45 protein-coding genes and 2 pseudogenes are annotated in these 48,565 nt (G+C 71.3%); 19 read left to right on the top strand and 28 right to left on the bottom strand.

The features are described from left to right. The first annotated feature begins 419 nt into the window (after positions 1-419). Positions 420-1,400: an EamA family transporter RarD gene (gene rarD, locus ACIA5F_RS28250; RefSeq protein ID WP_399357783.1), complete on the top strand. Its 981-nt coding sequence runs from the start codon at positions 420-422 to the stop codon at positions 1,398-1,400. Between the two features lie 305 nt (positions 1,401-1,705). Beyond that, positions 1,706-3,025, top strand: a complete 1,320-nt coding sequence (locus ACIA5F_RS28245) for a M28 family metallopeptidase (RefSeq protein ID WP_399357779.1) — start codon at positions 1,706-1,708, stop codon at positions 3,023-3,025. Between the two features lie 103 nt (positions 3,026-3,128). On the opposite strand, the gene ACIA5F_RS28240 is transcribed toward ACIA5F_RS28245, so the two are convergent. The 4 genes from ACIA5F_RS28240 to ACIA5F_RS28225 all read right to left on the bottom strand — a co-directional run bounded on the left by ACIA5F_RS28240 (position 3,129) and on the right by ACIA5F_RS28225 (position 6,527). After that, the gene (locus ACIA5F_RS28240) at positions 3,129-3,548 is read right to left on the bottom strand and encodes a hypothetical protein (protein ID WP_399357777.1); all 420 of its coding nucleotides are present in this window, start codon (positions 3,546-3,548) and stop codon (positions 3,129-3,131) included. Further along, positions 3,545-3,748, bottom strand: a complete 204-nt coding sequence (locus tag ACIA5F_RS28235; protein WP_399357775.1) for a ribbon-helix-helix domain-containing protein — start codon at positions 3,746-3,748, stop codon at positions 3,545-3,547. The genes ACIA5F_RS28240 and ACIA5F_RS28235 overlap by 4 nt, the downstream gene beginning before the upstream one ends. Positions 3,749-3,940: 192 nt before the next feature. Next, positions 3,941-5,182, bottom strand: a complete 1,242-nt coding sequence (locus ACIA5F_RS28230) for an outer membrane lipoprotein carrier protein LolA (RefSeq protein ID WP_399357773.1) — start codon at positions 5,180-5,182, stop codon at positions 3,941-3,943. Between the two features lie 334 nt (positions 5,183-5,516). Next, positions 5,517-6,527 carry a polyprenyl synthetase family protein gene (locus tag ACIA5F_RS28225; protein ID WP_399357771.1) on the bottom strand — a complete coding sequence of 337 codons (1,011 nt, stop codon included), beginning with the start codon at positions 6,525-6,527 and terminating at the stop codon, positions 5,517-5,519. Positions 6,528-6,763: 236 nt separating this feature from the next. Here ACIA5F_RS28225 and ACIA5F_RS28220 point away from each other — a divergent pair, with 236 nt between their 5' ends. After that, complete coding sequence (locus ACIA5F_RS28220) at positions 6,764-8,881, top strand: CocE/NonD family hydrolase (RefSeq protein ID WP_399357781.1); 2,118 nt, start codon at positions 6,764-6,766, stop codon at positions 8,879-8,881. Between the two features lie 66 nt (positions 8,882-8,947). On the opposite strand, the gene ACIA5F_RS28215 is transcribed toward ACIA5F_RS28220, so the two are convergent. Further along, a complete protein-coding gene (locus tag ACIA5F_RS28215; protein WP_399357769.1) occupies positions 8,948-9,781 on the bottom strand; it encodes an HAD family hydrolase in 834 nt (277 codons plus the stop codon). 139 nt (positions 9,782-9,920) lie between these two features. Here ACIA5F_RS28215 and fahA point away from each other — a divergent pair, with 139 nt between their 5' ends. From fahA to ACIA5F_RS28200, 3 genes and pseudogenes are all read left to right on the top strand, one after another. Beyond that, entirely contained in the window at positions 9,921-11,144 is a 1,224-nt protein-coding gene (gene fahA / locus ACIA5F_RS28210; RefSeq protein ID WP_399357767.1) for a fumarylacetoacetase, read from the top strand. 170 nt (positions 11,145-11,314) lie between these two features. Beyond that, positions 11,315-11,890 (top strand): hypothetical protein, encoded by a 576-nt coding sequence (locus ACIA5F_RS28205; protein WP_399357765.1) that lies wholly within the window; start codon positions 11,315-11,317, stop codon positions 11,888-11,890. A gap of 71 nt (positions 11,891-11,961) precedes the next feature. Further along, positions 11,962-12,561 (top strand): annotated as a pseudogene (locus ACIA5F_RS28200) (Uma2 family endonuclease). Between the two features lie 81 nt (positions 12,562-12,642). Here ACIA5F_RS28200 and nuoN read toward each other — a convergent pair. The 14 genes from nuoN to ACIA5F_RS28130 all read right to left on the bottom strand — a co-directional run bounded on the left by nuoN (position 12,643) and on the right by ACIA5F_RS28130 (position 28,671). Next, positions 12,643-14,298 (bottom strand): NADH-quinone oxidoreductase subunit NuoN, encoded by a 1,656-nt coding sequence (gene nuoN / locus ACIA5F_RS28195; protein ID WP_399357763.1) that lies wholly within the window; start codon positions 14,296-14,298, stop codon positions 12,643-12,645. Continuing rightward, positions 14,295-15,902, bottom strand: coding sequence for an NADH-quinone oxidoreductase subunit M (locus ACIA5F_RS28190; RefSeq protein WP_399357761.1), 1,608 nt, complete (start codon positions 15,900-15,902; stop codon positions 14,295-14,297). The genes nuoN and ACIA5F_RS28190 overlap by 4 nt, the downstream gene beginning before the upstream one ends. A 1-nt stretch (position 15,903) precedes the next feature. Further along, entirely contained in the window at positions 15,904-17,799 is a 1,896-nt protein-coding gene (gene nuoL, locus ACIA5F_RS28185; protein WP_399357759.1) for an NADH-quinone oxidoreductase subunit L, read from the bottom strand. A gap of 9 nt (positions 17,800-17,808) precedes the next feature. Further along, positions 17,809-18,108 carry an NADH-quinone oxidoreductase subunit NuoK gene (nuoK, locus tag ACIA5F_RS28180; RefSeq protein ID WP_399357757.1) on the bottom strand — a complete coding sequence of 100 codons (300 nt, stop codon included), beginning with the start codon at positions 18,106-18,108 and terminating at the stop codon, positions 17,809-17,811. Next, positions 18,105-18,923 (bottom strand): NADH-quinone oxidoreductase subunit J, encoded by an 819-nt coding sequence (locus tag ACIA5F_RS28175; protein ID WP_399357755.1) that lies wholly within the window; start codon positions 18,921-18,923, stop codon positions 18,105-18,107. Before ACIA5F_RS28175 ends, nuoK begins: the two co-directional genes overlap by 4 nt. Next, a complete protein-coding gene (gene nuoI / locus ACIA5F_RS28170; RefSeq protein ID WP_399357753.1) occupies positions 18,920-19,504 on the bottom strand; it encodes an NADH-quinone oxidoreductase subunit NuoI in 585 nt (194 codons plus the stop codon). The genes ACIA5F_RS28175 and nuoI overlap by 4 nt, the downstream gene beginning before the upstream one ends. Further along, positions 19,497-20,888 (bottom strand): NADH-quinone oxidoreductase subunit NuoH, encoded by a 1,392-nt coding sequence (gene nuoH / locus ACIA5F_RS28165; RefSeq protein ID WP_399357751.1) that lies wholly within the window; start codon positions 20,886-20,888, stop codon positions 19,497-19,499. The genes nuoI and nuoH overlap by 8 nt, the downstream gene beginning before the upstream one ends. Before the next feature lie 85 nt (positions 20,889-20,973). Continuing rightward, positions 20,974-23,490 (bottom strand): NADH-quinone oxidoreductase subunit G, encoded by a 2,517-nt coding sequence (locus ACIA5F_RS28160; RefSeq protein WP_399357749.1) that lies wholly within the window; start codon positions 23,488-23,490, stop codon positions 20,974-20,976. Continuing rightward, positions 23,487-24,869: an NADH-quinone oxidoreductase subunit NuoF gene (gene nuoF / locus ACIA5F_RS28155; protein ID WP_399357747.1), complete on the bottom strand. Its 1,383-nt coding sequence runs from the start codon at positions 24,867-24,869 to the stop codon at positions 23,487-23,489. The genes ACIA5F_RS28160 and nuoF overlap by 4 nt, the downstream gene beginning before the upstream one ends. Further along, positions 24,869-25,624, bottom strand: coding sequence for an NADH-quinone oxidoreductase subunit NuoE (gene nuoE, locus ACIA5F_RS28150; protein ID WP_399357745.1), 756 nt, complete (start codon positions 25,622-25,624; stop codon positions 24,869-24,871). Before nuoE ends, nuoF begins: the two co-directional genes overlap by 1 nt. Beyond that, positions 25,621-26,955 carry an NADH-quinone oxidoreductase subunit D gene (locus ACIA5F_RS28145; protein ID WP_399357743.1) on the bottom strand — a complete coding sequence of 445 codons (1,335 nt, stop codon included), beginning with the start codon at positions 26,953-26,955 and terminating at the stop codon, positions 25,621-25,623. The genes nuoE and ACIA5F_RS28145 overlap by 4 nt, the downstream gene beginning before the upstream one ends. After that, positions 26,955-27,746: an NADH-quinone oxidoreductase subunit C gene (locus ACIA5F_RS28140; RefSeq protein ID WP_399357741.1), complete on the bottom strand. Its 792-nt coding sequence runs from the start codon at positions 27,744-27,746 to the stop codon at positions 26,955-26,957. Before ACIA5F_RS28140 ends, ACIA5F_RS28145 begins: the two co-directional genes overlap by 1 nt. Beyond that, positions 27,743-28,297, bottom strand: a complete 555-nt coding sequence (locus tag ACIA5F_RS28135) for a NuoB/complex I 20 kDa subunit family protein (RefSeq protein WP_399357739.1) — start codon at positions 28,295-28,297, stop codon at positions 27,743-27,745. The genes ACIA5F_RS28140 and ACIA5F_RS28135 overlap by 4 nt, the downstream gene beginning before the upstream one ends. Before the next feature lie 14 nt (positions 28,298-28,311). Next, complete coding sequence (locus tag ACIA5F_RS28130; RefSeq protein WP_399357737.1) at positions 28,312-28,671, bottom strand: NADH-quinone oxidoreductase subunit A; 360 nt, start codon at positions 28,669-28,671, stop codon at positions 28,312-28,314. A gap of 1,023 nt (positions 28,672-29,694) precedes the next feature. On the opposite strand from ACIA5F_RS28130, the gene ACIA5F_RS28125 reads away from it, so the two are divergent. Further along, positions 29,695-30,594 carry a C40 family peptidase gene (locus ACIA5F_RS28125; RefSeq protein WP_399357735.1) on the top strand — a complete coding sequence of 300 codons (900 nt, stop codon included), beginning with the start codon at positions 29,695-29,697 and terminating at the stop codon, positions 30,592-30,594. 361 nt (positions 30,595-30,955) lie between these two features. Then, the gene (locus tag ACIA5F_RS28120) at positions 30,956-31,288 is read left to right on the top strand and encodes a hypothetical protein (RefSeq protein WP_399357733.1); all 333 of its coding nucleotides are present in this window, start codon (positions 30,956-30,958) and stop codon (positions 31,286-31,288) included. Between the two features lie 10 nt (positions 31,289-31,298). Here ACIA5F_RS28120 and ACIA5F_RS28115 read toward each other — a convergent pair whose 3' ends face one another. Further along, entirely contained in the window at positions 31,299-31,754 is a 456-nt protein-coding gene (locus tag ACIA5F_RS28115; RefSeq protein ID WP_399357731.1) for an ATP-binding protein, read from the bottom strand. 299 nt (positions 31,755-32,053) lie between these two features. Between ACIA5F_RS28115 and ACIA5F_RS28110 the strand changes: the two genes are divergently transcribed. Together ACIA5F_RS28110 and ACIA5F_RS28105 are read left to right on the top strand one after the other, a co-directional pair. Further along, positions 32,054-32,908 (top strand): helix-turn-helix domain-containing protein, encoded by an 855-nt coding sequence (locus ACIA5F_RS28110; RefSeq protein WP_399357729.1) that lies wholly within the window; start codon positions 32,054-32,056, stop codon positions 32,906-32,908. 5 nt (positions 32,909-32,913) lie between these two features. Next, positions 32,914-33,123, top strand: coding sequence for a DUF397 domain-containing protein (locus ACIA5F_RS28105; protein ID WP_399357727.1), 210 nt, complete (start codon positions 32,914-32,916; stop codon positions 33,121-33,123). A 122-nt stretch (positions 33,124-33,245) separates the two neighbouring features. Here ACIA5F_RS28105 and ACIA5F_RS28100 read toward each other — a convergent pair whose 3' ends face one another. Further along, entirely contained in the window at positions 33,246-33,746 is a 501-nt protein-coding gene (locus ACIA5F_RS28100; RefSeq protein ID WP_399357725.1) for a DinB family protein, read from the bottom strand. Between the two features lie 403 nt (positions 33,747-34,149). On the opposite strand from ACIA5F_RS28100, the gene ACIA5F_RS28095 reads away from it, so the two are divergent. The 5 genes from ACIA5F_RS28095 (at position 34,150) to ACIA5F_RS28075 (ending at position 38,195) form a co-directional block, all read left to right on the top strand. After that, positions 34,150-34,593, top strand: coding sequence for a hypothetical protein (locus ACIA5F_RS28095; protein ID WP_399357723.1), 444 nt, complete (start codon positions 34,150-34,152; stop codon positions 34,591-34,593). Positions 34,594-34,700: 107 nt separating this feature from the next. Further along, positions 34,701-35,570 (top strand): hypothetical protein, encoded by an 870-nt coding sequence (locus ACIA5F_RS28090; protein ID WP_399357721.1) that lies wholly within the window; start codon positions 34,701-34,703, stop codon positions 35,568-35,570. A 146-nt stretch (positions 35,571-35,716) separates the two neighbouring features. Next, positions 35,717-37,417: a protein O-mannosyl-transferase family gene (locus ACIA5F_RS28085; protein ID WP_399357719.1), complete on the top strand. Its 1,701-nt coding sequence runs from the start codon at positions 35,717-35,719 to the stop codon at positions 37,415-37,417. Positions 37,418-37,509: 92 nt separating this feature from the next. Then, positions 37,510-37,752 (top strand): hypothetical protein, encoded by a 243-nt coding sequence (locus tag ACIA5F_RS28080; RefSeq protein WP_351507774.1) that lies wholly within the window; start codon positions 37,510-37,512, stop codon positions 37,750-37,752. Beyond that, positions 37,746-38,195: a DNA-binding protein gene (locus ACIA5F_RS28075; RefSeq protein WP_399357717.1), complete on the top strand. Its 450-nt coding sequence runs from the start codon at positions 37,746-37,748 to the stop codon at positions 38,193-38,195. The genes ACIA5F_RS28080 and ACIA5F_RS28075 overlap by 7 nt, the downstream gene beginning before the upstream one ends. Before the next feature lie 125 nt (positions 38,196-38,320). Here ACIA5F_RS28075 and ACIA5F_RS28070 read toward each other — a convergent pair whose 3' ends face one another. Next, positions 38,321-39,604: a geranylgeranyl reductase family protein gene (locus ACIA5F_RS28070; RefSeq protein ID WP_399357715.1), complete on the bottom strand. Its 1,284-nt coding sequence runs from the start codon at positions 39,602-39,604 to the stop codon at positions 38,321-38,323. A gap of 97 nt (positions 39,605-39,701) precedes the next feature. On the opposite strand from ACIA5F_RS28070, the gene ACIA5F_RS28065 reads away from it, so the two are divergent. After that, positions 39,702-40,232 carry a GNAT family N-acetyltransferase gene (locus ACIA5F_RS28065; protein ID WP_399357713.1) on the top strand — a complete coding sequence of 177 codons (531 nt, stop codon included), beginning with the start codon at positions 39,702-39,704 and terminating at the stop codon, positions 40,230-40,232. Between the two features lie 56 nt (positions 40,233-40,288). On the opposite strand, the gene ACIA5F_RS28060 is transcribed toward ACIA5F_RS28065, so the two are convergent. Together ACIA5F_RS28060 and ACIA5F_RS28055 are read right to left on the bottom strand one after the other, a co-directional pair. Beyond that, entirely contained in the window at positions 40,289-41,200 is a 912-nt protein-coding gene (locus ACIA5F_RS28060) for a glutaminase (RefSeq protein ID WP_399357711.1), read from the bottom strand. A gap of 5 nt (positions 41,201-41,205) precedes the next feature. Beyond that, positions 41,206-41,904: a demethylmenaquinone methyltransferase gene (locus tag ACIA5F_RS28055; protein ID WP_399357709.1), complete on the bottom strand. Its 699-nt coding sequence runs from the start codon at positions 41,902-41,904 to the stop codon at positions 41,206-41,208. A gap of 516 nt (positions 41,905-42,420) precedes the next feature. On the opposite strand from ACIA5F_RS28055, the gene ACIA5F_RS28050 reads away from it, so the two are divergent. Both ACIA5F_RS28050 and ACIA5F_RS28045 read left to right on the top strand, forming a co-directional pair. Continuing rightward, positions 42,421-43,350 (top strand): DUF3152 domain-containing protein, encoded by a 930-nt coding sequence (locus ACIA5F_RS28050; protein ID WP_399357706.1) that lies wholly within the window; start codon positions 42,421-42,423, stop codon positions 43,348-43,350. A 47-nt stretch (positions 43,351-43,397) separates the two neighbouring features. Beyond that, entirely contained in the window at positions 43,398-43,784 is a 387-nt protein-coding gene (locus ACIA5F_RS28045) for a response regulator transcription factor (protein WP_399357704.1), read from the top strand. Here the strand turns inward: ACIA5F_RS28045 and ACIA5F_RS28040 are convergent. The 3 genes from ACIA5F_RS28040 to ACIA5F_RS28030 all read right to left on the bottom strand — a co-directional run bounded on the left by ACIA5F_RS28040 (position 43,750) and on the right by ACIA5F_RS28030 (position 46,782). Then, complete coding sequence (locus ACIA5F_RS28040; protein ID WP_399357702.1) at positions 43,750-44,406, bottom strand: imidazolonepropionase-like domain-containing protein; 657 nt, start codon at positions 44,404-44,406, stop codon at positions 43,750-43,752. The genes ACIA5F_RS28045 and ACIA5F_RS28040 overlap by 35 nt on opposite strands. 69 nt (positions 44,407-44,475) lie before the next feature. Then, entirely contained in the window at positions 44,476-45,675 is a 1,200-nt protein-coding gene (gene mqnC, locus ACIA5F_RS28035) for a cyclic dehypoxanthinyl futalosine synthase (RefSeq protein WP_399357700.1), read from the bottom strand. Between the two features lie 243 nt (positions 45,676-45,918). After that, positions 45,919-46,782 carry a menaquinone biosynthetic enzyme MqnA/MqnD family protein gene (locus ACIA5F_RS28030; protein WP_399357698.1) on the bottom strand — a complete coding sequence of 288 codons (864 nt, stop codon included), beginning with the start codon at positions 46,780-46,782 and terminating at the stop codon, positions 45,919-45,921. A gap of 237 nt (positions 46,783-47,019) precedes the next feature. Here ACIA5F_RS28030 and ACIA5F_RS28025 point away from each other — a divergent pair, with 237 nt between their 5' ends. After that, complete coding sequence (locus ACIA5F_RS28025; RefSeq protein WP_014144190.1) at positions 47,020-47,223, top strand: cold-shock protein; 204 nt, start codon at positions 47,020-47,022, stop codon at positions 47,221-47,223. A 403-nt stretch (positions 47,224-47,626) separates the two neighbouring features. Here the strand turns inward: ACIA5F_RS28025 and ACIA5F_RS28020 are convergent. Further along, a pseudogene (locus ACIA5F_RS28020) lies at positions 47,627-48,565 on the bottom strand (hypothetical protein); the annotation flags it as partial.

Genomic DNA, 48,565 nt, shown 5'->3' with positions numbered 1-48,565 from the left:
ACCTCACCAACCAACAAATCACCACCGCCACCACCACCCAAGGCCCCGGAAACCTCACCACCCTCCTCACCGGCACCAACACCTGGACCATCCCCTAACACCGACCACACCCGCCCGACCCCACCCACCCACCCACCCACCCACCCACATCGCACCGCACCGCACCGCACCGCACCCAACCTCCACCCCACGGGACTCCAGGACGTCCCAGGGCCCGGCCGTCCAGCAGAACCGGGCCCTGTCGCACCTGGACGTACGACGCACGGCTGCTCGACGCACGGTCTTCGGCCCTCGGCCGCCGGTGCGCAACCCCCGGCGGTGTCATGAGCATCTCTGGGCAACGGGCATGACATCCGGCCAGTGCGGCGCTACGGTCGTGAGGTTGGCCGGAAGTCGTAAGGGGAGGGCCCGTGAAAGCCGTGAAGGCACAGAACGAGCAACGCACGGGTTTGCTCTACGGATTCAGCGCATACGGCATGTGGGGCCTGGTGCCGCTCTTCTGGCCGCTCCTCAAGCCCTCCGGCGCCGTCGAGATCCTCGCGCACCGCATGGTCTGGTCGCTGGTGGCGGTCGGGGTGGCGCTGCTCGTGCTGCGGCGCTGGGCCTGGATACGCGAGCTGCTCCGGCAGCCCCGCAAGCTCGGCCTGACCGCGTTGGCCTCCGCGGTGATCAGCGTGAACTGGGGCCTGTACATCTGGTCCGTCAACAACGGCCAGGTCGTCGAGGCGAGCCTCGGCTACTTCATCAATCCCCTGGTCACCATCGCGATCGGCGTGCTCGTGCTCGGGGAACGGCTGCGCCGCGCGCAGTGGGCGGCGGTCGCCATCGGCTTCGCCGCCGTCCTCGTCCTGGCCATCGGCTACGGCAGGCCGCCGTGGATCTCGCTGACGCTCGCCTTCTCCTTCGCCGCGTACGGGCTGCTCAAGAAGAAGATCAACATGGGCGGGCTGGAGTCGTTGACCGCCGAGACCGCGCTGTTGTTCCCGCCCGCGCTGGGCTACCTGCTGTGGCTGGCCGCGCAGGGACAGTCCTCCTTCGCCTCGCAGGGCGTCGGGCACTCCGCCCTGCTCGCCGCGACCGGGCTGGTGACCGCCGTCCCGCTGGTCTGCTTCGGCGCCGCCGCGATCCGGGTCCCGCTGTCCACCCTCGGGCTGCTCCAGTACATGGCTCCGGTGTTCCAGTTCGCGCTCGGCGTCCTCTACTTCCACGAGGCGATGCCGCCCGAGCGCTGGGCCGGCTTCTCCCTCGTCTGGGCCGCGCTCGCCATCTTGACCTGGGACGCGCTGCGGACGGCCCGGCGGACCAGGGCCCGGCTCCTCGCCGACCCGAAGGCGCCCGCCGCCGCCTCCGGCACCGCCGCCACCGCCCCGGCCCCGGCCCCGGCGCGCGAGCCCGCGTAGCCCCGTAACCCGCGCGGCTCCGCGACCCGGACGGCCCGCGCGGCCCCGCCGTCTCCGGCGGCCCCGGGCCGGGCGGGTGCCTCCGCCTCGCGCGTCCCCGTGGTCTCACGGTCCCCGGTGCAGAACACCCGTACCGGGGACCGTCCGCTCAACGAACCCTCCTGACCGGATCGCGGTCTTGACTTATTGTCATGTCCTCGCCGAACATCAGCTCGCACTGCCTCACTGACGCACGACCGCTCGCCTGCTCACCGCTCTATCCCCGCACGTTCCGTCACATCCCCGCGGAATCCCGGAGCCCCCACATGAGCCTGTCCGTCTCCCGGCACCTCGCCGCCGTGACCGCGTTCGCGGTCGCGGGGCTGCTCGCCTCCACCGCACCCGCCGCGCTCGCCGCACCCACGGCGGTCACGGCGGCGCCCGTACCGCCCGACATCCCGCTGGCCAACGTCAAGGCCCACCTGACGCAGTTCTCGACCATCGCCGCCGCCAACGGCGGCAACCGCGCCCACGGCCGGCCCGGCTACAAGGCGTCGATCGACTACGTGAAGGGCAAGCTGGACGCGGCCGGTTTCACCACCACGCTCCAGACCTTCACCACCAGCGGCGCCACCGGCTACAACCTGATAGCCGACTGGCCGGGCGGGGACCCCAACGTGGTCCTGATGTCCGGCGCGCACCTGGACTCGGTGACCTCGGGCGCCGGCATCAACGACAACGCCTCCGGCTCCGCGGCCGTCCTGGAGGCCGCCCTCGCCGTCTCCCGCGCGGGCCTCCAGCCCACAAAGCACCTGCGTTTCGGCTGGTGGGGCGCGGAGGAGCTCGGCCTGGTCGGGTCGAGGTACTACGTCAACAACCTGCCGGCCGCCGAGCGCGCGAAGTTCTCCGGCTACCTGAACTTCGACATGATCGGCTCGCCGAACCCGGGCTACTTCGTCTACGACGACGACCCCACCATCGAGCAGACCTTCAAGAACTACTACGCGGGCCTCGGCGTCCCGACCGAGATCGAGACCGAGGGCGACGGCCGCTCCGACCACGCGCCGTTCAAGAACGTGGGCATCCCCGTCGGCGGCCTCTTCTCCGGAGCCGACTACCTCAAGACGGCGGCCCAGGCCCAGAAGTGGGGCGGCACCTCCGGTCAGGCGTTCGACCGCTGCTACCACTCCGCCTGCGACAGCCTGGCGAACATCAACGACACCGCCCTGGACCGCAACGCCGACGCCATCGCCTACGCGATCTGGAACCTCGGGGCGTCCACACCGGTCCCGCCGGGCCCGTCCTTCGAGAACACCGCGGACGTGAACATCCCGGACTCCCCCGGTGCCGCCGCGAACTCGCCGGTCACGGTCGCGGGGGTCGTGGGCAACGCCCCGGCCACCACCAAGGTCGACGTGAACATCGTCCACACCTACCGGGGTGACGTGCAGCTCGACCTGATCGCGCCGGACGGCACCGCGTACCGGCTGAAGAACTCCTCCGGCACGGACTCGGCCGACAACATCGTGGCCTCGTACACGGTCAACGCGTCGAGCGAGCCGGCCAACGGCATCTGGAAGCTCCAGGCCAAGGACGTGGCCTCGGCGGACACCGGTTACATCAACAGCTGGAAGATCACCTTCTAGCCCGGCCGCGGGACCTCACCCGTCCCCGGGTCCGGCCCCGGGGACGCACCCGGACCCCGATCCGGGCCCCGGCCCGGCCCCGACGACACGCCCGCCGGCCCCGCTACGCGCCGCCTTCCGTACGGCCGCGCAGCGAGGCCGGCAGGGGTGTCTGAATCCGGGCGCGCAGTTCCTCGGCGACCGCCGCGACGTCCGCGCGGCCCAGCTTCGCCGCCTCGACCAGGTCGCCGAGCACCTCCGGCGAGGGCAGTTGCCCGGCCCCGGCCACCCGCAGGTAGGAGCGGGTGGCGGCGGCGGCGTAGAACTCGTTCATCGGGGATTCCAGCGCCGGGCACACCGCGAGCGTGTGCAGGAACGCGGCGGCCCGCCACGCGGTGTCCGGGGCGGGCTGTTCGGGTACGAGGACGAGGTCGTTGCGGTGCCGGGCGACGGCGGCGGCCACTCCGGAGGGGTCCCAGACGGCGGGATCGGAGGGGAGGTGGTGGGCCAGAGCGGTCCAGGCCCACTCCATGGTGATCTTCAATTGCCGAACCGCTCCTGGAAGTAGCCCCAGTGGTCGGCGAACTCGTCGATGCCGGAGAGGAAGCGTTTGCGGTCCTCGTCGAGTTCGCGTTCCGTGACCTCGGTGATCAGCGCGGTGACCGTCGTCCCCAGTGCCGCCGCGCGGGCCTTCAGGCGCTCGTGGAACTCTTCTTCCAGGCGGATGGTGACGTTTCTCGACATGTCGTCCACCGTACAGCGGGCCCCGCGCCCGGTGGCCGGTAACGGGACAAGGGTGGTCCGGGACACAGTCCCGGACCACCCTCGCCTCCCTGGGGGGGGGCTTGCGATGCTCCTCGGCCCACCGGGCCGATCCTGCTGGCCGGGCCTGCTGGCCGGGCCGATTGCCTGCCGGGCCTACCGGGCCCGCTCGGCCTACTTGGCGGAGTTGGCCGTGTTCACCAGCGCGTCCTTGGTGACCGCGCCGACGTAGACCTTGCCGTCGTCCGTGATCAGGGCGTTGACCAGGCGGGTCGAGAAGATCCGGCCCTCACCGAACGAGCCGGAGACCTTGTCGCCGAGGGAGTTCAGGAACTGCTTGGCCTCCTTCGGGGCGTCCTTGTCGTTCTCCAGCTCCTTGAGGTTCTTGCCCGCGCCCGTGTCGATCCGGGCGACGGTCGCCCAGCCCTCGCCGAGCACCTTGACGTCGCCCGCGCCGTTCGCGCCGCCGGTCAGAGCGCCCAGGCCCGGGAAGGACTCCAGGGCCTTGAACCCGCTGCCGTGGCCACCCTTGTCCCGCTCGCCCTTGTCCCGCTCGCCCTTGCCGTGGCCGTCCTGGCCCTCGCCGGTCCCGCCCTCGTTCACCTTGGCGCCCTTGGGCGGGGTGAAGGCGAAGGTGTCGGCGGCGGGCGCGGCGAAGTCGATCTTGGTGAAGCCCGCGTCCACGATCGGCTTGCCGCCCTGGCTGGACAGCAGCTGCACGCGCAGCGGCACGCCGTTCTTCGCGTCCACCGAGATCTGGACCGAGCCGACCGTGGAGCCGCTCTGCTTGGGCTTGAGCACCAGCTGGTAGGCGTCGCGCCCGGCCACCTGCGCGGTGTCGCCGACGGTGACGTCCGTGGTCGGGCCCGCGGCCTTCAGGACGTCCTGGGCCAGCTGCTGGGGCGAGGCGGAGAGCCGGTCGCCGGTCTTGTGCCCGTCCGAGGAGCCGCCGCCGGGGTTCTTCTGGTGGAAGACCTCGTTCGACTTGGAGTCGTAGCCCCACACGTCGTCGCCGTTGTGGATGAGGCTGTACTCGTCCTTCCCGTCGAGGAAGGTGAGCTTCTGGCGGTCCGGGCCGTCGGCCGCGACGCGGAAGGTGTGCGTGCCGGACGCGAGCTGCGTGATCTTGTCCTGCGGGTCGGCGGAGCCGCCCGCCACCCCGCCGCCGCCGAGCAGTCCGTTCGCGAAGGACGGCAGGCCGAGGTCGGTGCTGAGCCTGGCGGTGCCGGACAGCTGCTGGACGTCCGAGGAGGCGATCTTCTCGATGAGCTGCTGCGCCGTCACCTTCGGCAGGTCGGGGCCGCTCGCGTTGGCGAGGGCCGGAACCAGCACCACGGTCATCGCGGCGACGCCCGCCACCGCTACCGGTACGGCGTACCGGCCGATCCTGCGGGAAGTCTTCGTTTTCGCTGCCATGTCAGTGCCCTGCCCTCTGTGTCGATGGTGACGACCCCCGTGTCGTCACACTCACCCGATCCGGTGGGATGTGATGACTCCATCTGACCAAACCGGGGGGACAGGGGCGTCAGTCCCCGGAATCAACTCGTCGTACGACCGTGGGATGACACGACGAGGGCCCCTCGCCCCCGACCCGTAGGGGTCGTCGGGGCGGAAGGGCCCGTTCCGCGGGGTCCGTCCGGACAGGCCGCAGGGTCCGTCCGGACCGCAGGCGCCGCGCATCCGCCCTACGGGGCTGCGTGGCTACGGGGGTGACGCGTTCCGTCCTGCGGAGCGGCGCCGTCCTGCGGGGTCAGCCCGCGCGGTGCACCACCGCGTCGCACAGCTCCTCCAGGGCCGACTTCGCGAAGCACTCCGGCAGCGGCGCGAGCATGGCCCGCGCGTCCTGCGCGTACCGGACGGTGTCGCGGCGGGCCTGCTCCAGCGCGGGGTGGACCCGGAGCCGGGCGAGGACCTCGGCGAGGCGGGCGTCGTCCGTGAGGTCCCCGTCGAGGAGGCGTACGAGTTCCAGGTCCTCCTCGCGCCCGTCCCGCTCGGCCGCCTCGCGCAGCAGCAGCACGGGCAGGGTCGGGATGCCCTCGCGCAGGTCGGTGCCGGGGGTCTTGCCGGACTCGTGCGAGTCGGAGGAGATGTCGAGGACGTCGTCGGCGAGCTGGAAGGCGGTGCCGAGCCGCTCGCCGTACTGGGTCAGGATGTCGACGACCGAGGCGTCGGCACCGGACATCAGCGCGCCGAAGCGGCCGGAGACGGCGATCAGCGAGCCGGTCTTGCCGGCGATCACGTCGAGGTAGTGGGCGACGGGGTCGCGGCCGTCGCGCGGGCCCGCCGTCTCCAGGATCTGGCCCGTCACCAGCCGCTCGAACGCCTCGGCCTGGATGCGTACGGCCTCGGGTCCGAGGTCCGCCAGGATGTGCGAGGCGCGGGCGAAGAGGAAGTCACCCGTCAGGACCGCCACCGAGTTGCCCCAGCGGGCGTTGGCGCTGGCGACCCCGCGGCGCACGTCCGCCTCGTCCATGACGTCGTCGTGGTAGAGCGTCGCCAGGTGGGTGAGTTCCACGACCACGGCGGAAGGCACGATTCCGGGGGCGTAGGGGTCGCCGAAACGGGACGCGAGCATCACCAGCAGCGGCCGGAACCGCTTGCCTCCGGCCCGCACCAGGTGCTGCGCGGCCTCGGTGATGAAGGGGACCTCACTCTTGGTGGCCTCCAGCAGACCCGCCTCGACGGCGGCCAGTCCGGCCTGGACATCGGTCTCAAGAGCCTGGTCCCGCACGCTCAGTCCGAACGGCCCGACGACGGTCACGAGGGGTACTCCTGTCTGCTGACGATCACGCTGACGACCACATGGATTGTCAATGTGTCGCTGCCATCACTCAAGCCAGCGTATCCGGTCTGTTTTCGATCACGGAGAGCGCCCGTCCGGCGGCGACCCGCGCACCGTCCGATATACGCCGGTATGTTCGGGAGGAGCCTCACTCAACCGGAGAATACGTTTTGTCCAGAACCTCGACCGGCGGGGACAAAACCCCCGAACCGGCGGTGGAACAGCCGCCACCGGGGGACGGCCACGCCTCCCCCGGACGGGCGGCCGTCCGCCCGGACCACCCGTACCCGACCGCACATGAGGATGTCCGGATTCCGCTCCCGGACGGCGTGCGGCTCCACGCCCGGATCTGGCGCCCGGTGACCGCAGAGCCGGTCCCGGCGCTGCTGGAGTACCGGCCGGACCGGCTGACGGACCGGACCGCGCCGCGCGACGGGCAGCGCCACCCCTGGTACGCGGGGCACGGCTACGCCTCGGTACGGGTGGACGCGCGCGGCCACGGGTGCGGCGGCGGCCGGCCGGGCGACCCGTACGACGGGCGGGAGCCGGCCGACGGGGTCGCGGTGGTGCGGTGGCTGGCGGAGCAGCCGTGGTGCACGGGGTCGGTGGGGCTGTTCGGGATCTCCCGGGGCGCCTCCGAGAGCCTGCGGATCGCGGCGCTCGGCCCCGGGCCGCTCAAGGCGGTCGTCGCCGTCTGCCCGACGGACGACCGGTACGACAACGGCGGTCCGTACGCGGGCGGCTCGGTGTCGGCCGCGGGCCTGCACGCGCGGGGAGCCGCCGCGCTGGCCCGCGCCGCGTGCCCGCCGGACCCGGCCTTCGTCGGAGACGGCTGGCGCGAGCAGTGGCTGGACCGGCTGGCCGGGCTCGAACCACCGGTCCACACCTGGCTCGCGCACCAGACGCGGGACGCCTACTGGCGCCACGGCAGCCCCCGCGAGGAGTACGGGGCGAGCGGCGCGGACGGCACGAGCGGCGGGCCCGGGGCGGGCAGCGGGCTGGTCACGGGCGGCGCGGCGGTCCTGGCCGTGGGCGGCTGGCACGAGCCGTCCCGGGACACCGTGCTGCGGCTGGTCCAGCACCTGCCGCCCACCCGGGTCCGGGGCCTGATCGGGCCGTGGTCGCACCAGTACCCCGACCAGGGGTTCTCGCCGGGCCCCGCGATCGGTTTCCTCCAGGAGACCCTGCGCTGGTGGGACCACTGGCTCAAGGGCGAGGAGAACGGCGTGATGGACGAGCCGCTGCTGCGCTCCTGGATCAGCGCCTCCCACCCGCCGGCCACGCGCTACGGGGAGCTGCCGGGCCGCTGGGCCGGGGACCGCCACCTGCCCGGGGCCTCGGTCGTCCCCGTCCCGTACGGGCTCCAGGGCGCGCCGGTGGCCGTCGTCTCGCCGCAGCACACCGGGGTGGACGCGGGCCGGCCGTGCCCGCTCGGCGACGACGCGGACCTGCCGCCGGACCAGCGGGAGGAGGACGCGCGGTCGGCCTGCTTCGAGTTCCCGGTGGAGGGCGGGGAGCCGCTGGAGATCCTGGGGCGGCCCTCGGTGCTCCTGCGGCTGCGGCTGGACGTGCCGTACGGGCAGGTGGTGGCCCGGCTCTGCGACGTGGCCCCGGACGGCTCCTCGACGCTGGTCACCCGGGGCGCGCTGAACCTCTCCGCCCGCCGGGGCCCGGGCCGGGCGGACCCGTGGCCGGTGGGCGCGTACGAGGACGTCGACTTCGAGCTGAGCGGCATCGGCCACGCCTTCGCGCCCGGCCACCGCATCCGCCTCGGGCTCTCCTCGGCGTACTGGCCGTGGCTCTGGCCGCGCGCGGGCTCGGAGGCGGGCTGGACCCTGGACCCGGCGGGCAGCGCGCTGACCCTCCCGGTCCGGTCCCGGTCCGCGACGGACGGGGGCGTCGCCTTCGGCCCGCCGGAGCAGTCGCCCCCGCCGGTCGTGGCCTCCCCGGCCACCCTGGACGAACCGCCTCCGCGACGGCTGGTCGTACGGGACGTCGCGCGCGGGACCTGGCGGCTGGAGGTGGACCCCCGTCACGGGGACACCCCGTACGGGGGCATCCGGTGCTACCCGGACGGGCTGGAGGTCACCGAGGAGGCGCGGGAGGTCTACGAGATCCAGCAGGACGACGCGCTCTCGGCCCGGACCCGCTCCCGGTGGGACCTCCGGTTCCACCGGCCGGAGCTGGGCTGGGACGCGCGGGTGGAGACCCGTTCGGAGATGTCGTGCGACGAGGGCGCCTTCCTGACCTCGGACGAGGTGGTGTGCCGGGAGGGCGGGGAGGTGGTCTTCCACCGCACCTGGGAACGCCGGCTGCCCCGCGCGGCGGGCTGAACCGGGGCGCGGGGCGGGAGCCGGCGGGTACCGGTGGGAGCTAGTGCCCTAGTGCCGCGTCAGGCATTAGGGGAAACCTACAAACACCCCCGGCCGGCCGAACAGCCGTTCCAGCACCACCGCGATGCCGTCGTCCTCGTTCGACAGCGTCACCTCGTCCGCGACGGCGACCAGCTCCCGGTGGGCGTTGGCCATGGCCACCCCGTGCGCGGCCCACGCGAACATGGGGACGTCGTTCGGCATGTCCCCGAACGCGATCGTCCCCGAGGCCGGCAGCCCCAGCATCCGCGCCGCCCGCGCCAGACCGCTCGCCTTGTCGGTGCCCGGGGGCTGGAGTTCCACCGTGTGCTCGCCCGCCATGGTGACGTTCACCAGGTCCCCGACCACCGAGCGGGCCACGCGCGTCAGTTCGTCGTCGTCCAGCCGGGGGTGCTGGAGCAGCACCTTGTTGATCGGCGCCGCCCACAGGTCGCGGCGGCGCGGCACCGGCACGGTCGGCAGGTGCGGGTGCCACATCCGGTAGCCCGGCTCCATCAGCATCTCCGCGTCCACCCCCTCCTGGTTGACGGCCGCGTAGACCTCGCCGACCTCCGCCTCGATCTTGCCGAGGGCCACCTCGGCCAGCTCCCGGTCCATGGAGACGGAGTGCAGCAGACGGCCGCGCGCCGCGTCGTACACCTGCGCTCCCTGCCCGCACACCGCGAGCCCTGTATATCCGAGCCCGTCCAGGACGTGGCGCACCTGCGGAACCGGGCGGCCGGTGACGATGATGTGCCGGGCGCCGGCCGCACGGGCCGTCTCCAGCGCCTCGTACGAGCGGGCGGAGACGGTGTCCCCGGCGCGCAGCAGAGTCCCGTCCAGGTCGGTGGCGATCAGGACATAGGGGAGGGCTGAAGTCACGGCGCCAAGGATACGGACCCCTTTGGACAAGTCCTACAAATAGCGCCCGAATCCGGCCTCCCGCAGCCACCACCCGCCACGTAACGTGTCAACCAGCCCGGGACACCCCCGGACCGCGTCGAAAGCGAGGCAGCATCCCATGCCCCAGCAGAGCCCCCTCGATGTCCCCGAGGGCGACCCGTTCGGGCCGCACAACCTCCCGTACGGCGTCTTCTCCACCGCGCGGGACCCCCGCCGCCGCATCGGTGTGCGCATCGGCGGGCACGTGCTCGACGCCGGGGCCGCCGCCGTCGCGCTCGGTTCCCCGTACGCCGGGCTGCTCGGGCAGCCCTCCCTCAACCCGCTGCTGGCCGCCGGGCGCACCGCCTGGCGCGATGTGCGCCGCGCGCTGACCGCCTGGGTCACCGACCCCGGCCACCGCCCGGCCGTGGAGCCGCACCTGCTGCCGCTGGACACGATCACCTCGCACCTGCCGTACGAGGTCGCCGACTACGTCGACTTCTACGCGAGCGAGAACCACGCCACCAACGTCGGACGGATCTTCCGGCCCGACGGGGACGCGCTGACGCCCAACTGGAAGCACCTGCCGATCGGTTACCACGGCCGTGCGGGCACGATCGTGGTCTCCGGGACGGACGTCGTACGCCCCCACGGGCAGCGCAAGACCCCCACCGACCCGGCGCCCGTCTTCGGGCCCTCCGTCAAGCTCGACATCGAGGCCGAGGTCGGTTTCGTCGTCGGCACCCCCTCCGAGCTGGGACGGCCGGTGGCGCTGGACGCGTTCGAGGACCACGTCTTCGGGCTGTTCCTCCTCAACGACTGGTCGGCGCGGGACATCCAGGCGTGGGAGTACGTGCCGCTGGGCCCCTTCCTCGGCAAGTCCTTCGCCACCTCCGTCTCCGCCTGGGTCACCCCGCTGGAGGCGCTGGACGCGGCCCGGGTCGCCCCGCCCGCCCGGGACTTCCCGCTCCTGCCCTACCTGGACGACGCCGACGGCGACCGGCCCGGCGGCTTCGACCTGCGGATCTCCGTAGCGGTCAACGGGCAGGAGATCGCGACGCCGCCGTTCGCGTCGATGTACTGGACGGCAGCCCAGCAGCTCGCGCACATGACCGTCAACGGCGCCTCCCTGCGCACCGGCGACGTCTACGGCTCCGGCACGGTCAGCGGACCCTCCGCCGGGGAACGCGGCTCGCTGCTGGAGCTGACGTGGAACGGCCGCGACGCCATCGAACTCGCCGACGGCAAGCGCACCTTCCTGGAGGACGGCGACACGGTCACCCTCACCGCCTGGGCCCCGGGCGCGGGCGGCACCCGCGTCGGCCTCGGCGAGGTCACCGGCCGGATCACGGCCGCCCGGTAGACCCCGGGCACCTGCTGCCTGCCACCTGCCCCGTACGGCACGGGCTCCGGCCGGAGCCCGTGCCGTACGGGCCCCGCGCTCCCGCCGGACCCGTTTGGGGGCATGCCGCGTGCACGGGTCCCGCCGCGCCGGGATGGTGGACGCAACGCCCCCGAGTGGCAGGAGCCCCGATGTCCGCACGTCCGCTCAAGGCCGGTCTCGTCTGCGCCGCCGCCGTCTCCATGGCCCTGTCCGTCCTCCCCCCGGCCCAGGCGGTGGACGGCCCGGCGCCCGACCCCACGAACCGGCGGGCGGTGCTCGACCTGGCGACGGCGTACCGCGTGACGGCGAAGTACGCGGACGAGCGGGCCGCGATAGCCGACGGCTACGTCCGCACCGACGACTGTCTGGCCAACCCGCGCGGCCCGGGAGCCATGGGCTTCCACTACATCGACCCGTCCCGCTGGGGCTCGACCGACCCGAGCCGCCCGACCGCGGTGATCTACGGCCCGGAGAAGGGCCCCGGCGGCGGGCGCACCCTCTACGCCGTCGAGTGGATGGTCTCCGACGCCGACCAGGACCTGCGGACGAAGGACGACCGCCCCACCATGTTCGGCCTCCCCTTCGACGGCCCGATGCCGGGCCACTCCCCCGGGATGCCGATCCACTACGACCTCCACATGTGGGGCTACAAGAACAACCCCGCCGGCCCCTTCCACAACTGGAACCCCGCCATCACCTGCCCCACCGCCCACGAACACCCGTAGAAATGCCCCGTAGGAGCGAATCCCCGCCGAGTCCCGTCCATTCGCTGGACGGACCCGCGAAACTCCGGCTCGTGGGAACACCGACGAACCCGGAACACCGCTGGCCGATCCCCCCGCCGGGCGGCTGGACCGCCGATGACCTGGACACGCTTGCGAATCTGCCTCCGCACACGGAGCTGATCGACGGAAGCCTGATCTTCGTGGGTCCGCAGACCCTCTTCCACTCACGAGCGGTCGACTTCTTCAACTGACAGCTCCAGTCACTGGTACCGGAAGGTCTGGAGGTCGTCCGCGAGTTCACCATCGACATCGACCGGCACAACCGTCCCGAGCCTGATGTGATCGTGGTCGACGAGACCGTGATCGAGAGTGACCGGCAGACCCGCTTCCCGGCCGAGGCTGTGCGGCTGGCCGTCGAGGTGGTCTCTCCTGAATCCGTCGGACGGGACCGGGGCATCAAACCGGTCAAATACGCAGGAGCCCGAATCCCGCACTACTGGCGCGTCGAGAACAAGGACAGCCGTGCCGTGGTCCATGTCTACGAACTCGACCCCTCCACCGGCGCCTATGTCGCCGCCGGCATCTTCCACGACCGCCTGAAGGTCTCCGTCCCGTTCCCCATCGGCCTGGACCTCACCGCGATCACGCCGAAGCGGCGGCGCCCCGAGTAACCCCGCACACGGCGCAGGGCCCGGCCCCGGTTGTCCCGGGGGCGGGCCCTGCGCCGTTGCTGCAACCGTGCGGCGAACCGGTCAGCGGACGAACGTGCTCGCCTGGCCGGCCAGGTCCAGGAAGTACTGCGGGGCCACGCCCAGCACCAGGGTCACCGCGACACCGACCGCGATCGCCGTCATCGTCAGCGGCGAGGGGACCGCCACGGTCGGGCCGTCGGCCTTCGGCTCGCTGAAGAACATCAGCACGATCACCCGGACGTAGAAGAACGCGGCGATCGCGGACGACAGGACACCGACGACGACCAGCGCCCCGGCCCCGCCCTCCGCCGCCGCCTTGAACACGGCGAACTTGCCCGAGAACCCGGAGGTCAGCGGGATGCCCGCGAAGGCCAGCAGGAACACCGCGAACACGGCCGCCGTCAGCGGCGAACGCCGCCCCAGCCCGGCCCACTTGGACAGGTGCGTCGCCTCGCCGCCCGCGTCCCGCACCAGCGTGACCACGGCGAAGGCGCCGATCGTCACGAAGGAGTACGCGACCAGGTAGAAGAGGACGGACTGCACGCCCTCCGCCGACGTCGCGATCACACCGGCCAGGATGAAGCCCGCGTGCGCGATCGAGGAGTAGGCGAGCAGCCGCTTGACGTCCGTCTGGGTCACCGCGATCACCGCGCCCGCCAGCATCGTGACGATGGCGATGCCCCACATCACCGGCCGCCAGTCCCACCGCAGACCCGGCAGGACCACGTACAGCAGTCGCAGCAGCGCGCCGAAGGCCGCGACCTTGGTGGCCGCCGCCATGAAGCCGGTGATCGGGGTCGGGGCGCCCTGGTAGACGTCCGGGGTCCACATGTGGAAGGGGACCGCGCCGACCTTGAAGAGCAGGCCCGTCAGGATCAGCGCGCCGCCGATGAGCAGCAGCACGTCGTTGCCCATGGTGCCCGCCAGCGCCGGGTCCAGCCGGGTGACGGTGCCGTCCACCACGTCCGCGATCACCGCGTACGAGACCGAGCCCGCGTACCCGTAGAGGAGGGCGATGCCGAAGAGGAGGAAGGCGGAGGAGAAGGCGCCCAGCAGGAAGTACTTGACCGCCGCCTCCTGCGACATCAGCCGCTGGCGGCGGGCGAGGGCGCAGAGCAGGTAGAGCGGGAGGGAGAAGACCTCCAGCGCGATGAAGAGGGTCAGCAGGTCGTTGGCGGCCGGGAAGATCAGCATCCCGGCGACCGCGAACATGGCCAGCGGGAAGACCTCGGTGGTCGCGAAGCCCGCCTTGACGGCGGCCTTCTCGCTGTCGCTGCCGGGTACGGAGGCCGCCTGGGCGGCGAAGGAGTCCACCCGGTTGCCGTGCGCGGCGGGGTCAAGGCGCCGTTCCGCGAAGGTGAGGAAGGCGACGGCCGAGGCCAGCAGGATCGTGCCCTGGAGGAAGAGGGCCGGGCCGTCCACGGCGATCGCGCCCATCGCGGCGATCTTCGCCTCGGTGGAGCCGTACCCGCCGGCCGCGAGGCCGATGACCGCCGCGAAGGCCGAGGCCAGCGCGGCGAGGGCGAGGGACACCTGGACGTAGTAGCGGGCGCGGCGCGGGACGAACGCCTCGACGAGGATGCCGAGGATCGCCGCGCCCATCACGATCAGCGTGGGCGCGAGCTGCGCGTACTCGATCTGGGGGGCCTGGATGCGGTCGACCGGTCCTTCGGCCGCCAGCGTCCACAGGCTGTGGGCAGCAGTCAGGGCGCTCACTTCGCCGCCTCCCCGTTCTTGGCCTCGACAGCCGCGTCCCGTACGGGAACCTCGGGCTTCGGGTCCGTCTGTTTCACGTCCGACATGGTGTGTTCCACCGCCGGGTTGACGATGTCGGTCAGCGGCTTCGGGTAGACGCCGAGCCCGATCAGCAGCACGATCAGCGGGGCGACGACGAGGACCTCGCGCACCCGCAGGTCCGGCATCGCGCGGATCTTCTCCGGTACCGGTCCGGTCATCGTGCGCTGGTAGAGCACCAGGGTGTAGAGCGCGGCCAGCACGATGCCGACGGTGGCGATGATCCCGGCGACCGGGTAGCGGGCGAAGGTGCCGACCAGGACGAGGAACTCGCTGACGAAGGGCGCCAGGCCCGGCAGGGAGAGGGTGGCGAGGCCGCCGATCAGGAAGGTGCCGGCGAGGACCGGGGCCACCTTCTGCACTCCGCCGTAGTCGGCGATGAGCCGGGAGCCGCGCCGCGAGATCAGGAAGCCGGCCACCAGCATCAGCGCGGCCGTGGAGATCCCGTGGTTGACCATGTAGAGGGTGGCGCCGGACTGGCCCTGGGAGGTCATCGCGAAGATGCCGAGCACGATGAAGCCGAAGTGCGAGATCGAGGCGTAGGCGATCAGCCGCTTGATGTCCCGCTGGCCGACCGCGAGCAGCGCGCCGTAGATGATGCTGATCAGGGCCAGGACGATGATCACGGGGGTGGCCCACTTGCTGGCCTCGGGGAAGAGTCCGAGGCAGAAGCGGAGCATCGCGAAGGTGCCGACCTTGTCGACGACCGCGGTGATCAGTACGGCTACCGGGGCGGTGGACTCGCCCATCGCGTTCGGCAGCCAGGTGTGCAGCGGCCACAGCGGGGCCTTCACCGCGAAGGCGAAGAAGAAGCCGAGGAAGAGCAGCCGCTCGGTGTTGGTCGCCATGTCGAGCGTGCCGTCGGCGCGGGCGGCGGCGATCTCCTGGAGCGAGAAGTTCCCGGCGACCACGTACAGCCCGATGACGGCGGCCAGCATGATCAGGCCGCCGGCCAGGTTGTAGAGGAGGAACTTGACGGCCGCGTAGGAGCGCTGCGCGGCGGCTTTCTCGTCGGCGCCGCTGTGGGCGCGGTCGCCGAAGCCGCCGATGAGGAAGTACATCGGGATGAGCATGGCTTCGAAGAAGACGTAGAAGAGGAAGACGTCGGTGGCCTCGAAGGAGATGATCACCATCGCCTCGACCAGCAGGATCAGGGCGAAGAAGCCCTGGGTCGGCCGCCAGCGCCGGTTCTTGGTCTCCAGCTGGTCGGCGTCGTGCCACCCGGCCAGGATGATGAACGGCATCAGTACGGCGGTGAGCGCGATGAGCGCCACCCCGATGCCGTCGACGCCGAGTTCGTAGCGGACGCCGAAGTCCTTGATCCAGGCGTGCGACTCGGTGAGCTGGTAGCGGTCGCCGCCGGGCTCGAAGCGGACCGCGACGAGCACGGCCAGGGCGAGCGTCGCCAGCGAGAAGAACAGTGCGAGCCACTTGGCCACGGTCCTGCGGGCGGCCGGGACGGCCGCCGTCAGGACGGCGCCGACCGCGGGGACCACGGCCGTCACCGTCAGAAGCGGGAAACTCATCTCACACCGCCCTCATCAGCAGGGTCACGGCGATGACGATCGCCGTGCCCCCGAACATCGAGACCGCGTAGCTGCGGGCGTAGCCGTTCTGCAGCGTGCGCAGCCGGGCCGAGAGTCCGCCGACCGAGGCGGCCGTCCCGTTGACCACACCGTCGACCAGGCTGTGGTCGACGTAGACGAGCGAGCGGGTCAGGTGTTCCCCGCCGCGGACCAGGACGACGTGGTTGAGGTCGTCCTGGTAGAGGTCCCGCCGGGCCGCCCGGGTGAGCAGCGAGCCGCGCGGGGCGGTGACCGGGACGGGCCTGCGGCCGTACATGGCCCAGGCGATGGAGACGCCGATCACCAGGACCACCATGGTCGCCAGGGTGACGGTCAGGGCGCTGACCGGCGGGTGCCCGTGCGCGTAGCCGGTGACGGGCTCCAGCCAGTTCAGGAAGCGGTCGCCGATGCCGAAGAAGCCGCCCGCGAAGACCGAGCCGAAGGCCAGGACGATCATGGGCAGGGTCATCGACCTCGGGGACTCGTGCGGGTGCGGCGCGTGGCCTTGGGCATCGGGCTGCCAGCGCTTCTCGCCGAAGAAGGTGAGGAGCATGACGCGGGTCATGTAGAAGGCGGTGATCGCCGCGCCCAGCAGGGCGACGCCGCCCAGGATCCAGCCCTCGGTACCGCCCTTGGCGAAGGCGGCCTCGATGATCTTGTCCTTGGAGAAGAAGCCGGACAGGCCCGGGAAGCCGATGATGGCGAGGTAGCCGAGGCCGAAGGTGACGAAGGTGACGGGCATGTACGTGCGCAGCCCGCCGTACTTGCGCATGTCGACCTCGTCGTTCATGCCGTGCATCACGGAGCCGGCGCCGAGGAAGAGTCCGGCCTTGAAGAAGCCGTGCGTCACCAGGTGCATGATGGCGAAGACGTATCCGATCGGGCCGAGCCCGGCGGCCAGGATCATGTAGCCGATCTGCGACATGGTCGAGCCCGCCAGGGCCTTCTTGATGTCGTCCTTCGCGCAACCGACGACGGCGCCGAAGAGCAGCGTGACCGCGCCGACGATGGTGACGACGAGCTGTGCGTCCGGCGCCCCGTTGAAGATGGCGCCCGAGCGGACGATGAGGTAGACGCCCGCCGTGACCATGGTGGCCGCGTGGATCAGGGCCGAGACCGGGGTCGGGCCCTCCATCGCGTCGCCGAGCCAGGACTGCAGCGGCACCTGCGCGGACTTTCCGCAGGCGGCCAGGAGCAGCATCAGGCCGATCGCCGTCAGGGTGCCCTCGGAGGTCTCGCCGACCGAGGCGAGCACCGGCCCGAAGGCGAAAGTCCCGAAGGTGGTGAACATCAGCATGATCGCGATCGAGAGGCCGATGTCACCGACCCGGTTGACCAGGAACGCCTTCTTGGCGGCGGTGGCCGCGCTGGGCTTGTGCTGCCAGAAGCCGATCAGGAGGTAGGAGGCGAGGCCGACGCCCTCCCAGCCGAAGTACAGCAGCAGGTAGTTGTCGGCGAGGACGAGCAGCAGCATCGCCGCGACGAACAGGTTGAGGTAGCCGAAGAAGCGGCGGCGGCGTTCGTCGTGCTCCATGTACCCGATCGAGTACACGTGGATGAGCGTGCCCACCCCGGAGATGAGCAGGACGAAGGTCATCGACAGCTGGTCCAGCTGGAAGGCGATGTCCGCCTGGAAGCCTTCCACCGGCACCCAGCTGAACAGGTGCTGGTGCAGGGTGCGGTCCTCGGCGCCGCGCCCCAGCATGGCGGCGAAGAGGGCGACGCCGATGCCGAAGGAGACGGCGGCGAGCAGGGTACCGAGCCAGTGGCCGGTCCGGTCGAGGCGACGGCCGCCGCACAGCAGCACCACCGCTCCGAGCAGGGGCGCCGCTACCAGCAGCGCGATCATGTTCTCCACAGCGACCCCTTACAGCTTCATCAGGCTGGCGTCGTCGACCGAGGCCGAGTGGCGGGTACGGAACAGCGACACGATGATCGCCAGGCCGACGACGACCTCCGCGGCGGCGACGACCATCGTGAAGAACGCGATGATCTGGCCGTCGAGGTTGCCATGCATCCGGGAGAAGGCGACGAAGGCGAGGTTGCAGGCGTTGAGCATCAGCTCGACGCACATGAACAGCACGATCGTGTTCTTCCGGATCAGGACCCCGGCCGCGCCGATGGTGAACAGCAGCGCCGCCAGGTACAGGTAGTTGACCGGGTTCACTTCGATGCCTCCTCACGGCCGAGGCGCTCCGAGGAGCGCTGCTCCAGCGCCTTGAGGTCGTCGAGCGCCTCGCTCGACACGTCGCGGATCTGGCCGCGTCCGCGCAGGGTCTTGTTGACGGTCAGTTCGGACGGGGTGCCGTCCGGCAGCAGACCGGCCACGTCCACCGCGTTGTGCCGGGCGTAGACGCCGGGCGCGGGGAGCGGCGGGAGCTGGACGCCCTCACGGACGCGCCGCTCGGCGAGTTCGCGCTGGGTGGCGGCCCGCTCGGTGCGCTCGCGGTGGGTGAGCACCATCGCGCCGACGGTCGCGGTGATCAGCAGCGCGCCGGTGAGTTCGAAGGCGAAGACGTACTTGGTGAAGATCAGCTGGGCCAGGCCCTCGACGTTCCCGCCCGAGTTGGCGCGGCCGAGCCCGGTGAAGTGGGTGATCCCGGCGTTGCCGATGCCGGCGGTCAGCAGGATGCCGAAGCCGAGCCCGCACGCGGCGGCGAGCCAGCGCTGTCCCTTGAGGGTCTCGGTGAGCGAGTCGGCGGCGGTGACGCCGACGAGCATGACCACGAAGAGGAAGAGCATCATGATCGCGCCGGTGTAGACGATGACCTGGACGACGCCCAGGAAGTACGCCCCGTTGGCGAGGTAGAAGACCGCCAGGACGATCATCGTCCCGGCCAGGCTGAGGGCGCTGTGCACGGCCTTCCTCATGAGGACCGTGGCGAGCGCGCCGACGACGGCGACGACGGCGAGAATCCAGAACTGCACGGCCTCACCGGTGGAGGTGAGCGAGGTGGCCGCCGCGGCGATCGTGTGCGTCACGCCCCGGCCCCCTCTTCCGCCGGCCGCTCACCCTTGGACACGGCCACCTGCCGGACCGTGCCGGGGGCGGCGCCGGTCACCAGCCCGCGGTAGTAGTCCTGTTCGTCGGTGCCCGGGAAGACCGAGTGCGGTGCCTCGACCATGTTCTCGGTGAGACCGGAGAGGAGCTGTTCCTTGGTGTAGATGAGCGATTCGCGGCTGGAGTCGGCCAGTTCGAACTCGTTCGTCATCGTCAGCGCCCTCGTCGGGCACGCCTCGACGCACAGCCCGCACAGGATGCAGCGGGCGTAGTTGATCTGGTAGACGGCGCCGTACCGCTCGCCCGGGGAGTAGCGCTCCTCCTCGGTGTTGTCCGCGCCCTCCACGTAGATCGCGTCGGCGGGACAGGCCCAGGCGCACAGCTCGCACCCGATGCACTTCTCCAGACCGTCCGGATGGCGGTTGAGCTGGTGCCGTCCGTGGAAGCGCGGGGCGGTGGTCTTGCGCTGTTCCGGGTACTGCTCGGTGAGGCGCTTCTTGAACATGGCCGTGAAGGTCACGCCGAAGCCCGCCACCGGGTTCTGCCACTTCTCGTCAGACATTCTCAGCACCCTCCTCTCGGTCACTGTCAGTATTCGCCCCGCCACTGACAATCAGCTCCCGCTCGGTGCGGGGCCGTCGGCGCGGTACGGGTGCCAGGTGCTGGCCGGGTTTGGGCGGTACGGGGAAACCGCCCGCCAGCGGGTCGAAGGGTGCGGCGTCGGCCTTGTCCGCCGCTTCGGCGTCGGCCTTCTCCCGTCTGTCGCGGAAGAAGTCGGCGACGAGGGAGATCAGCAGGATCGCGACGACCGCGCCGCCGACGTAGAGCACGATGTTGCCGAAGCCGTAGTTCTCGTTGCGCAGCGCCCGGACGGTGGCCACCAGCATCAGCCAGACCACGGAGACCGGGATCAGGACCTTCCAGCCGAGCTTCATCAGCTGGTCGTAGCGGACGCGGGGCAGGGTGCCGCGGAGCCAGATGAAGAAGAACAGCAGCAGCTGGACCTTGAGGACGAACCAGAGCATCGGCCACCAGCCGTGGTTGGCGCCCTCCCAGTAGGTGGAGATCGGCGCCGGGGCCCGCCAGCCGCCGAGGAAGAGCGTCACGGAGACCGCCGAGACGGTGACCATGTTGACGTACTCGGCCAGCATGAACAGCGCGAACTTGATGGAGGAGTACTCGGTGTTGAAGCCACCGACGAGGTCGCCCTCGGACTCCGGCATGTCGAAGGGGGCGCGGTTGGTCTCGCCGACCATCGTGATGACGTAGATGATGAAGGAGACCGGCAGCAGCACGATGAACCAGCGGTCCGCCTGCGCCTCCACGATCGCCGAGGTGGACATCGAGCCGGAGTAGAGGAAGACCGAGGCGAAGGCCGCGCCCATGGCGATCTCGTAGGAGATCATCTGCGCGCAGGAGCGCAGGCCGCCCAGGAGCGGGTAGGTCGAGCCGGAGGACCAGCCCGCCAGCACGATGCCGTAGATGCCGACCGAGGCCACCGCGAGGATGTAGAGCATCGCGATCGGCAGGTCGGTCAGCTGCATCGTGGTGCGCTGGCCGAAGATGGAGACCTCGTTGCCGGGGGGGCCGAAGGGGATCACGGCGATGGCCATGAACGCCGGGACCGCCGCGACGACCGGGGCCAGGATGTAGACCATCTTGTCGGCCCGTTTGACGACGATGTCCTCCTTCAGCATCAGCTTGACGCCGTCGGCGAGCGACTGGAGGAAGCCCCAGGGGCCGTTGCGGTTGGGGCCGATGCGCAGCTGCATCCAGGCGACGACCTTGCGCTCCCACACGATGGAGAAGAGCACGGTGACCATCAGGAAGACGAAGCAGAACACCGCCTTGAGCAGGACGAGCCACCAGACGTCCCGGCCGAAGAGGGACAGGTCCTCGGCGGCGAGGATGTGCGGCTGGGCCGCGAACTGGGCGAGGGGGGTCACGCTCGCGCCTCCCGTGCGGGGGCCGGGACGGTGCCCGGCCGAAGGACGTGGGTACGGGTCCGCGGGTCCCGGGTGGTGGTCGCGGTCACGGCCGCACCTCCGCGTCCGCGCCGTCCGCCGGACCGATGCGCACGAGGGTCCCCGGGCGGGTGCCCAGGTCCGCGAGGGCGCCGGAGCCGGTGGAGTTCAGCGGGAGCCAGACCACGCGGTCGGGCATCTCGGTGATGCGCAGCGGGAGGCGTACGGAACCGGCCGGGCCGGTGACGGCGAGGACGTCGCCGTCCTTGACGCCCGTCTCGGCGGCCGTGGCGGCCGAGAGCCGGGCGGCGGCCTCGTGCCGGGTCGCGGCCAGGGCCTCGTCGCCCTCCTGGAGGCGTCCCTGGTCGAGGAGGAGCCGGTGCCCGGCGAGGACGGCCTCGCCCGCTCCGGGCCGGGGCAGCGGCGCGGCGGCGGTGACGTGGACCGGGGTCCGTCCGCCGGTCCACGGGCCGAGCCGGTCGAGTTCGCGGCGGACGGCGTGCAGGTCGGGCAGGCCGATCGGCCGGCCGGCCGCTTCGGCCAGCATGTGCAGGACGCGGGCGTCGGCGGGGGCGAGGCGGCGGGTCATCTGGTCGGGCTTGAGCGCCGCCTCGAACGGGCGGAGCCTGCCCTCCCAGGTGAGGAAGGCGCCCGCCTTCTCGGCCACCGCGGCGACCGGGAGGACCACGTCCGCGTGGTCGGTGACCTGGCCGGGCCGCAGTTCCAGGGAGACGACGAACGCCTCCCGCAGGGCGAGCAGCGCACGGGCCGGGTCCGGCAGGTCGGCGACCTCGACGCCCGCGACGAGGAGCGCGGACAGTTCGCCTCCGGCCGCGGCCTCGACGATCTGGCCGGTGTCACGGCCGTGCCGGTGCGGGAGTTCGTCCAGGCCCCAGACGGCGGCGACCTCGCTGCGGGCGCGCGGGTCGGTGGCCGGACGGCCGCCGGGCAGCAGCGAGGGCAGGGCGCCCGCCTCGACGGCGGCCCGTTCCCCGGCCCGGCGGGCGATCCACACCAGTTGGGCGCCGGTCGCGGCGGCGGTACGGACGGCGGCGGTCAGCGCGCCGGGCACCCCGGCGAGGCGCTCCCCGACGACGATGACGGCGCCGGGCTCGCGCAGCGCGTCGGCGGCGGCCGGGCCGCCGGGCTCCAGGGCGGTGCGGGAGGCCAGCGCGTCGAGCCAGGCGGGTTCGGTGCCGGGTGCGGCGGCCAGCAGGGTGCCGCCCGCCTTCTCCAGGCCGCGGGTGGCGAAGGGGGCGAGGGCGAAGGTCCGCTGCCCCCGCTTGCGGTGGGCCTTGCGCAGCCGCAGGAAGACGCCCGGGGCCTCCTCCTCGGCCTCGATCCCGGCGAGCAGCACGGCGGGCGCCGCCTCCAGCGAGGCGTACGTGACGCCCGTGCCGTCGATGTCCCTGCCGGTGCCGGCCACGGTGGCGGCCAGGAACTCGGCCTCCTCCGCGCTGTGCACGCGGGCCCGGAAGTCGATGTCGTTGGTGTCGAGCACCACCCGGGCGAACTTGGCGTACGCGTAGGCGTCCTCGACGGTCAGGCGCCCGCCCGTCAGGACCGCGGCACCAGCACCTCCGGTGCGGGCGGCCCGGCCGCGCGCGGCGGCGAGACCGGCCGCCGCCGCGTCCAGGGCCTCGGGCCAGCTCACCGGTTCCAGGACCCCGGCGGCGCTGCGCACCAGCGGGGTCGTCAGCCGGTCCGGGCGCTGCGCGTAGCGGAACCCGAAGCGGCCCTTGTCGCAGAGCCACTCCTCGTTGACCTCGGGGTCCTCCGCGGCCAGGCGGCGCAGGACCTTGCCGCGCCGGTGGTCGGTGCGGGTCGCGCAGCCGCCCGCGCAGTGCTCGCACACGCTCGGGGAGGAGACGAGGTCGAAGGGGCGGGAGCGGAACCGGTAGGCGGCCGAGGTGAGGGCGCCGACGGGGCAGATCTGGATGGTGTTGCCGGAGAAGTACGACTGGAAGGGGTCGCCCTCGCCGGTGCCGACCTGCTGGAGCGCGCCGCGTTCCAGCAGCTCGATCATCGGGTCGCCCGCGATCTGCTCCGAGAAGCGGGTGCACCGCGCGCACAGCACGCACCGTTCGCGGTCCAGGAGCACCTGGGCGGAGATGGGCACGGGCTTCTCGTAGGTCCGCTTGCGGCCCTCGAAGCGGGACTCGGCGTTGCCGTGCGACATGGCCTGGTTCTGGAGCGGGCACTCGCCGCCCTTGTCGCAGACGGGACAGTCCAGCGGGTGGTTGATGAGCAGCAGCTCCATCACCCCGCGCTGGGCCTTGTCGGCGGCCCCGGAGGTCAGCTGGGTCTTGACGACCATGCCGTCCGTGCAGGTGATGGTGCAGGAGGCCATCGGCTTGCGCTGGCCCTCGACCTCGACCATGCACTGGCGGCAGGCGCCGACCGGGGCGAGGAGGGGGTGGTCGCAGAAGCGGGGGATCTCGACGCCGAGCTGTTCGGCGGCCCGGATGACGAGGGTGCCCTTGGGGACGGACAGTTCGGCCCCGTCGATCGTGAGCGTGACGAGGTCCTCGCGCGGCGCGGGGGCCTCGCCGCCGCCCGCAGGGGCGTTCGTGGTGACGGTCATGCGTTCACCTCCGTGTCAGCCCAGAGGGTCGACTTCCTGGGGTCGAAGGGGCAGCCCTTGCCCGTGATGTGCTGCTCGTACTCCGCCCGGAAGTACTTGAGCGAGGAGAAGATCGGGCTGGCCGCGCCGTCGCCGAGCGCGCAGAAGGACTTGCCGTTGATGTTGTCGGCGATGTCGTTCAGCTTGTCGAGGTCGGACATGGCGCCCTTGCCGGCCTCGATGTCGCGGAGCAACTGGACCAGCCAGTAGGTGCCTTCGCGGCAGGGGGTGCACTTGCCGCAGGACTCGTGGGCGTAGAACTCCGTCCACCGGGTGACGGCCCGCACCACGCAGGTCGTCTCGTCGAAGCACTGGAGGGCCTTGGTGCCGAGCATCGAGCCGGCCGCGCCCACGCCCTCGTAGTCGAGCGGGACGTCGAGGTGTTCGGCGGTGAACATGGGGGTGGAGGAACCGCCGGGGGTCCAGAACTTCAGCCGGTGTCCGGGGCGCATGCCGCCGCTCATGTCGAGGAGCTGGCGCAGGGTGATGCCGAGGGGGGCCTCGTACTGGCCGGGGCCGACGACGTGCCCGGAGAGCGAGTAGAGCGTGAAGCCGGGGGACTTCTCGGTCCCCATCGCCTTGAACCAGTCCTTGCCCTTGTTCAGGATCGCGGGAACCGAGGCGATGGATTCGACGTTGTTGACCACAGTGGGGCACGCGTAGAGCCCCTCGACGGCAGGGAAGGGAGGACGCAGCCGGGGCTGACCGCGCCGGCCTTCGAGGGAGTCGAGCAGTGCCGTCTCCTCGCCGCAGATGTACGCGCCCGCCCCCGCGTGCACCGTGAGTTCGAGGTCGAGTCCGCTCCCGAGAACGTTCTCCCCGAGGTAACCGGCCTCGTACGCCTCGCGCACCGCCTCGTGCAGGCGCCGCAGGACCGGGACCACCTCGCCGCGCAGGTAGATGAAGGCGTGTTTCGACCGGATCGCGTAACAGGCGATGATCATTCCCTCGATGAGGGAGTGCGGGTTGGCGAAGAGAAGGGGGATGTCCTTGCAGGTTCCCGGCTCCGACTCGTCCGCGTTCACGACGAGGTAGTGCGGTTTTCCGTCGCCCTGCGGGATGAACTGCCACTTCATCCCGGTGGGGAAGCCCGCGCCGCCACGTCCGCGCAGACCGGAGTCCTTCACGTACGCGATGAGGTCGTCCGGGGTCATCGCGAGGGCCTTGCGCAGGCCCTCGTACCCCTCGTGGCGCCGGTAGGTCTCCAGCGTCCACGACCGGGGGTCGTCCCAGAACGCCGACAGGACGGGTGCGAGGAGTTTCTCCGGGCTGGCGCCCGTGCCGGGGCCGTCCTGGCGGGAGAGGTCCCCGCGGCTTTCCTTCGGAGTCGACACGGTCATCACTCCCCTCCCTCGGTGCCGGCCTCGCCACGCGGGTGCACGATCGAGGTGTGCGGGCTCTCGCCGCGGGCGATGCGCAGGCCGATGAGCGAGGCGGGACCGGCGCCGCCGCTCGCGGCGACCGCACCGGGCCGCTCGTCCGGGAAGCCGGCCAGGATGCGGGCGGTCTCCTTGTACGTGCACAGCGGCGCGCCCCGGGTCGGGGCGACGGGCCGGCCGGCCAGCAGGTCGTCCACCAGCGCCTTGGCGGAGCCGGGGGTCTGGTTGTCGAAGAACTCCCAGTTGACCATCACCACGGGGGCGAAGTCGCAGGCCGCGTTGCACTCGATGTGTTCCAGCGTGACCTTGCCGTCGGCGGTGGTCTCGTTGTTGCCGACCCCGAGGTGTTCCTTGAGTTCGTCGAAGATGGCGTCGCCGCCCATCACCGCGCACAGGGTGTTGGTGCAGACGCCGACCTGGTACTCCCCGGAGGGCTTGCGCCGGTACATCGTGTAGAAGGTGGCGACGGCGGTGACCTCGGCGGTGGTCAGGCCCAGGGTCTCGGCGCAGAAGCGCATGCCGGTGCGCGAGACGTACCCCTCCTCGGACTGGACGAGGTGCAGCAGCGGCAGGAGGGCGCTGCGGCTGTCGGGGTAGCGGGCGATGATGTCGGCGGCGTCGGCGGCGAGCCGCTCGCGGACCTCCGCCGGGTAGTCGGGGGCCGGCAGCTGGGGCATGCCCAGGCTCACCCCCTCGTTCACAGGACTGGCGGTCATCGGTCGACGCCTCCCATCACGGGGTCGATGGAGGCGACGGCGACGATGACGTCGGCGATCTGGCCGCCTTCGCACATCGCGGCCATGGCCTGCAGGTTGGTGAAGGACGGGTCGCGGAAGTGGACCCGGTAGGGGCGGGTGCCGCCGTCGGAGACGACGTGGACGCCGAGTTCGCCCTTGGGGGACTCGACGGCCGTGTACGCCTGTCCGGCCGGTACCCGGAAGCCCTCGGTCACCAGCTTGAAGTGGTGGATGAGGGCCTCCATGGAGGTGCCCATGATGTTCCTGATGTGGTCGAGCGAGTTGCCGAGCCCGTCCGGTCCCATCGCGAGCTGCGCGGGCCAGGCGATCTTCTTGTCGGCGACCATGACCGGGCCCGGCTCCAGCCGTTCCAGGCACTGTTCGACGATCCGCAGCGACTGGCGCATCTCCTCCAGGCGGATCAGGAACCGCCCGTACGAGTCGCAGGTCTCGGTGGTCGGCACGTCGAACTCGTAGGTGTCGTAGTCGCAGTACGGGTCGGTCTTGCGCAGGTCGTGCGGCAGGCCGGCGGAGCGCAGTATCGGGCCGGTGACGCCCAGGGCCATGCAGCCGGTCAGGTCGAGGTGACCGACGTCCTGCATGCGGGCCTTGAAGATGGGGTTGCCGGTGGCGAGCTTGTCGTACTCCGGCAGGTTCTTCTTCAGGGTCCCGACGACGTCGCGGAGCTGGTCGACGGCGCCCGGGGGCAGGTCCTGCGCGAGGCCGCCGGGGCGGATGAACGCGTGGTTCATGCGGAGCCCGGTGATCAGCTCGAAGACGTCGAGGATCAGCTCGCGGTCGCGGAGACCGTAGATCATGATCGTGGTCGCGCCCAGTTCCATGCCGCCGGTGGCGATGCACACCAGGTGCGAGGAGATCCGGTTGAGCTCCATCAGCAGGACGCGCAGGACGGTGGCGCGGTCGGGGATCTGGTCGGTGATGCCGAGCAGCTTCTCGACGCCGAGGCAGTAGGCGGCCTCGTTGAAGAGCGGTGTCAGGTAGTCCATGCGCGTGACGAAGGTGGTGCCCTGCGTCCAGTTCCGGTATTCGAGGTTCTTCTCGATGCCGGTGTGGAGGTAGCCGATGCCGCAGCGGGCCTCGGTGACCGTCTCGCCGTCGATCTCCAGGATGAGCCGGAGCACGCCGTGGGTGGACGGGTGCTGGGGGCCCATGTTGACGACGATCCGCTCGTCGTCCGCACGGGCCGCGGCCTGGACGATCTCGTCCCAGTCGCCGCCGGTGACGGTGTAGACGAGTCCCTCGGTGGTCTCCCGGGAGGAGGCGTGGGAGGTGCCGTGTGAAGTGGACATCAGCTGTACGACCTCCGCTGGTCGGGGGCCGGGATCTGGGCGCCCTTGTACTCGACGGCGATGCCGCCGAGCGGGTAGTCCTTGCGCTGCGGGAAGCCCTGCCAGTCGTCCGGCATCATGATCCGGGTGAGGGCCGGGTGCCCGTCGAAGACCAGGCCGAAGAAGTCGTACGCCTCGCGCTCGTGCCAGTCGTTGGTCGGGTAGACGGTGACGAGCGACGGCAGGTGCGCGTCACTGTCCGGGACGGACACCTCCAGCCGCAGGATGCGGCCGTGGGTGAGCGAGCGCAGGTGGTAGACGGCGTGCAGTTCGCGGCCCTTGTCCTGCGGGTAGTGCACGCCGCTGACGCCGGTGCAGAGTTCGAAGCGCAGCGCCGGGTCGTCGCGCAGGGTGCGTGCGACGCGGACGAGGTGTTCGCGGGCGATGTGGAAGGTCAGCTCGCCCCGGTCCACCACCGTCTTCTCGATGGCGTTCGCGGGGAGCAGGTCCTGCTCCTCCAGGGCGCCTTCGAGTTCGTCGGCGACCTCGTCGAACCAGGACCCGTACGGGCGGGTGCTCGGGCCCGGCAGGACCACGGTGCGGACCAGGCCGCCGTAACCGCTGGTGTCACCGCCGCCGCCGTTCGTGCCGAACATGCCCTTGCGGACGCCGATGACCTCGGGGCCCCGGTCCCGGGGGGCCGGGACGTTGGCGGCGTCGCCGCCGGTGTTGCCGGTGTTGCCGGTGCCTGCGCCGGGGTCTGCTCCGGTGCTGTTGGTATTGCCGTTCTCCGGCTCGTGGGTCTCGCTCACCGCAGGAGCCCCTTCATCTCGATGAGGGGGAGCGCCTTGAGGGCCGCCTCCTCCGCCTCGCGGGCCGCCTCTTCCCGGTTCACGCCGAGCTTGGAGCCCTGGATCTTCTGGTGGAGCTTGAGGATCGCGTCCAGCAGCATCTCGGGGCGGGGCGGGCAGCCGGGCAGGTAGATGTCCACCGGAACGATGTGGTCGACGCCCTGGACGATCGCGTAGTTGTTGAACATTCCGCCGGAGGAAGCGCACACCCCCATGGAGATGACCCATTTGGGAGCGGGCATCTGGTCGTACACCTGCCGCAGTACGGGCGCCATCTTCTGGCTGACCCGGCCGGCCACGATCATCAGGTCGGCCTGGCGCGGGGAGCCGCGGAAGACCTCCATGCCGAAGCGGGCCAGGTCGTACCGGCCCGCGCCGGTCGTCATCATCTCGATGGCGCAGCAGGCCAGGCCGAAGGTCGCGGGGAAGACGGATGCCTTGCGCACCCAGCCCGCGGCCTGTTCGACGGTGGTCAGCAGAAAGCCGCTCGGCAGCTTCTCTTCCAGTCCCATGGAAACTCAGCCCCTCAGTCCCATTCCAGGCCGCCGCGGCGCCAGACGTAGGCGTAGGCGACGAAGACGGTGAGCACGAAGAGCAGCATCTCGACGAGCCCGAAGATCCCCAGGGAGTCGAAGGTGACGGCCCAGGGGTAGAGGAAGACAACCTCGATGTCGAAGACGATGAAGAGCATCGCCGTCAGGTAGTACTTGATGGGGAAACGGCCGCCGCCGGCCGGCACAGGAGTGGGCTCGATGCCGCACTCGTACGCCTCAAGCTTTGCCCGGTTGTACCTTCTTGGGCCGATCAGCGTGGCCATGACCACGGAGAAGATCGCAAACCCTGCGCCGAGGGCGCCGAGCACGAGGATGGGCGCGTACGCATTCACGCTCCTCGCTCCTTCCAGTCGTCCTTGACCGTTGGACCGCCGTGCCGGCCGGGGGCACCTCCCAGGGGGTCCCCCCGGACGGCGTCTGGGGGAGGTAGCCGGGGAGTGTCCCGCCTCGCGAAGATCGTGTACATGTGAGGCAGTTCACAAGCCGGACTGCTGCGCATCTTATGCCCGGCCGTCTGTGATCTGCGACACGGGTAACAACAACGCGTTTGTGATCTCCACCACCTGACGAAGGATCATGAAGTCCGATGAGCGGTGATCTACGTACACGAAGCATGCACATGATCACCAAAGGTGACATCCAGGATCGTTACCGCAGGTAGGAGAGGCGTCGCCCTACCAAATGATGGCCAGTGCAGGCAAATTGGTGATGGGACGGCGGCGGTGGTAAAGCGATTCACCTCGCCCGGTCGGGGGAGGGCGGGGGTACGGGAGTGGACGCGGGGCGGGCGTGATGCGGGCACGGGCCCGGGCGCGTGCGTGGAGGCCCGCCCGCGGAGCCGACGGAGTCACCGGTCGCGCCGATCCGCCCGTGCGCCCCGCACGCTCCGTGCGCACCGCGCAGCACTCCGTACACTTCACCCGTCCCGCGTACTCCATGCGCTTCGATTCACGAGCGGCCGTTCACGGCCGGCCGGGCGCCCGCGAGGCGGCGGGCGGGTCGCGGCCGGACGGGGGCCGGGGAGCGACCGGGGGGTGAACGGGTGGCTGTCGGGCCGTAGCCGAGTCGTGGTCGCGCCACCGCCGTGGCGCGGCACGCGCCGTGTGACCTGCGACACATCGAATTCGCGCCGCCAAAAGGGGGCTTGGCCATCTGTGCGGTGGGGTGGTAGATCGAGGATCAATTCGGACTTATTACCGAAAAGCCATGATCACAGCCTTGTGACGGAGTGTCCGATGAGCCCGTTGCCGTGTCAGGAAGAGCCGCTGAACGCCTCATGAGCACTGTCCGGACACAACTGTGGCGCAGCACACGTTTCTTGATGTGGACCACATCCCCCTGATAGCGGTTGACCCATGTCCCACACCGCTCACATACCCAGCCACCGGAAGCCCCGCCTCAGCGCTTCGAAGCTCGCGGTCCGCGCCGGAGTTGCCGGTGGCGTTCTCAGCACCCTGGCCATGGCCGGCACGGCGAGCGCGTCCCCGTCCGCCGAGCCCGTGACCGACAAGACGCTCGAAATGCCGGTCCTCGAACTGGACCTGGCCGCCGAGGTCTCCTCCGCCGTCACCACCGCCGCCGAGAACACCCGCGCCGCCGCCGTCGAGGGTGAGCTGAACGCCCAGGAGGAGAGCGCCCGCACCGGCGCCGCCGCCGAGGCGAAGCAGGCCAAGGCCGACGCCCAGCAGCTCGCCAACGCCGAGAAGAAGGCGAAGGAGGAGGCGGACCGCAAGGCCGAGACCGAGCGCGCGAGCCGCGACGCGGACCGCACCTCGCTGACGTCCACCTCCGCGTCCGGTTCCACTGCCGGTTCCGCCTCCGGTTCGGGTTCCACGGCCGGCAAGGGCTCCACCCCCGCCAAGAACAGCGGCAAGGGCAGCGGCGCCACCGCCCCGACCACCGGTTCCGCCTCCGCCATCGTGAACTTCGCCCGCGCGCAGGTCGGCAAGGCGTACGTGCTCGGCGGCACCGGCCCGTACTCGTTCGACTGCTCCGGCCTCGTCCGGGCCGCGTTCAAGCAGGCCAACATCTCCCTGCCGCGCCTGTCCCAGGACCAGTCCATGGCCGGCACCCCGGTCTCGCTGAGCGCCCTCCAGACGGGCGACATCCTGTACTGGGGCGCCAAGGGCAACGCGTACCACGTCGCCATCTACGTCGGCGGCGGCAAGTTCGTCGGCGCGCAGAACTCCAACACGGGCATCGTCGAGCGCTCCCTGGACTACGACCGCCCGACGGGCGCCGTCCGCGTCCTCTGATCCCGGCCGGTACCCGTCTGCCCCGGCCCCTGCCCGGCCGGAGTCCCCACGGGTCCGCACGGATTGCTCACGGAACCCCGGCGACGGCAGCGCACGGCCACCGCTCGGCACGGCGCGGCCACCGGGGCCCGTGATCCCCGTACGCGCACGTGCCCGTACGCCCACGTGTGGCTGCCCGCGCGTGCCCTGCCCCTGCCGCGTCACGGCCGGAGGGCCGGTACTCCCCCACCCGGGCGGAGCACCGGCCCTCCGGCCTTTCGTGCTCCGGGGCGACCGGCGGGCGTGGGCGGGCCGTACGCGGCCCTGCGAGGATGGGGGTGGCGCGCCCGGCGTACGAGTGTGGAGTGGAAGGCAGCGGTCCGTGAGCACAGAGCCGGTCCACGAGGACGAGGACCCCGGCTCCGGCGACCGCACCGCCGCCCCGGCCGCCCTCGGGCTCTTCCTCCTCGCGGTGGGCGGCTGGCTGCTGACCACCACCCGCCCCTGGCAGAAGCCGGGGGACCCGCTGACGCTGGGCCTGGGCTGGACCGCCTCGGCGGTGCTGCTGCTCTGCGGCCTGGTCCTGGTGGCCCGTTCCGTACGCGCCGCCCACCGCCTCCCCGACCCCGCGCGCGGGACCTCGTACCCCGCTGGCGGGAGTCCCTCCGGGGAGGACCCGGCCGGGCCCGGTGGGCCGACGCCGCCGCCTGTCTGACCGTCACCCGTCACCCGTCACCCGTCACGTTGCCCCTGCCCTGCCCTGCCGCTGCCCCGCCCGGGTGGCCTGCGGCCGTTCGCTCCGCCGAACCTCTCCCGTTCACGACGAGCGTGAACCACACCGTGTTGGTCCGTGCCCCCGTCAGGCTCGACCCCCACGCGTCGGCGCAGGCGTCGACGAGCATCAGCCCGCGCCCGTGTTCGTCGCGCGGCGGGCAGCGGTCGGCGGGAACGGGCCGGGGCGGAGTGCAGTCGTCGCGCACCCGGACGGTCACGCGGTCGTGGCCGACGGACACCTCGATCACGATGCGCTGCGTCCCGGTGTGCACATGCGCGTTGGCCACCACCTCGGACGTGCACAAGATCGCGGCGTCGACGAGCCCCGGGTGCCCGGTGACCCGCAGCACGGACGCGACGAAGTCACGGGCGAGCTTCGCCGCGGTCGCGCTGTTCGGCGTGGTCAACCGATGCTCCACGCCCGGCCCGGACGGTGACGCGGAAGGCGCTAAGGGGTGGGTCGTCATCACTCGTCTCCCAACGCGGCAGGGACCTCGCGTCGCGCCGTCCGTGGCAATGGCCACCCCAGGCAGCACGCCCAACGGGCTTGCCAGCGGCTGCACTTCGGTCTTACCGGCGTGCGACGCGGTGTTGCCAGGACCATAGGGTAAAACCTTGCACCGGTACAGCCATGTACCTCTAACGGGTGCAGGTGGACCCCTACGGCCGTTACCGGCAGACTCAAGGGCGACGAGGGAAGGAACGCATGCCGCCGAGGAACAATCCGACCGCCCGACAGGTCCGCTTGGGCACTGAGCTGCGGAAGTTGCGCGAGCGCGCCGGCAGGACCGCGCGCGAGGCCGGTGGCCTGCTCTCCACCGACGCGGCCAGGATCAGCAACATCGAGGCCGGCCGCCTGGGGATCAGCGAAGAACGCATCCGCCGGTTGGCGACGTTCTACCAGTGCGACGATGACGCACTGCTCGACGCCCTGTGCGCGATAGCGGCGGAGCGCAGGGGAACGCACTGGTTCGACGACTTCCGGGGCATCCTCGCGCCCGGCTGGCTGGACATCGCCGAACTGGAGACGCACGCGACGGCGCTTCGCTCGATGCAGTCCACCACCATGCCCGGGCCGTTCCAGACCGAGAATTACGCGCGCACCTTGTTCGGAGGTGCGACACCCGTACTGCCGCCGGACGAGATCGAAGCGCGCGTCGAGCACCGCCTGAAACGGAAAGCCTTCTTCGACCGCCCGTCGCCGCCTCCCTACGAGGCGATCCTGCACGAAGCGGCGCTGCGGATGAGATTCGGTGGCCGAAAGGTCACCCGCGAGCAGCTCGACCACCTCATCGAGGTCTCGTACTTGCCGTTCGTGACGGTTCGCGTCATTCCGTTCACGAACGAGAAGTTCATCGAGGTGACCCATCCGATCATGTACGCACATGGGGTGGTGCCAAAACTCGACACTGTACAGATCGACTCATCATTCGGCGGCAAGTTCCTCGATGCGGAGGCCGATCTGAGGAAGTACAACACCCTCCTTGACATCGCCGGTCAAGCTTCCCTGAACGAAGCCGAATCACAAAAATTCATCCACTCCATCGCACGGGAAATGTGAGAGACATGGACACGAGCACAACCGGCCCGATCGTATGGCAGAAGTCGAGTTTCTCCGGGGGCAATGGGGAGAACTGCGTCGAGATCACCCTGCACGAGGGCGCCATCATGATGCGCGAGAGCGACGATCCCAGCAGCACGATCACGACCAGCCGCGCCAAGATGGCCGCCTTCATCGAAGGCGTGAAGAACGGCGAGTTCGACCACCTGGTCTAGAGACTCCTTCGCGGACGGCCGAGAACAGCGCCCCGTGCCTCGACCGGCGGGGCGTTTGGCGTGTGGGCGGTGGTGGCGCGCGGCTTGCGGCGTTCGGCCGGGCGGGCGGGTCGGCCGGCGGGTCAGTCCCGGAGGTGGTCGCCGGTGGCCCCGTCGATGAGCTCGCGCACGATGTCCATGTGGCCCGCGTGCCGTGCGGTCTCCTCGACCATGTGAATGAGCACCCAGCGCATCGACACGGTCTCTCCGGACCAGGCCGTGCCCAGTTCATCGATCGTGAGCTCGCCGATCACCTTGTCGGCGGCGGTTCGGGCCCGGCCGTAGAACTCCACGATGTCCGCGGTGGTCTCGTGCGGCTCCACCCTCAGGTCGGCATTCTCGTCGTCCGGATCGAACGGGAGCGGCTCGGTCTCGCGTCCGAAGGTCTCGCAGAACCATCCGTACTCGACGGCGGCCAGGTGCTTGACCAGGCCCAGCAGGTTCGTCCCTGACCGGGTCATCGGTCGTCTCAACTGTTCGTCGTCGAGGCCGTCGAGCTTCCACAGCACCGCATCGCGGTGCCGGTCCAGGCTGACGTGCAGACTCTCCTTCTCACCACCGGTGAACGGCACACGCTTCGTCATGCGCGGACCGTAACACCGCCTCCGGCGGAGAGTCCTCTCCATTACCGGGCCTCCATTACCGGGCCTCCAGGGGCAGCCGTCCACCGGTCCGCTCCGTGGACGCCTCGTCGCCGTCGTCGCAGTGGCGCCACCTGCCGGAACGGTGTCCGTGGCCCGGCCGGCGCCAGTCGCTCGACCCGGTCTGTCATTTAGTGTTCAATAAGAGCCGTCATTCACCGTTTGCCATTCAACGAATGCCCCCTCCCGAATGAAAGAGGGCATTAAAGCAGATCTTTCACTTCGACGCGCCGTTTTTACATAAACAAGTCAACAGCATGTCCTGATTTTAGAAAACCATTGACCATTGCATTCCTGCCACGTTGAATCTCGTCATGCACGGCGACCGCAACTACCCGGGGACCATGTGGAGTTCCCCCTCCCACCCCCCGTAGCGGCGGGCGCCTTCGCCGGACTCAACGAAGGAGTGGTTTCCATGCGCAAGATCGCCCTTTCTCTCGGCCTGGCCGCTGTCACCGGTGCCAGCCTCTTTGTCATATCCCCGGCAGCCACGGCCGCCGAGAGCGGCACGCAGGCTGCCTGCTTCACCCTGTGGCAGACCGCCAATTACAACGACGGCTCGCGCACCTTCTCCGCCAATGACGCCAACTTCAACAACAACAACTGGTCGAACGGTCAGTCGTCCAACGACGACGCCAACTCCGCCAGGAACCGCTGTAGCCACCGCGTCTTCCTGTACGCGGACGCCGGGTACTCGGGCCAGTCCTACTACCTCCAGGCCAACAGCAACGACGGCGACTTCGGCAACAACGCGTTCTCGAACAAGGCCAGCTCGCTGAACGGCTTCTAGCAGCACCACTCAGCGGGGGGCGCCTCATTCGGCGCCCCCCGCTGAGTCACAGCCAGGACCGGGACCGGGAGCAGGAGCATGGCCAGGACCAGGACCAGGAGATGACGATGACCCGCAGACGCCTCGCCACCGTTCTCGTCGCCGCAGCCCTGCTGTCCGGCTGTGCGGCGGAAGCGGCCCCTCCGAAGAAGAGCGAAGCCGAAGCCTTCCCCCCGCCCGAACCGGCGCCCCAGGCCCGCTCCCTCGCCTTCCCTTTCAGCGCCTATCTGCTCAATGACAGCGAGACGCACCTGACCTACCGGGCCACGGACCTGCTGATCCGCGCGTGCATGGGCGAGCGGGGCCACGCGTGGGCGGACGTCCCCCTGCCGGATGTCGACGACGCATGGCGCAACCGGCTCCACTACGGGGTCATCGAGCCCGAGGTGGCGCGGCGTTACGGCTACCGCCCACCGCCGGACCTCCTCGCCCCGGCCCCGGTACGGGAGGCCGTCGAGGCCATGCGGCAACGGGACGCCCGGACGCCCCAGGCGGCCCGCGAGCCCGCCGAGCAGTGCCGGCAGCAGGCCAAGGACCGGCTGACCAGGAACGCGACGGCCAGTTTCGCGAAGCTCAACGACGCGAAGGCCGACACCTACGAGGCGGCCCAGCGCGACCCGGCGGTGACCGACGGGTTCCGCCGGTGGAGCGCCTGCATGAAGGAGCGCGGCCACGCCTACGGCTCCCCGAAGGAGACGGGCGACGACGCGCGGTGGGCCGACCGGGAAGAGGACGCACCGGCCTCCGGCGAGGAGGAACGGACCGCGCGGGACGACGTGGCGTGCAAGGAGAGCACCGGGCTCGTGGCGGTCTGGTTCGGGGCCGAGAAGCGACTTCAGGAGGAAGCGGTCCGGGCGGACGCCGACTACTTCGCCGCGTTGAAGGCGGCCAACGACCAGTACCTGAGGAACGCGCGCGAGGTCCTCGCCGGCGGGTAGCGGGTAACGGGTGGCGGCTGGCCGCCCGGACCCGGTCCGGACCCCCGTCCGCCCCACCGTCCGCCCCCCGTCCGCCCCACCGTCCGGGCATCCGTCCGGTGACCGCCACTCGCGTACTGTGTTCGACCACGCAGGAAGCGCCCGCGGTGCGCTCGTTCCGCCCGTTCCACGGAGGAGTCATCGAACTGCAAGAGCAAGACCGCTCCGCCCTCCCGCCGGAAGCCGCGACGGGCTCACCCGCGGCCCCCGCCCGGCCCCCTGGAAGCCGACCGGGAAGCGGACCCGGACCCGAAGGCGGACGCGGTGCCCTCCCCGTCCTCGGCCCCCTCCTCGTCCCCGCCCTCGTCCCCGCCCTCCTCTCCCTCGTCCTGGGGCTGTGGGGCATCACGCGCGAGGGCAGCATGTGGCGGGACGAGTCCGTCACCTACCAGGTCGCGCACCGGAGCCTGCCCGAGATCGCGGACCTCCTGCGCCAGGCCGATGCCGTGCACGGCCTCTACTACGTCCTCATGCACGCCCTGTTCGGCGTCTGGGACGGCGGCCTGGTCGCGCTGCGGCTGCCTTCGGTGCTCGCCGTCGCGGTCACGGCCGGGCTGGTGGCGGGCATCGCGCTGCGCCTGACCTCCCGCCCCGCGGTGGGGCTCGTGAGCGGGCTCGTGTTCGCGGTGACGCCCGAGGTCCAGATGTACGCGCAGGAGGGCCGCTCCTACGCGATGGTGTGCGCCCTCGTGGCACTGGCCACCTACCTGTTCGTCACCCTGACGGACGACGGCACGTCGGCACGGGGCACGTCACGGCGGATTCGCTGGTTCCTCTACGGGGCCACCGTGCTGGCGGCTTCGCTGCTGCACGAGTTCGCCGTCCTCGCCCTCCTCGCGCACGGCATCACGCTGTACCGGTCCCCCGCCGTGCCTGCCGTGCCCGCCGTGCCCGCCGCGAGCCGACGGTGCTTCGCGGTCGCCGCGGCCGGTGTGGCCGTCGCCCTGCTGCCCCTGGTCGTCCTCAGCGCGGGCCAGTCCGGGCAGGTGTCCTGGATCGGCAACCCGAAGCTGCGCGAATGGTTCGAGATCGGTGGCGTCGCCGCCCTGGCCTCGGCCTGTGCCTGGTACCTGTCCCGGCCGGACCGGCACCCGTCGCGGCCGGACGCGCACCCGGCCCCGGCCGGGAGGGCGGTGACCCTCCCCCGGCTCGCCCTGCCCCTCACGCTCGCCCCCACCGCGGCCCTGCTGCTCGCCGCGGTCCACGAACCGATGTACGTCGACCGCTACGTCCTCTACAGCGCCGTCGGCCTCGCGCTCCTCGTCGGAGCGGCCGTCGTCCGTCTGACGGACCGCGCCCGGCAGGTTCCGGCGCTGCGCGGACGGGCCGCCCGTACGTCGGCCGCCGGTGTCATGGTGCTGCTGTCCGCCGCGGCCCTGCTGCCGGTCACCTTGCAGATGAGGACGCCCGACAGCCGCAAGGACGACGTCACCGCCATCGCCCGGGAGGCCGGGCGGCTGGCCCGGTACGGCGACGCCGACGCCGTCCTGTTCACGCCGGCCCGGCGGCGCGAGTGGATGCTCTCGTACCCCGGGCAGTTCGGCGGCCTGTCGGACATCGCCCTCAAGGACGGCCCCGTCGCGTCGGGAACCCTGCAAGGCACCGAACGGACCGCCCCGGACATCCGTCAGCGCCTGGCACGGGCCGAGAGGGTCGTCGTCCTCAGCGACCCGGCGGGCCAGCCCCTGGACAAGAACCCCGAGGAACTGGTCAAACGCCAGGTCCTGGAGCAGCACTTCACCGCGTGCCACCGGACCGCCCTGAAGGGCGGCCAGGTCACCCTCTACACCCGCACCACCTGCCCCTGACCCCTGACCCGCGCCGGAAACGGACCGTCGACGGCGACCCCGTGCGCAAAGCCCACAGGACTTCTTCCTACCGGCGGTGCTACGTTTTAGGTATGAGCAGCCACGTAGCCCACCAGGCCGCCGAGCGGGCCGGTAAGAGATCGGTCTCGCTGGCCCAGTCGTTGATCAAGGAAGTCGAGGAGCGCACCGGCAAGAACGGCTTCTCCTCCGTCGTGGCCGAAGCCCTGGAGGAGTGGCTCGCCGCGCAGAAGCTCCGCGAGGTCGTCGCAGCCGACCGTAAGGCATTCGGCCCGGTCTCCGCAGAAGCACGACGGCAAGCGGAACAGGAATGGTGAGCAAACGACTCAAGATCAAGGCCAAGAGCGAGGGCACACTCGTCCTTGACGCCCAAGGGCTTTCACTGCACGTCGACGGCGACGAGGGGATGCGTGCGCGCATCGAGATCGCCCAGCAGAGTGGCCGCAGAGTGGCACTGTCCGCTCTGACCCCCTTGGAAGTACGCCGAAGCGGGGAGGCCGCCAAGCGGCTCCAGTTCCTGCTGTCCCGGTTCGACGTGAAGCCGGTCAGCGACGCGGTGACGGATGCGGCAGAGAAACTCCTGGACATCTCGGGCCTCGACGGACACGAACGTCTCGTGGACGCACTCGTGGTCGCCACAGCCGCGCTCTGCGCGCCCCCGGTACTGCTCGTAACCTCCGACAAGTCGCACGTCCCGGCCCTGTGCAAGGCCGCCGAGGAACTACCCGGATCGCCGAAAGTGAAGATCGTCAACGTCTGAGGGCCCGGTCGGCACACCCCTGCCCAGCCGCGTGCCGGGCGGCGGCCGAGCCGCCAGGCGGCCCGCCCCGGGCCGCCCCAGGCCGGGCGAACCCCGGCCTGCCCCGGCCCGTGCGGCCTGCCGCGCTAGGACTTCGGGGCCACCTTGCTCAGGCCGTTGATGACGCGGTCCATCGCGTCGCCGCCCGTCGGGTCCGTCAGGTTGGCCAGCATCTTCAGGGTGAAGCGCATCAGGACCGGGTAGGTCAGGCCGCGCTGGGCGGCGATCTTCATGACCTTCGGGTTGCCGATCAGCTTCACGAAGGCGCGGCCCAGCGTGTAGTAGCCGCCGTAGGTCTCCTTGAGGACCTTCGGGTAGTTGTGCAGGGCCAGTTCGCGCTGGGCCGGGGTGGCGCGGGCGTGGGCCTGGACGATGACCTCGGCCGCGATCCGGCCCGATTCCATGGCGTACGCGATGCCCTCGCCGTTGAACGGGTTGACGAGGCCGCCCGCGTCCCCGACCAGCAGCAGGCCCTTGGTGTAGTGCGGCTGCCGGTTGAAGGCCATCGGCAGGGCCGCGCCGCGGATCGGCTGGGTCATGTTCTCGGGGGTGTACCCCCAGTCCTCGGGCATGGACGCGCACCACGCCTTGAGGACCTCGCGCCAGTCCAGCTCCTTGAAGGCGGAGGAGGAGTTGAGGATGCCGAGGCCGACGTTGGACGTGCCGTCGCCCATGCCGAAGACCCAGCCGTAGCCGGGCAGCAGCCGGTCCTGGGCGCCGCGCCGGTCCCACAGCTCCAGCCAGGACTCCAGGTAGTCGTCGTCGTGCCGGGGCGAGGTGAAGTACGTCCGCACCGCGACGCCCATCGGGCGGTCCTCGCGCCGGTGCAGGCCCATGGCCAGCGACAGCCGCGAGGAGTTGCCGTCGGCCGCGACGACCAGCGGGGCGCTGAAGGTGACCGGGGTCTTCTCCTCGCCCACCTTCGCCCGCACGCCGGTGATGTGGCCGGTGCGCGGGTCGCGGACGGGCTCGCCCACGTTGCAGCGCTCGTACAGCCGCGCGCCCGCCTTCTGGGCCTGGCGGGCGAGGGTCTCGTCGAAGTCGTCGCGCTTGCGGACGAGTCCGTAGTCCGGGTACGAGGCCAGTTCCGGCCAGTCGAGCTGGAGCCGCTGCCCGCCGCCGATGATCCGCAGCCCCTTGTTGCGGAGCCAGCCCGCCTCTTCGGAGACGTCGATGCCCATCGCCACGAGCTGCTTGGTGGCGCGCGGGGTCAGGCCGTCGCCGCAGACCTTCTCGCGCGGGAAGGCCGTCTTCTCCAGCAGCAGGACGTCCAGGCCCGCCTTGGCGAGGTAGTAGGCGGTGGTCGAGCCGGCGGGCCCGGCCCCGACGACGATCACGTCCGCGGAGTGTTCGGAGAGGGGCTCGGTCACTGCGGGGTCTCCCGAAGGCTCGATAAGGGGTGCCCAACGGCACGGGACGTGTGCAGTCTATGCAGCGAGAGAGATCACGATCCGAAGGGTTGCCCCGATGACCACCTCGCCGACCCGGCCGCTCCCCACCGTCCAGCTCCGTGTGCCCACCGACGAGGACGCGCACGCCTGGCACCGCGTCTTCGACGACCCCGACGTCATGGAGTTCCTCGGCGGTCCCGCCGAGTTGTCCGCGTACATGGAGTTCACCGCGCGCCAGCGGATGCACGACGCACAGCTCGGCCACTGTCTGTGGACGCTGCTCGACGGGGACGGCACGGTGATCGGGTTCACCGGCGCGCAGCCGTGGCCCCGGGAGAAGGAGTGGGGGCCGGTCGGGGAGATCGAGATCGGCTGGCGGCTGGGGCGCGCGCACTGGGGGCAGGGGTACGCGTACGCCGCCGCGGTGGCGACCCTGGAGCGGCTGCGGGAGACGGGGGTCCCGCACGTGGTGGCGATGATCGACGATGCCAACGTCCGTTCGATCGCGGTGGCCGAGCGGCTGGGGATGACCCTGGCGGAGCGCTTCCTGCTGCCCAGCGGCCTCCGGTACGCCCGCCGCTACGCGCTGACGCTCCAGCCGGAGTGACGGGGCCGGAGTGACGCGGATGGCGGGCCGGGTCAGCAGGCCAGAAGGTCAACAGGTCAGAAGACGGACAGGCCCGTCAGGGTCGTGAACCGGTCCAGGGCCGCCACACCCGCGACGGAGTTCCCGTGGAGGTCCAGCCCCGGACTCCACACCGCCAGGGTGCACGTGCCCGGGACCACGGCCACGATCCCGCCGCCGACCCCGCTCTTGCCGGGCAGGCCGACGCGGTAGGCGAACTCGCCTGCCGCGTCGTACGTCCCGCAGGTCAGCATCACCGCGTTGATCTGCTTGGCCTCGCTGCGCGTCAGCAGCCGGGAGCCGTCGGCGCGCAGCCCGTGCCGGGCCAGGAAGCGGGTGGCGCGGGCCAGATCAGCACAGCTCATCTCGATGGAGCACTGCCAGAAGTAGTGGTCGAGCAGGGTCTGCACCGGGTTGTCGATGTTGCCGTACGAGGCCATGAAGTGGGCGAGGGCCGCGTTGCGGTCGCCGTGCTCCTGCTCGGAGGCGGCGACCTCGCCGTCGAACCCTATGCCCGGGTTCCCGCTCTCCTCCCGGAGGAACTTCAGCAGTTCGCTGCTCGCGTCGCCGGTCAGGGTCTGGAGCCGGTCGGTGACGACGAGGGCGCCCGCGTTGATGAACGGGTTGCGCGGGACACCGTTCTCGTACTCCAGCTGCACGAGCGAGTTGAAGGGGTTGCCGGAGGGCTCGCGGCCCACCCGCTCCCACAGGCTGTCGCCGCCCTCGGCCAGGGACAGGGCCAGGGTGAAGACCTTGGTGATGGACTGGGCGGAGAAGGGGAGCCGCCAGTCGCCGACCCCGAAGACGTTCCCGTCGAGGTCGGCGAGGGCCATGCCGAACTGCCCGGGGTCCACGGAGGCGAGGGCCGGAATGTACTCGGCGGGCGTGCCGCCGCCCACCAGCGGGGCGATGTCGGAGGCGATCCGCTCCAGCAGCCCCTGGTAGTCCACCCGCGCTACCCGGCGGGCTTGACGCCGCGGTGCAGGGCCACGATGCCGCCGCTGAGGTCGCGCCAGGCGACCTTGGACCAGCCGGCCTTCTGGAGCAGGACGGCGAGCGCGGGCTGGTCGGGCCACTCGCGGATGGACTCGGCGAGGTAGACGTACGCGTCGGGGTTGGAGGAGACCGCGCGGGCCACCGGCGGCAGGGCGCGCATCAGGTACTCGGTGTACACGGTGCGGAAGGGGGCCCAGGTGGGCTGCGAGAACTCGCAGATGACGACCTGGCCGCCGGGCTTGGTCACCCGGTACAGCTCGCGCAGGGCGGCGTCGGTGTCCTGGACGTTGCGCAGGCCGAAGGAGATCGTGACGGTGTCGAAGACGCCGTCCTGGAACGGCAGCCTCGTCGCGTCCCCGGCGGTCAGCGGGAGCCAGGGGTTGCGCTTCTTGCCCTCGCGGAGCATGCCGAGGGAGAAGTCGCAGGGGACGACGTACGCACCGGTCGCGGCGAAGGGCAGCGAGGAGGTCGCGGTCCCGGCGGCCAGGTCCAGGACGCGCTGGCCGGGGCGCGCGGCGACCGCCTTGGCGGTCTCCTTGCGCCAGAGGCGGGCCTGGCCGAGGGAGAGCACGTCGTTGGTGAGGTCGTAGTTGGCCGCCACGCCGTCGAACATGGAGGCGACTTCGTGCGGCTGCTTGTCCAGGGAAGCCCTTGTCACTGGCGGTGGCCCCTCGGTGTGCGGTCGGCTGGTACGGGCCCATCCTCTCAGGCGCGGGCCGTCCGCCGCCGCCGGGGCACAACTGGCCCGACGGCCAGTTGTGCGGTGCCCGCGCGGGCACGTTGACTGGCGTGAGCCCGGCCCGGGGACCGCCGTACCGTCACCGGACGTCACCCGACGTCACCGCACGGGACGGAACGGGGCCGCACGGGACGGCACCAGGGGCTGTTTCAGGCCACCCCCGATCCACCCCTGAGCCATCCTTGGAACCACCCATGGGTCGCTCCCGGCCCGCCTCCGACCCGCCCCTGACCACCCCTGACCACCCCTGGACCACCCCCTGGACCGCAGCCGATCGCACCGGGCCGCTTCGGATGCAGGGCAGACTGTTCAGGATCACACCGGACCGGTGCCGATCACAGACGACCACTTCAGTCCGGCACACGGGCTGGTTCAGGCCGATTCAGGCCGGTACGGGGTCACACCCGGTGACCACAACGAACAAAGGGCTTCACCATGCCGGCAGGCCGCTCCACCGGTCGCTCCTCCCGAGGACCCCGCGCCCGGCGCCGGGCCGAGCGGCGCCTACGGCTGCGCCGTACGATCCTCGGCTCGGCGGTCGCGGTGGCCGGGCTCTCGGCCGTCGCCGTGTACACGGCCTCGCCGTGGGAGGGGGCCACCACCTCCGCGGACGGCCGGGCGGCGCTGTCCCCGACCACGCCGTCGGGCGGGAGCCCCTCCGTCAAGGCATCCTCGGAGCCGGGCCGGGGCGCCGAGGCCGAGCACTCGCCCGGCGCGGGCGCCGCGCACTCCGCCCCGCCCGGGCACCCCTCGCCCGGCGCCCCGGAATCGCCGAAGCACTCCGCGGGCCCGTCCGTCCCCGCGTCCGGGCCCGGGATCTTCACCGCGTCCACCGTCTCCGGCCGGGTACAGGGCAAGGGGCCCGCGCTGCGCTGGCGCGTCGAGGCCGAGCAGGGCAGCGGGATCGACCCGAACACCGCCGCCCGCACCGTCGAGGCGGTCCTCGGGGACCCGCGCGGCTGGATACGCAACCCGGCGTACGGCTTCCAGCTGGCCGGGGCCGGGCAACTGGTGGACTTCACCGTCAAGATAGCGACGCCCACGACCACCGACCGGCTGTGCGATGTGGTCACCCCCTCGCTCAAGGGCGAGACCAACTGCCGGGCCGGCCACACCGTGGTGGTGAACCTCAAACGCTGGATGGAGGGATCTCCCCAGTTCAGCGGCTCGGTGGAGGAGTACCGGGCGCTGATCGTCAACCACGAGGTGGGCCACGAGATCGGCCGCGGCCACGAGACCTGCCCCGGCCCCGGCAAGCCCGCGCCCGCGATGATGCAGCAGATCAAGGGACTCCTCGGCTGCCGCTCCAACGCCTGGCCGTACGACGCGAACGGAACCTACCTGTCGGGCCCGAGCGTCCCCTAGGGCGAAGGCCGGTACCGGGGACCGGCCGGGTCCGAGGAGTGGGTACCGTGCGCGTCGTCAGCTTCAACGTCCCCGCGTGGTTCCCCGCGTACGAGGAACCGGGCGGCCCCGGGCTCCCGTCCCGGACCTCCCGGGAGGCGCCGGAGCGGGCCCGGCTCACCGAGCAGGAGTCGGCGGTGTTCCGCTCCCTGGCCACCGGGGCCTCCAACGCCGAACTCGCCGACGAGCTGCGGCTGTCCGTCTCCACGGTCAAGTTCCACGTGGTCAACATCCGGGCGAAGCTGGGCGGGATCAGCCGCCTCCAGACCTGCCTGCTGGCCGCCCTCGCCCGTGAGGACGTACGGCAGGAAGGACGCCAGGACGTGCGCCGAGGGGGACGGCCGGTCCAGGAGGCGGCGGTCAGCGGCGGCGGTGCAGCAGCCGTCCCCCGATGACCGTGGCCACGCAGGTGTCCGCGGAGCGGGCCGTGAACTCCGCCGGGTCCGCGACCGCGAAGACGGCGAAGCGGGCCGGGGCGCCCGGCTCCAGGACCCCGTGGAAGGCGTGCCCGGCCGGTCCGGAGAGGTCGGGAGGACCGGAGGGACCAGGGAGGCCGGGCAGGCCGGGCAGGCCGTCGGGCGGGGGCAGGACCGTCAGGCCCGAGCGGGACAACGCCGTCCGCACCGCCGGGACCGTGAACCGGCCGGTCACCGCCACCACCCCGCGGGCCAGCAGCTTCTGCGTACCGCGCCGGGCGCTGTGGCCCCAGCGCGCCTCGGCCGTCCCCAGCACCTCCAGCGCGGCCCGGCCCGTGATCGGGGCGGTGCCCAGCTCGGCGCTCTCCCGGTCGTCCGGGTAGTACGTCCGCTCCAGCAGCACGTCCGCCCCGTGCACCAGCAGCCCCGGGGTGAGGACCCCGGGCCAGCGGCGGGTCCGGGCCTGCGGCCAGGCCGCGCCCAGTTCCTCGTACGGGCCCACGCGGGCGATCCGGTCGCCCTCGACCAGCACCGCGCCGCCGGCCAGCGGTGCGGCGCCCGGTCCGGGGACGAGGAACTCGGCGGTGTGCAGTGTCAGCATCGGCGGTGGCCCCGGGCGGTCACAGGTCGGCGGTCAGGACAGGGAGCGGGACAGGCGTCAGGACCGGGATCAGGTCGAGGAGATGAGCTTCAGCTCGGGGTGGGCGGTGCCGCCCTCGATGGCCGTGGAGGAGATGTGCGAGACCACGCGGTCGTCCACCGGGTCGTTCGCCGGGTCGTCGTGCACGAGCAGGTGCTCGTACGTCGTCGCGCGCTGCGCCGGGGTGCGGCCCGCCTTGCGGATCAGGTCGATGATCTCCTGGCGGTTGGAGCGGTGCCGGGCACCGGCCGAGGAGACGACGTTCTCCTCCAGCATGATCGAGCCGAGGTCGTCCGCGCCGTAGTGCAGCGAGAGCTGGCCCGCCTCCTTGCCGACGGTGAGCCAGGAGCCCTGGACGTGCGCGATGTTGTCGAGGAAGAGCCGCGCGATCGCGATCATGCGCAGGTACTCGAAGACCGTCGCCTGGGTCCGGCCCTTGAGGCGGTTGTTCTCGGGCTGGTAGGTGTACGGGATGAAGGCCCGGAAGCCGCCCGTCCGGTCCTGCGTGTCGCGGATCATCGCGATGTGCTCGATGCGCTCGGCGTTGGTCTCGCCGGTGCCCATGAGCATGGTGGAGGTGGACTCCACGCCGAGCCGGTGGGCGATCTCCATGATCTCCAGCCAGCGTTCGCCGGACTCCTTGAGCGGGGCGATCGCGTTGCGCGGACGCGCGGGCAGCAGCTCGGCGCCCGCGCCCGCGAAGGAGTCGAGACCGGCCGCGTGGATGCGGGCGATGGCCTCCTCCGCGGAGACGCCCGAGATCCTGGCCATGTGGTCGACCTCGGACGCGCCGAGGGAGTGGATGACCAGCTGCGGGAAGTCCTTCTTGATGGCCGCGAAATGGTGCTCGTAGTACTCGACGCCGTAGTCCGGGTGGTGCCCGCCCTGGAACATGATCTGCGTGCCGCCGAGCTCGACCGTCTCCGCGCAGCGGCGCAGGATGTCGTCGAGATCGCGGGACCAGCCCTTCTTCGTGTCCTTGGGGGCCGCGTAGAAGGCACAGAACTTGCACGCCGTGACGCACACGTTCGTGTAGTTGATGTTCCGCTCGATGATGTACGTCGCGATGTGCTCGGTGCCCGCGTAGCGGCGGCGGCGCGCCGCGTCGGCCGCCTGGCCGAGCGCGTGCAGCGGCGCGTGGCGGTAGAGGTCGAGCGCCTCTTCCTGGGTGATCCGGCCCCCTGCGGCGGCGCGGTCGAGGACAGACTGGAGAGCGGCCTGGTCGGTCACCGGTACGTCACCTTTCGGCGGTGTGTCAAGGTCCGGACCGATCCAGCCTACGCCAGGGCCGGCGGAAGGATTCGGGCGGGCATATTCACCTTCCCCCGGCGCCGCGTCGTCTTCCGCCGTCTTCCGTCGCCTTCACCTGCCCTCCGCCGCCTTCCGCAGGCTTCCGTTTCCCCGTCCCCGGGCGGAAAGGTGAAAAGAACGCGAATTCCCGGTAAAGGGCCGATAAACCGCGCGGTAACCGTGTTACCGGACCGGAACGGTCGCGCCCAGGAGCTCCACGACGACATCGGCGGGATATCCCGTCGTCGGTCCCGTGCGGCGCGCGAATTCCCGTACGCCGGCGAGCTGCTCCGGGCCGAAGCGGAAGTCCAGGGTGGTGAAGTACCGCTCCAGCAGGTCGGCGTCGAACGCCTCCCAGCGGGCGGCCTGCTCGGCGACCTTGGCGACCTCCTCCAGGGAGACGTCCCGGGAGGCGAGGAACGCCTCGTGGACCTTGGCGACGACGGCGGGCTCCCGGGCCAGGTACTCCTTGCGGGCGGCCCAGACGGCGAAGACGAACGGCAGCCCGGTCCACTCCTTCCACATCAGCCCCAGGTCGTGCACGGCCAGGCCGAGCCGGGGGGCGTCGTGGAGCGAGGCGCGCAGCGCGGCGTCGCCGATCAGTACGGCGGCGTCGGCCTCCTGCATCATCAACCCCAGGTCAGGGGGGCAGGTGTAGTAGTCGGGCTGGACCCCGTACTGCTCGGAAAGGAGCAGTTGGGCGAGGCGTACGGAGGTCCGCGAGGTCGAGCCGAGGGCGACGCGGGCGCCGTCCAGCCGTTCCAGGGGCACCTGCGAGACGATCACGCAGGACATCACCGGGCCGTCGCAGCCGACCGCGAGGTCGGGGAAGGCGACGAGTTGGCCGGCGTTGCGGAGGAACTCCACGAGGGTGATCGGGGCGATGTCCAGCTCGCCCGCGACCAGGCGTTCGCTGAGCTTCTCGGGGGTGTCCTTGGTCAGCTCCAGGTCGAGCAGTGTGCCGGTCCTGGCCAGGCCCCAGTAGAGGGGAAGGCAGTTCAGGAACTGGATGTGGCCGACGCGGGGCCGGCTGCGGTAGACGTCCACATCGCGAGACTAGCCCCCGTTCCGGCGTCAGCCTCGCGACGGGTCTCAAACGTCCGGGTGACGTGATCTTTCCCTCTGGTCTCGCCCCGAGGGTGCGTGCTAGGCTCGACGCAAGTTGCAGTTTGGTTTCCCTTGCAGTACGAAGCCTGCGGAGCATGTAACCCGCAGGCTTTTGTAGTTTTCAGACTTCTTAGCAGGTTCTGGAGCAGGGCGACCCTTTGGCCCATAGGAGGGCTCATGGCTACCGGAACCGTCAAGTGGTTCAACGCTGAAAAGGGCTTCGGCTTCATCGCCCAGGACGGCGGCGGCCCGGATGTCTTCGTCCACTACTCCGCGATCAACGCCGCTGGCTTCCGCTCCCTGGAGGAGAACCAGCAGGTGAACTTCGACGTCACCCAGGGCCCGAAGGGCCCGCAGGCGGAGAACGTCACCCCGGTCTAGTCGCCTGGGCCAACCGGATCGCGGTTGGATATTGCAGTACCCAAGGAGCCCCGTCCCCTTCTGCGCGAGCAGAGCGGCGGGGCTCCTGCCTTTCCCCTCCCGGGTGGGTGGCGGGGGGGGGGGGGGGGGGGGGGGGGGGGGGGGGGGCGCCCCCCCCCCGGGGGGGCCCCCCCCCCCGGCCGTCCCCGTCCCGGGCGAAGCCCGGGGCCCCGACGGGGCTCCGCCCCCGGGGCGCGGGGGCCCTGGGCGGGCGGAGCCCGGCCAACCGGGGTAGACCCCCGGGCGGGGTGGGCCGGGCGGAGCCCGGCCTCCGGGAGCGGTGGGTTCCCGGGCCCCGGACATGCGATGGTCCCCGGCCCACTGGTGGGGGCGGGGACCATCGGGGGTGTTGCGTGGTTCGGGGTTACGGGGTGGTGGAGGCCGTGGGGGTGGGGGTGGTCGGAGCGGTGACCGTGATCGTGAGGAAGAGGGTGACCTTTTCCGGGGTGACCAGGCGCAGGGTGTAGGTGCCCGGGGGGACGTCCGTGGTGAGGAGGTCCGGGAGGGCGATCTTGCCGTCCGCCGTGGTCGCGGGCAGCTCCAGGACGGTCAGCGGCTTGTCGTCCTTGCCCTTGAAGTACGGGACCTTGGCCTTCGCCGGGTCCGCCGGGACCCAGGTCCCGTCCGCGTTCCTCGTGCCCAGGCCGGCGGTGACCTTGGTCCCCGCGACCGGCTTGCCCGCCGCCTTGGCCAGGAACTCGACGCCCTTGACCGAGGTACCGGCGACGGCCTCCAGCGGCTTGGTGCCGTCGGTCCTGACCAGCAGGTCCGCGACGGGGGCCGGGGCGGGCTTCGCCGTGACCGTGCCCGTCAGGTTCAGGGTGAGCTTGCGCGTCGGATCGTAGGCCGCTACCCGCAGGGTGAAGGTGCCCGCCTTGGGGCCCGCCGTGAGACCGGGCGCCGTCGCGATGCCGTCCGCACCCGTGATGACCGCCACGTACTTGGTACGGGTCATGCCGAAGCCGGTGCCGCCGGTGGTGTCGGAATCGACCACGAAGTGAACCTGCCGCCCGGCGGCGGGCTTGCCGTCGCTGAGCGTCGCCTTGACCCGGGTGGTCTCGGCGAAGGCGCCTCCGGCCTCGGCCTTCGGGGCCCCGCCGCTCAGCAGCTCCAGCTCGTTCAGGTGCGGGACCGACGGGGTGGTGGGCGGGGTCGTCGGGGGTGTGGTGGGGGGAGTCGTCGGAGGGGTCGTGGGCGGGGTGGTGGGAGGCTTCGGCGCCGTCGGGGTCGTCGGCGTGGTCGGCCTCGGCGTCGTGGGGCGCGGGGTGGGCAGGGTGCCCGACGGCGCGGTCGGGTAGTTCCC

The sequence above is a fragment of the Streptomyces sp. NPDC051567 genome (genome assembly GCF_044454165.1).
GTDB lineage: Bacteria > Actinomycetota > Actinomycetes > Streptomycetales > Streptomycetaceae > Streptomyces.
Note: the sequence above shows the minus strand (reverse complement) of the source record. Positions and strands in the feature narration are given on the sequence as shown.

What these genes read in the sequence shown, in the direction of transcription:
- ACIA5F_RS28105 (WP_399357727.1), top strand. Translation starts at nt 32,914, where the DNA reads ATGGACACGAGCACAACCGGCCCGATCGTATGGCAGAAGTCGAGTTTC.
- ACIA5F_RS28025 (WP_014144190.1), top strand. Translation starts at nt 47,020, where the DNA reads ATGGCTACCGGAACCGTCAAGTGGTTCAACGCTGAAAAGGGCTTCGGC.
- ACIA5F_RS28090 (WP_399357721.1), top strand. Translation starts at nt 34,701, where the DNA reads ATGACCCGCAGACGCCTCGCCACCGTTCTCGTCGCCGCAGCCCTGCTG.
- ACIA5F_RS28245 (WP_399357779.1), top strand. Translation starts at nt 1,706, where the DNA reads ATGAGCCTGTCCGTCTCCCGGCACCTCGCCGCCGTGACCGCGTTCGCG.
- ACIA5F_RS28110 (WP_399357729.1), top strand. Translation starts at nt 32,054, where the DNA reads ATGCCGCCGAGGAACAATCCGACCGCCCGACAGGTCCGCTTGGGCACT.
- ACIA5F_RS28135 (WP_399357739.1), bottom strand. Translation starts at nt 28,297, where the DNA reads ATGGGACTGGAAGAGAAGCTGCCGAGCGGCTTTCTGCTGACCACCGTC.
- ACIA5F_RS28205 (WP_399357765.1), top strand. Translation starts at nt 11,315, where the DNA reads ATGTCCGCACGTCCGCTCAAGGCCGGTCTCGTCTGCGCCGCCGCCGTC.
- nuoI (WP_399357753.1), bottom strand. Translation starts at nt 19,504, where the DNA reads ATGTCTGACGAGAAGTGGCAGAACCCGGTGGCGGGCTTCGGCGTGACC.
- ACIA5F_RS28145 (WP_399357743.1), bottom strand. Translation starts at nt 26,955, where the DNA reads ATGTCCACTTCACACGGCACCTCCCACGCCTCCTCCCGGGAGACCACC.
- ACIA5F_RS28040 (WP_399357702.1), bottom strand. Translation starts at nt 44,406, where the DNA reads ATGCTGACACTGCACACCGCCGAGTTCCTCGTCCCCGGACCGGGCGCC.
- fahA (WP_399357767.1), top strand. Translation starts at nt 9,921, where the DNA reads ATGCCCCAGCAGAGCCCCCTCGATGTCCCCGAGGGCGACCCGTTCGGG.
- ACIA5F_RS28125 (WP_399357735.1), top strand. Translation starts at nt 29,695, where the DNA reads ATGTCCCACACCGCTCACATACCCAGCCACCGGAAGCCCCGCCTCAGC.
- ACIA5F_RS28190 (WP_399357761.1), bottom strand. Translation starts at nt 15,902, where the DNA reads ATGAGTTTCCCGCTTCTGACGGTGACGGCCGTGGTCCCCGCGGTCGGC.
- ACIA5F_RS28100 (WP_399357725.1), bottom strand. Translation starts at nt 33,746, where the DNA reads ATGACGAAGCGTGTGCCGTTCACCGGTGGTGAGAAGGAGAGTCTGCAC.
- nuoF (WP_399357747.1), bottom strand. Translation starts at nt 24,869, where the DNA reads ATGACCGTGTCGACTCCGAAGGAAAGCCGCGGGGACCTCTCCCGCCAG.
- ACIA5F_RS28230 (WP_399357773.1), bottom strand. Translation starts at nt 5,182, where the DNA reads ATGGCAGCGAAAACGAAGACTTCCCGCAGGATCGGCCGGTACGCCGTA.
- ACIA5F_RS28235 (WP_399357775.1), bottom strand. Translation starts at nt 3,748, where the DNA reads ATGTCGAGAAACGTCACCATCCGCCTGGAAGAAGAGTTCCACGAGCGC.
- ACIA5F_RS28080 (WP_351507774.1), top strand. Translation starts at nt 37,510, where the DNA reads ATGAGCAGCCACGTAGCCCACCAGGCCGCCGAGCGGGCCGGTAAGAGA.
- ACIA5F_RS28075 (WP_399357717.1), top strand. Translation starts at nt 37,746, where the DNA reads ATGGTGAGCAAACGACTCAAGATCAAGGCCAAGAGCGAGGGCACACTC.
- ACIA5F_RS28160 (WP_399357749.1), bottom strand. Translation starts at nt 23,490, where the DNA reads ATGACCGTCACCACGAACGCCCCTGCGGGCGGCGGCGAGGCCCCCGCG.
- nuoE (WP_399357745.1), bottom strand. Translation starts at nt 25,624, where the DNA reads ATGACCGCCAGTCCTGTGAACGAGGGGGTGAGCCTGGGCATGCCCCAG.
- ACIA5F_RS28050 (WP_399357706.1), top strand. Translation starts at nt 42,421, where the DNA reads ATGCCGGCAGGCCGCTCCACCGGTCGCTCCTCCCGAGGACCCCGCGCC.
- ACIA5F_RS28065 (WP_399357713.1), top strand. Translation starts at nt 39,702, where the DNA reads ATGACCACCTCGCCGACCCGGCCGCTCCCCACCGTCCAGCTCCGTGTG.